The organism is Legionella brunensis (assembly GCF_001467025.1).
In the GTDB taxonomy this organism is placed as follows: Bacteria; Pseudomonadota; Gammaproteobacteria; order Legionellales; family Legionellaceae; genus Tatlockia; species Tatlockia brunensis.
In genome coordinates, this window is sequence record NZ_LNXV01000003.1 from 171,870 (window position 1) to 229,540 (window position 57,671).

Consider the following 57,671-nt stretch of genomic DNA (forward strand, 5'->3'; position numbering starts at 1 on the left):
CTCCGCCAGAAACTGGTGCATCGATTGCTAATAATTGTTTTAAGGTAGCTTGTTGTTGAACTTCTCTGCTGCTTGCAACATCAATGGATGAACAATCTATATGTAATGTGTTGGGTTTGGCAATGGCAAAAAGACCCTCATTACCTAAACAGACTTGGTGTACCTGCTGCCCTGTTTGTAGCATGGTGATAATGACATCTTGGTTTAATGCTGCTTCCTGTAAATTCTGAGCGATTTTTCCTCCAGCATTTGCAAGATTAGTTAAAGCTTGCTGCTGAACATCAAAACCAGTTACCGCATGGCCTGCTTTTAATAAATTAATGGCCATAGGCAAACCCATATGTCCTAAACCTACAAAACCAATCTGTGCCATTTGCTATCTCCTGAAAAACGATGCACGGGTGTAGAGGACTGCAGCCCATGATACTAACTGCAACCTCTTAGACTTTATTTATTGGTGGGCATAATGAATGTACTTTCATTAAGCTCAGTAACAGGCCATTTGCTGGTAACAGTTTTACGACGAGTATAAAAATTAATACTTTCTTCGCCATGCATATTGGTGTCGCCAAAAGAAGAGCGTTTCCAGCCGCCAAATGGATGGCTTGCTATCGGTACTGGGATAGGAATGTTGATACCCACCATCCCAACTTGCACTCTTTGGCTGAATTCGCGAGCCGTATAGCCGTCACGAGTAAATATAGCCGTACCATTGCCATACTGATGACGGTTGATTAAGTCGAGTGCTTCATCAAAATTGTCAACACGTAACATAACAAGAACGGGACCAAAAATTTCATTTTCATAAACGGACATTGATTCATTAACTTCATCAAAAAGTGACGGACCAACAAAATAACCTTGAGGATGGTTTTTATGTTTAAAACTACGACCATCAATAATTAATTTAGCGCCTTCTGACACCCCTTGATCAATTGCGGCGATTACTCGCTTTTTGTGAGCACTACTGATTAAAGGCCCCATATCGCTTTTCTCAGCATCACCAGCATCGATACGCATTGCGTTAACAAGCGGTTTTATTTTCTCAAGTAACTTATCAGCAGTATGCTCACCAACAGCAACGACTGCCGAAATAGCCATACAGCGCTCTCCTGCAGAGCCATAAGCGGCACCGACGATGGCATTGGCAGCTTGGGAGAGATCAGCATCAGGCATGACAACACAGTGATTTTTAGCACCACCGAAAGTATGAGCCCGTTTTCCATGGGATGTGGCCTTGGTGTAGATAGCTTCTGCTACTGGGGTTGAAGCAACTGCTGTGAAGGCACGAATATCTGGGTGAGTTAATAGATAATCCACGACGGTTTTGTCGCCATGAATGCAATTAGCAACGCCATCTGGTAAGCCGGCCTCTGTTAAAAGCTCCAACAAATGAATAGCAGCAGAAGGATCTTGTTCAGACGGTTTTAAAATAAAAGTATTGCCGCAAGCAATGGCAGGAATCATCATCCAAACTGGCACCATGACAGGAAAGTTAAAAGGAGAAACACCTGCGCAAACCCCTAAAGGTTGCCGTAAAGTATGGCAGTCAATGTGGTTAGAAACATCGGCTGAAAAATCACCTTGCAATTGGTTAACCAAGCCACAGTGAAACTCGACAACTTCAATAGCTCGCGCTACAGAGCCTTTCGCATCGTCAATTGTTTTTCCGTGTTCACGAGTAACCAGGCGAGCTAAATCAAGTTGGTATTTTTCTAGTAATTCTCTAAATTTGAATAGAATACGTGCTCTTTTTAAAGGCGTAGTTTCCGCCCACTCTGGCCAGGCAGTTTTAGCGGATGCGATTGCTTTATTACAAAGCGATTTATCGGCAAAATAAACTTGGCCTATGGCTTCACCAAGTGCTGGATTGTAAATAGTATGAGAATTAGCGGATGTTTCAGTCCAGGTTTTACCCCCAATGTAATGAGGTACGATATAACTCATCTTAAAAACTCCTTTCAGGATGTATAATTAATCGGCAAACGTATTAAGCAATACTTGATAATAACGCTTATCTTCTCCAATTTGAGAGCTGCGTGTTTCTATTATTTCGATTCTGGCATGCTCACTGGCTTTTGCTAAGGCATTTTGAATAGCTTCGCTTATGCCCGTATTGGATGAACCTGTGTATTCTCCTGTCTTTATTTTCATTCCTTGTTCCTAAGCTTGAGAGCAAATTCTGGATAAGAATCCTTTAAAATCTCTAACAAATCAACGATTACTTCATTAAGATAGCAAAAAATGCGCGAATTGGTGCAGCGAGTTTCTTGTTCTCTATCTTGAATTTAAAGAATCTTGTCTAGGACTTGTACTAAAGAAGTACAGAATAAAATGCAACAGTATTGAATATCTTGTCAAAATGGTTTACAAGAAATTGTTAAGTATGCGGATTTATTTAATAATAAACAACCGATGCAGGCAAGGGATAGTGGACCATGGGAAAAATAACAATATTGCGTCTCGCCGAAGATCTTAAATCTTCTGAAGGGTTTAAGACTAAAGACACAGGGACTAGTCTTAAGAATGAAACGAAATTTTCCAGTCAATTGGAAATTAATCTGAAAAAGATACTCGGTGAATTTCAGCTGGAATATTATTCCAAAATCCCTAATTTAAAACATAGCTACGAAAGACGTATTGAAAGTCTGCAGAAATCTTTCTTATTTGTTCTGGATACTATACCTGAGCTAAAAGGGAAAAAAGCGGCATTAAAAAAATACCTGAGTTGGTGTCAGTTACTTTGTGCTTTACCCCGTGATGAGCCTATTGAAAAATATCAAGAAATTCTTGCTAGGTACACTGGTTTGCTTGTAAATGCTTTGGTCGATAATTATCCTTCAGAGGCGACTCCAGTTGAAAGAGTGAGGTTTGCTACAGAGCTTTTGAATAAAGCTGAACAATATGTAATTATGAAAGAGGGCAGAAGTGATCTTGCTACTCTAATACCAATTAGACTCAATGAGTCAGTAGAATACGTTTTACGCTGGGAAAAGCAGTTAGCTCCTTATTCTGAGGAAACATTTCAAGAATTTAGTGCGATAAAAAAAGGGGTTGTCGTAACTACACCTAAATGGTTTCGTGCGCTTTCTCCTCTAATGCAAACTTATTTGCATTCTTGCATTCCAGAGTATGTCATGGGGGAGTCGAGAGAAGCTATTCTAAGTAAACTTAAATTCTCGTTAAATCAATTTACAATTAAGTGGCATGAGATTAAATTGCAGCAAGGCATGCAATTATCTACCGAGTTAAGCGGCATTGCTAATGATAAATTTCCAACCTGGTATACAGCCTTACCACCCCACGAACAGCGATTAGTTAAACTTTTTTGTGACTCCCAATTAACTGCTGAAAAGATTACGAGTCAATTAAGTACATTCAGTAAACAAATAAAAGAATGGACTAAAGAAAGCTCTTCTTCTCAAAGCAGTGTGGGTGGTTTTAATGCCCGGGAATTAAATGACTTACGTGCTGTCACTTATTGGTTCTTGGTTTTGGATGACCATGAACAATACTTTCTTAAAGAAGTTTTGGAGAGCAGTAAGCGTGTAGAAGATGTGATTTCTTTTGCCCCAAGTCGTTTGCGTAGATTGCCTCTTGTGGCCAATTTCTGCGAAAGCAATCTGTTGTTATTATCAAAAGAAGGGAAGCTTATCAAAAAATATCCTTCTCGATTACGTTTAAGTCACATGGCTTCTCGGGATGTGATCAAGTTACCACCACAAATCAAGAAGTTGCATGCAGCACGTAATTTGGCGAGGGTTGAAAGTTTTACTGATGGTAACCAGCCTTGGCTAATGCAGACTTTAATTAGTCCCGTCAAATTACTAGACGGACATATTCCTGATTACTATTTAGATCAAGCGCGCCAGGAAACAGTGGCTAATTTTCAGAAAAAACGCAAGAGTCCAATTTTTTCTACCAACCATCCCCTGAATATGGCGAAATATTTATATTACACGCCTGCAAACGATCCCGCGTGTATGGCTTTGTTAAACATGGCTAACATAATCTTATTGGTTAATAAAGTTCCAGAGCTAAATGCTTGGGATCTGACGAAGATTGAAAAGGTAATCTCTGAGGTTTTTTCTGAAGTTGAAGCAGACAAAGAGAATCAGGCTTTCAATTCATCTCTCAAATCGGGAGATGAGGATAATGAAATTAAAAAAAATCTGGCTAACTTATTTAGCGAGAATTATCAATTATTAAAATCGCTAGATGGTTGGCAGCAATTGCTGGCGCAACATCTTTATCGGAGAGAGGATTGTTGCAAAAAAGGGGATATTGGTTCGTATTGGAAGGACTTAAGTGACCTACAAGTGATTGCTAAGGAATATAACGCTGTCTTAAATTCGTCCTATGGTTCGGCGACTGTTTTTGATTATTATGGACGTGAGCTATATCTAAGCTCCTTGGAAAATCTATTAATGATGTATGCACAAGGGAAAAGCTCAGGCTCCTGTGTGAGCGGTAAAGACCGCAAGGAAATAGAAATAGTGCACACAATCGCCATGCTACTTTATCGTGAAAAAAAGGGACGTTGGCCAAGTATGCGTGATAGCGGTGCTGATAGAGATGAATTTGTTGACTTAGTAGCAACTGTTTTTGTGTCACGGCATGGTCATGAACATGCTGGTCAAAATGCTGATGGTGCTGATGGTATTAAAACGCCAGAAAATTATTGGCCGAAGGATATTGCTGAAGCTATCCGTAAAAAAGAAAGCCAAATGGCTCTTGAAAATAGTGATATCCTGGCAACGAATAATGAAGTGGGACGTATAGGAAATTTAAATCAGTTAGTAGTTCCAGGATTTTCCGATTGTGTGTTCTCCGCACAACAATTATCAGCGGAAAATCGGCAAAAGGTACTAGATATTTTGGCTATTCTTTGTGGAGAGCAAAGTTTTTTACAAAGTAAAACCTGGTCATTAAAAATATTCTCAACCTCAATGCCACAGGGGATGGATGAGATTAAAAAAATATTGCAAAGCCCTGGAATTGATGAGGCTGCCTCTATCAATAAACTTGCAAAAATCTATGTGGAAATTAAACAAAGACCTAAGGACAGCTGGGTACGGGCAACAGAAATTCAAAATCTCTATGTCGCATTATTGAATTTATGCAAAGAACCTGAAACTAAAGCAGAGGAGTCCATAGACCTTTTGGTGAAAACAAAAGAAATGGCCTTTCGCACCAATAGCCAAATGGTTTATTAAATCTAAAATCGGAGCTAGGTTTAGCATGTGAGCGACAAGATTTTTGTTACTCAAAGTAGAAATAGAGATGCGCTTTTAGATTGAAATAGGATGGCATGGTGAATGAATATTTGCTTTTTGCATTAATTGGTTTTGGAGCACAGCTAGTTGATGGCGGCTTGGGAATGGGGTATGGACTCATTAGCATGACAGCACTTCTTGCCTTCGGTGTTGCCCCACCTCTTGCGAGTGCTGGGGTGCATACCGCAGAAATTGTAACGACAGCTATTTCGGGCGTCTCCCACATGATGTTTAAAAATGTGGATCATACTCTCTTTAAGCGTTTAGTAATCCCAGGAATGATTGGTGGGATTGCCGGTTCGCAACTTCTTAGTTATGCGCCGGTTGGGATTATCAAGCCTTTTGTAATGCTCTATCTATTTATAATGGGTATGTATGTTTTGTATAAATCTTTTTCTAAAATGGAATTGTCAGAAAAACTTTATAATTATATGGCTTATACCTTGCTGAAACGTGAGAAACCGACACAAAAGATGCCCCGGTTAATTTCTCTTGGCTTCATTGGAGGGTTTCTGGATGCTGCAGGAGGTGGGGGCTGGGGATCAATTGTTAATTCAACTCTACTTGCTCAAGGAGAGCATCCTCGCTACACAATTGGTTCAGTCAATTTAGCAGAATTTTTAGTGACCGTTAGTATATCAGCTGCTTTCTTTTTAACTATCGAAATTAAGCAATGGGCAATGTTGATTGGTCTTGTAATTGGAGGTGCCATTGGAGCACCAATTTCTGCGTATATGGTGCGTATCCTACCCACAAACTTATTAATGCTTATGGTGGGGGCGTTGATTATTGTCCTTAGCCTAAGATCATTTTGGGTTTTTATCCATTAATGAGATACACAACTGGGTGTTGCTTTAGAAAAATTGTAATTAGCTTAATAAAAAATTTTTTGGAATTTCTGTGTAAAATTATTTCTTATAGTCCCGCTATTATTCTTAATTATTTCTAATTGATCAGTCCAATATATTTATATATAGTGGACGTTCTTAGTTTGGTTATTACAGGACTTATGCAAAAACTAAGTTCATTAATTTAGTCTAACTTTAATATCATTCGTTTTTCCTATGTCCTGTAGTGTTAAAATTGTAGATAAGCAAGGGAAGAGTGCTGTATGCCGTTTAACCAAAAAGTAGATGCAGATACTATTGAAGAGTTGCCACCTGTATATGAGTCTGTACTGGATGAGCCAAATAAGATTTATGCCGAAGAGAATGAAATTCTTAGGGAAGAAAACCAATTATTAGGTCAAAAGGTTTCACGATTAGAAGCGGACAGTAGTTCGCTTAAACAAGCGAAATCTCTATTAGAAGAGCAAATTAAGCTGCTCAATCAACAAATTGAGCTAATTAGGAAAAGCAAACAACAACTCAGTGCCAACCTTCAAAGTCTCAGTGAAAATTATGCTCTGCAACAACGCAAAAATTCAGAATTAGTGGAATGGTTAGCTTTATCTGCTGCTGATGAAGAGCGAACACTTATTTATATTGATGCATTAGCCTCATGTGCCACTTCACTTCGTAATAATCCTGAAATCTCTGAACTACGGTTTAAATTACAAGAGTTGGATAGCAATTTGCAGGTGCATAAAGGAGAAGTGTCGGCTGAAATAGAAAAGCAGGTCAATGAGAAAGCACAAATCATCCAAGAAAATGTGTTGGAGTTATTTCATAAGCTCATTACTAGTGAGGCATTTACCCAATTAGTGAGTAACCTGGAAGAAAAATTAACTGACATTGTACGCCGCGATGAAAAAACTTTTTTGGAGGAACTTGCTGAAAAAATCCCTGTCCCAAATGAGTTGACGAAGCAATATTTAGACGAGAAAACTAAAAAACTAATGGATCTAAAACAGATTCATAGTGATGAAAAGGTTAGTTTATTTTATAACACCAGCTACATTGTTTTATGGGCCAAAATAGTTGGTGTTATTTCAGTATTTAGTGAGCTAGTTGAAAAAAAGGCAGGAATTGGGGAAAAAGCAGTAGACCTTACTTCTTCTGTAGTCGGTGGTTTGCTTGGTAGTGTTCCCGTAGTGGGGGCATTACTGGATACCATTGCTTCCTTTACTTTAAAAGAAATAGGTGGTGCGGTTATCGGACATTTTGATGATAAAAAAATGCAAAATATTTTAGAAATATTACGCAATCCTGACCATGCAAAGAAAATGGCCGAGTTGTTCGCTCGTTCGTTGACCCTATGTCACCAATTAGAAATACAATCCTGGGATGCTAAAACGATAAAACATGCTGCAACAATGTATAGCAATCGAGTCTATGAATTGTCTATTGGTGGCAAAATTAAAGAGTGTATGGCCGATTCTACCGAAGAAAAAGTTGCAGTATTTCTTGATGCTGTTAATGGTGTAAAAGAGGCCTCCCGCGATGTGAAATCTGTAGGGACCTCTAGTCCAAAACCTAAATTTTCTTTGCAGGAGAAATCGCTTAAAACAAGCGTTCATGAGGGCACCCAAACGCTTCGCAAAAAACTTAGCGAAACAGAGTTTTTTTCCAAGCATACTTCGGTTGTTGTAAAAGGGATCAAGCGACAAAACTCTGATTTTCAGCAGGAAGCTATCAAACAGCAGGAACAAATTTCTGAGTTGAAATTGCAAGTAGCGACATTACAGCAAGAAGCAAAGCAGCGCGATGAAGAGATAAGGGACTTAAAGACACTAGTAAGTGGGTTGCAAGAAATAATGGCCAATTGGTTGGTGGAAAGTCCAGAACCTGTAGCGGTGACAAAAGTTACAAAGAAATCATCGCTAATCAAAAATAAGCTTAAATTGTTTTCTAGTAGAGACTCAGAGGAGCGAGCAACAAAATTTGTAGATAATACGGTCTTCGGAACAAAATAGTATTTTAGAAAAATAATACTTCATCATGGCTTAGGTATTTTACAATAAATGCTCTAAGCCATAGTAAAGTGATTTTAAATTTTTTACCTTTTGGCAAGCAAGAATGATACCTGGCATAAAGGAAATTCTATCAATGCTGTCATGTGTAATCGTTAATGTTTCGCCACTATTACCAAAAATAACGTGTTGGCGGGCGACAACTCCTGGGAGACGTAGGGAGTGAATGTTCACGCCGTGGTGAGAGCCTCCTCGTGCACCTTCTATTAATTCATGCCCTTTGATGCTATGCGCATTTGTAGTCCGAGCAGCAGCTATCATTTCTGCTGTTTTCATGGCGGTTCCTGAGGGGGCATCAAATTTTTGTTGGTGATGGGTTTCGATTATTTCTACGTCTGGTAACAGGCGCGCTGCTTCGGCGGCAAAACGCATCATTAATACCGCACTAATTGAAAAATTAGGGACGATAATTCCCCCCAATTTTTCTTTCTCGCAATAATTTTTTAAAGTTTGAATTTGCTCATCAACCAAGCCACTGGTTCCAATTATTGGATGAGCTCCGCTCTCAATAATGGCAAGACTGTTCTCATAGACGCAATCTGCACGTGTCAGATCGATTACAATCTCTGCCTGCCTATCCACGATGGTTTGGCGGAGGTTGTCATGACGTGTTAAGCCTGCAACAAGTTCAAAATCGGGATTTTTTTTTACAGTTTCACAGGCAAGTATACCCATTTTACCTTGTGCACCATTTACAATTACACGAGTGGTCATGCGAACTCCGATTACCTGGCTATTCAGATTTTTTCTTCTTTTTAGTGGGGGTACTATTTTCCTGCACGACACGCAAAGCCCAAATACTGGCCGGTATCCAACCAATAAGTGTGGCTTGCATAATCAAAGCGACTAAAGCCCCTCCCGGATTGTCATCAAGTAAAAGCACAGCCCAGGGAAAACTGAGTGCAAGACATGTCCAAAAAATTCGCCCAATCATTGCTAGTGACTCGCATATTGAATTATTTACAGAGTATATAATATTGTTTTATTTTAACAGTATACCTCTATTTTCTCTGCATTTGTGAATTTAAGCTCAGTTTTTTACTCTCTTGTGCTTATCAAAGGTTTGTACTTGCAAATATGAATCAAACGCTGTACATTGTATGCGCATTTCTAGAAGAACTAGTTTTTCCATATATGGCAAAAAACATCTCGTATAATTACCCAACACATACTCATGACAGTAGTAATGGATGGTTATTTTTTATCAAAAAAAGGTAGCAGCATGAGAAGGCAAGAGCTTCATCCCCGCACAGCAGTACTTAACAAAGCGCAAAAAAATAAATCAAAAAAAGCTCGTAACGAAGCTTTACTGTGGCTTGCCGCTACATTTCCTCAAGTTTTTGACAACACTTTAAGGATTCGCCCACTGAAAATAGGCATTATGGACGATATATTAGCTTGGGCAGACAAAGCAGCGGAATTTGGAATCTCTAAAAGTAAATTGCGTGAAGCAGTGGTATTGTTTACTCGTCGCATTGATTACCTCACATGTCTTAAAGCCAAGGAAATGAGGGTTGATTTAGAGGGTAATCCTGTTAGTGTGGTGACAGAAGAGGATGCAGAAAGAGCTGCAATAAAAATTAAAAAGCGAGTTGAAAAAAGTGCTCGTAACGCGCGTAAGCTTCTTCCTGCGAAGTCCACAGCAGCAGGTTATACTAATCATGTAAAACCTTCATTGCAGCCGTATTTCCAACAGTCGCAGGAAGTAACCCCTTCTTTCCCTGAACGTGCCCCTGCTTTTAGCGCACAAAATCCAATAACACCGATTTCACGGCCGGCTGTTGTAGTTAAACATAAAACTTCTAGACAGTTTGATCCTGATGCAGTCGCTCGATTAAAGGAAAAACTAGGTTTATCGCGTAAAATGCAGGAAGAAACGACAGAGTAATTAGATGCGTGTCTTTTAGCTGGAAGACGAGCTTGGCAATTTTAATGTTAGGTTAATATACTTATCGTATAATTTTTTCTCATGATAGTCGCGAATCGTTTCGTGCAGAGGTTCTGTAATGAGATTAAATTTGTTCTCAGCCTGGATCGCCAGCTTCTTTTCAATTACCGGGTTTGCAGGAATCCCCTCAATACCTTTTGACTCCACACCTTCCACGTTGCCAGTTACGCAAATATCAGCAAAAATAGCGCCGTTAACGAGTTACCCAATGTGGACAAAAGTAAATGAAGGAAACCTGTTGCAGCAAGCTATCTCTATAGTCAATGTCGAAGGAGTTCCCTTATATTTATGCCGCTCACAATTGTTTAATAATCTATTACCCGGTGAGGTTCATGGCGATGGTTGTCTAATTACCTATGCTGGCAAAGCATTTATGCAGAAAAATTACGAGGTTGCATTGACTAATGAAACTGGAACTGCAAAATGGGTCTACCCTGGTAATCCTCCCGAAAAGAAAATATGTGCTATATCCACAACAAACACTGGCGATAGCGTGTCTTCACCATCCTATGTTATCTCTGGCAAGCATGGTATTTCCCTTGCGCTACCACTAGAAATGCCCAAAATAGGTAAGCTCCATTTCACCAAGATTTGTCATAACGAAACACTGCAACCACTGCATGTCGGCAATGAAAACGGCCAGTCGTTGTCTGTTTGCCTAGCTATCTACAAGCAATCTTTTCATGTTGGTAAATTGATAGGCCAAGAATGCGCCATAGGTTATGGTGGTGATGAAATTCATTTAACACCTTATCAAATTCTTTATTATCAAGAAAATAGTGGATAATTGTTCCCAAAAACTATTGCTTCCCAAACGAGTGTGCCTGCAAAATTTGCATACTATTGGTTCCACCCGGCTCGCCAATTTTATGCCCCCTAGTCAGTAGGACATAAGAATTTTCTTCAAGTAAACCAAGCTGCACAAGATATTCGATGACTTGTTCATTCACTTTTTGGGACTTTAAGTGATGGTAATCGAGAAAGAGAGGGAATACATTGTTTACTAAACTTAATTTTCCAACTGTTCGCGCATTGGCAGTAATAGCAAATATGGGCACAAGACTAGGTTGACGAGACATCCAAATCGCCGTTGCTCCGGATTCAGTGAGCGCTACAATGGCTTTAATGGGAAAGTGGTTAGCAGCATGCATAGTCGCCATAGCGATAGCTTGATCCGCACGCTGATAATGACAAGTTTCATTATCGACGTTATAAAAAAAGCCAGCATGTTTTTCTGCACTTTGACAAATCTTATCGACCATGGTAATCACTTTAACGGGGAAATCACCGCTTGCAGTTTCCGCAGAGAGCATTACTGCATCGGTACCATCTAAAATAGCATTGGCAACGTCAGATACCTCGGCGCGGGTAGGCTGGGGCTGGTGAATCATGGATTCCATCATTTGTGTTGCTGTAATAACGACTTTGTTGAAACGTCTGCTTTGCTCAATGATCCGTTTTTGCATTGCTGGAACTTCTGCCGGACCAATTTCGACAGCAAGATCGCCACGAGCCACCATGACTGCATCGGCGGCATTAATAATTTCTACCAAATGATGTAGAGCTTCTGTTCGCTCGATTTTGGCAATGATTGGGGTGTCTTTGGCATTGAATTGGGTTAACAAGTGGCGAGCTTCTTGGATGTCTTGGGCATCCTTTACAAAAGAGAGAGTAAGATAATCAACCTCAAGAGCAACGGCAGTTTGTAAATCCTTAATATCTTTTTCTGTTAAAGCTCTGGCTGCGAGTCCTCCTCCTTTACGATTGAGTCCCTTATTATTCTGCAAAATGCCACCTTCAATGACTTTGCAGTATATGAGGGGAGGTTTCACTTCATTCACTTCAAGCTCGATTAAACCATCGTCTAACAAAAGACGATCTCCTGCCTGCAATTCATAACATAAATTTGTATAAGCTACAGAAACAATATGTTCATCACCTAATTCATTTCCCTGACAATTCAGTGTGAAGGTCTGACCATTAGCAAGCTTAATTTTATTGTCTTTAAATCGTCCAATGCGAAGCTTAGGACCTTGCAAATCGGCCATAATAGCTAGCGGACGTTTAAGCTCTTTAGCGATTGCTCGTGCGTTAGCAACGGTTTGCACGATGCTGTCGCTGCTATGAGAAAAATTAACTCTTAGCACATCGACACCAGCAGCCAGCATAGTTTGCAGCGTTTGTGGTTCGCTACAAGCAGGACCCAACGTGGCGACAATCTTAGTGCGGCGCAGCATTCGCACGCTCTTCAAGAATGGCAACTGCAGGTAGCTTTTTGCCTTCAAGAAACTCTAAAAATGCACCACCGCCGGTCGAGATGTAGGAAATTTGCTGCGTTAAGTCATATTGATCAATGGCAGCTAAAGTATCGCCACCACCAGCAATCGAAAATGCATCACTATCCGCAATAGCGATAGCTAATGCTCGGGTACCATAAGCAAATTGTGGAAATTCAAAAACACCTACAGGACCATTCCAAATAATTGTTTTTGCTTCATTGATAATGTCCACATAGCGACCAACGGTGTCAGGACCGATGTCCATAATCATGTCGTCGCTTGCGACGCTGGCGAGTGACTTATTAAACGCAGGACAACTATCAGTAAACGATTTACCAACAACAACGTCAGTAGGTAAAAGAATTTGGCAGTTTTTTTCTACTGCCAGTTCTAAGATAGCGCGGGCATCATCAAGTAAATCATTTTCATACAACGAAACACCAATTTCATACCCTTGTGCTTTAAGAAAAGTATTGGCTATGCCGCCGCCGGGAATTAAGTAATCCACCTTTCCTACCAATTGTTTAAGAAGGGTGAGTTTACTGGAGACTTTGGCCCCGCCAACAATGGCGACAATGGGTTTTTCCGGTGCTTTCAACACATGATATAACGCCTCTAATTCGTTGACTAATAGAGGGCCTGCCACAGCAACAGGTGCATATTTAGCTACCCCATAAGTGGATGCTTGAGCGCGATGGGCTGTTCCAAATGCATCCATGACGAAAATATCACATAAATTAGCGAGTTTTTTTGCCAAGTCATCGTCATTTGATTTTTCACCAGTATTAAATCGGACGTTTTCGCAAATAACGAGCTCACCAGGGTTCACTTCAATACCGTCTAAGTAGTCAGTCACGAAACGCACAGGATAATCTAAATTGGCTGCCAGATAATCAGCGACAGGTTGTAGAGAAAAACGTTTTTCATATTTGCCTTCCTCTGGTCTACCTAAATGAGATAAAACCATCACCGCTGCATTTTCATCTAATGCAGCTTGTAATGTAGGTAGGGCGGCTCGCAAACGCTGATCACTAGTAATGATGCCATCTTTAATAGGAACATTTAAATCTTCGCGAATGAGTAATCGTTTACCACTGAGGCTGATCTCGCTCATTTTTATTAGATTCATTATCTCATCCTTAACGAGTCATCATATAATGCGCAGTATCTAGCATGCGGTTAGAGAATCCCCACTCGTTATCATACCAGGCAACTACCTTTACTAAATTCCCTAAAACTTTAGTTTGAGTTGTGTCAAACACTGCTGAAGCAGGGTAATGGTTGAAATCACAGGAAACTAAAGGTTCCTCACTAATATGAAGAATATTATTTTTTGCTCGGCGCATAATGTCATTGACTTCAGCGACAGTGGTTTCACGCTGCGAGGTAAATGTTAAATCGACCACAGAAACATTCAGGGTAGGAACGCGCATAGCAAAGCCATCAAGTTTTCCTGCTAATTCAGGAAGTACTAAACCAACGGCAATGGCGGCACCCGTTTTGGTTGGAATAATGGATTGCGTCGCAGAACGAGCACGACGCAGATCACTATGGCTACCATCTAATAGCATCTGATCTTTTGTATAAGCATGTACGGTGTTCACTAAACCATGCTGAATACCTAAAGCGTCATGCAAAGGCTTAACAACAGGAGCTAAGCAGTTGGTGGTGCAGGAGGCATTGGAAACAATAATGTCAGTTGCTTGTAAAACTTCGTGGTTAACGCCATAGACAACAGTGGCATCGGTATTTTTTCCAGGAGCAGAAATGAGAACTTTTTTGGCGCCAGCAGTAATATGTTTCATAGCCCCATCACGTTGGGTAAAATGACCGGTGCATTCAAATACCAGGTCAACCTCTAATTCCTTCCAGGGCAAATTATTGGGGTCGCGCTCAGCGGTTACGCGAATTGGGTGCCCATCGATGACTAAGTTATTGCCTTCAACTTGTACTTGACTACCAAAACGTCCGTGAGTGGAGTCATAGCGTGTTAGATGGGCAGTTGTTTCTATTCCTGCCAAATCATTAATGGCTACAATATTAAATTCATTTTGACGCTTATATTCATAAATGGAACGTAAGATGCAACGGCCAATGCGACCATAACCATTTATTGCGACTCGTATCGTCATACTACATCTCCAAATACCAATGATTTACTTTTGCAAATCAGTTTAAAATAGTGTTTTTAAGGTAGAAACCACATGTTCAACGGTAATAGCTAAATAACTAAAAGCATCGGTGGCCGGTGCTGATACACCAAAGCGATTAAGGCCAATAACTCTACCATCCAAGCCAACAAATCGATACCAATAATCCGTTGCTGCAGCTTCAATAGCCAGACGTCTGCGAACAGCTTTAGGTAAAACATGTTCTTGATAAGTTGAATCTTGAGCAATAAAGCGCTCACAACAGGGCATGGAGACCACACGAATTGCGTTGCCGAGTGCTTTCATTTGTTGAGCTGCAGCTAGAGCTAATTGAACCTCTGAACCTGTCGCTAACAAAATAGCATCAGGAATGCCTTGGCAATCCTGCAGGATGTACCCTCCTTTTTGGATAAGCTCAGCATGATTTTCAGCATGAGGCAGAGCAGGCAAATTTTGCCTTGATAACAACAGGGCGGAAGGGCCATGATGATGCTCTAGGGCTTGCTGCCAAGCAACGGCAGTTTCCATTAAATCGGCGGGGCGCCATACTGTCATATTAGGTGTCATACGCAACATAGAGGCATGTTCAACAGGTTGATGGGTAGGCCCATCTTCACCTAAACCAATAGAGTCATGGGTGAGTACGTAAATCACCCGTTGATGCATTAATGCACTTAAGCGAATGGCATTGCGAGCATAGTCAGCAAATACTAAGAAAGTGCCGCCGTAGGGAATGAGTCCACCATGTAAAGCCAAGCCATTCATGATGGCTGCCATTGCGAATTCTCGCACGCCGTAATAAAGATAATTTCCTGAAAAATCATTGGCAGTAATTGCTTTGCTACCTGACCAGTCAGTGTTATTGGAACCTGTTAAGTCTGCAGAGCCACCTAGCATCTCAGGGAGGAGTTTTGCAAATTGTTCGATGCATTGCTGTGAACTTTTGCGTGTGGCTTGTGCTTTGTCATTAAGACGACATTGCTCAATAAAAGCCTGTGTATTGTCATCCCAATTATCAGGTAAATCCCCGTTAATGCGGCGTAAAAACTCGTGATAGTCGGTTTGATATTTTTGCTGATAAGCATGGCAGCAGGCCAACCACCGCGTCTCTTCATGTTGTCCTTGCTCGACATGATTCCATTTAGCATACAAGGAATCAGGTATGACAAAAGGAGGGTAAGACCAGTTAAATGTCTCTCGTACCTTTGCAACACCTGCTGCGCCCAAAGGAGCGCCATGGCTTTTTTCACTACCAGCGACGGGTGAGCCATGGCCTATAATTGTTTTACAAATAATTAAACTTGGCTTTTTGGTCTCTTGCCTTGCTTGCTCTATCGCACTCTCAATAGCTTGAGGATCATGACCATCAATAGGGCCTAAGACTTGCCAATTATAGCTTTTGAAGCGAGCTGCTGTGTCATCTGTGAACCAAGAATCCACTTTGCCATCGATGGAGATACCATTGTCGTCATAAAAGACGATCAATTTCCCCAGCTCCAGCGTTCCAGCAAAAGAGCAAGCTTCATGAGAAATACCTTCCATCAAACAACCATCGCCGACAAAAGTGTAGGTGTAATGATTGACCAATTCAAAACCCGGGCGATTAAATTGTGTGCTTAAAACTTTTTCTGCGATGGCCATACCAACTGAATTAGCAAGCCCTTGCCCCAAAGGTCCTGTTGTGGTTTCTACTCCCGGAGTATCGTGCTCGGGGTGCCCTGGTGTTTTTGAGTTCAATTGACGAAAACGCTTCAATTCGTCGATGCTTAGGTTATATCCGGTTAAGTGCAATAAGGAATAAAGAAGCATAGAACCATGGCCATTTGATAAAACAAAACGGTCCCGATCAAACCATTGTGGGTTTTTAGGATTGTGTTTTAAGAACTTCGTCCAAAGCACTGTGGCAATCTCTGCCATTCCTAAAGGCATACCAGGGTGACCTGATTGTGCTTGTTCAACAGCGTCGATACTTAAAAAACGAATGGCATTGGCTAAATCATTGGAAAGACTCATGCGTACTCTTATGCTATCATCAGGGTGTCTATTGTCGCTCAGAAGCCATTAATCAGCAAGTTGGCTATATATTTATTGTAATATTAGTGAGCAAAAAATGTTTCTATTTGACAAAACGGGTAAGAAAAACATTTAAATTTTACTTTTTGTCCATTTTTTGGGATCATTGGTTCTTTATTAAATTAACTCTGAAAGATGTATGACAGCAGTTTTGCGAAGATTACAGTCTCAAGTTGGCTATATTCCTGAGAAGCCCACGGGGAATAATTTATCCCCATGGCGGTTCAGTGATTTCTTAGGGCAGCAAAAAACCGAGTATTTTCAGTCACTTGTTCGTGGTCATGTTGTACTCAATTTGGAGTACACGGTATTTTGCAGCAAATTAGCCAATGAGATTATTAGCAATAACGCGCGGGTGCATTCTAAGGAATATGATGAGGAGCTCAGTGAGCAAATTGCCACTGCTTTAGTCCTGTCAGAATTATTGACGCATATTTATCGCCATTATTTGGGAGTTCCAAGAGAAGTAGCGCGTTTAGAGGAAGAGCAAAAAATTTATCGAGCTTGGCTGCAACGCTATTATCAATTCTCTGAAAAAGAGGCGACTATTCCTGGTGAAAAAGAGAATAACGCTACTCAACCTCCCGGATTTTTTACACAGAAAGTAAGAGACACAACAGCCTGGCTAAACTGGCCTCGCTTATTTTCTGTGCGAACGCGACGAGTCTTCACAACATTGATACAGATTCCTCAAGTAAAAGATTTTCAATATTTGTATCGTTTTGTCGTCTTCGCAGACCAATTTGCTAATCCCGTCTTGACCTATGTATCTTGGATATTTTATGTCCCTCGCTTTTTAGTCAATCTTATCCTCTTGCTTAAGCACCTTATTCCTGGTCCCTGGTTTGAAGCTGAAGAAAAAGAATTGTCTTGGTTTACACGTCTACAAGCACAATTGCAGAGACGTTGGTTTGAGTTAGGGAACGATACGGTATGGTTAACTGGTGGTCTACTAAACTGTTTTGTATTGACAGGGGCCTTGGCGCCCATCGGGATGTACTTAACCATTTCTCTTTTTCTGTTTGATGCGCTTTGGGCGGGGCTTCGAGCGTTTATTGAACTTGGCCGGTTGAAAGAGTTAGATAGTCAATATGCTCGTATCCATGAGCAATTAACGTCAAATGGAAGTGCTGCTCCTGCAGAAATTAAAGAACTGGAGGAGTATCAACAAGCGTTACAACAACGCATGTCTTTTGAACGTCGACGATTAATGCTGAGTGTAATTAGCACGTGTGCTTCATTTGTGGGAATGTGTTTGGCAATACCAGCGTTAACCAATCCAGTGATAACTTTTATTGGCGCGGTAATTGTTATTACGATTACTTTACTCACTTATCTTAAGGTACAAGAGCTCGAAAAACAAAGACCTGCTAATAATATTAGAGCATTGGCGGAGCCTAAATATGCCGCTATCCTGAAAAGGGAAGGATTATTTAATTGCCAGGATACTAAAGACGCAACAGCTGTACCAGAGAATGAATTTACCACAAACTCAGGTATGATTATCCCGAGAATGTGTTAATGTGATCCGACTGTCATGGAGCATCTCTTGATTCAATGCTATTCTTGGAAATTTGCAGCATTGGGAGCTTAGGACAATGAATTTACCATCATTTACTTCGATTGATGTAGCAGGCTTTGTGAAGCGGTTGGAAAGCTTATTACAAACGAACCTCGACCGAATAACATCGATTCTAGAAACCTCAAAAAAATTTACCTGGGACAATCTCATGCGTCCATTAGAAGAAATGGATGATGCCTTGGAGCGATTTTGGTCGCCATTGTCACACTTGCATGCTGTGGTAAATTCAAAATCTTTGCGCGAATGTTATCAGGCTTGTTTGCCTAAATTGTCTGCCTATGACGCAGCGATTGGTCATAATCACCAACTCTATAGTGCGATTAAGTCGTTGGATGAAAAAGAATTAAATCACGTTCAACAAAAAATTGTTGATGACACACTTCGCGATTTTGAGTTGTCAGGGGTTGCTTTATCCAAAGATAAAAAGGAACGTTTTGAGGCAATCCAGACACAATTATCCGCGTTGTCGAACCAATTTGAAAATAATGTATTGGATGCGACACAAGCATTTAGTATTCATATTACTGAGGAAAAACGGTTAAAAGGGTTACCTGAACATGCCTTACACACAGCACGTGAATTGGCTGCTGAGAAAAAGGTAGAGGGTTGGGTATTTAATCTTGAATTCCCATGTTACCTTGCCATTATCAGTTATGCTGAAGATCGCTCATTACGAGAAGAAATGTACCAGGCCTATGTAACGCGTGCGTCCGATCAAGGTCCTTCTGCCGGAAAATTTGATAATACGGGAATAATTAATGAAATGCTTGCGCTGCGTCATGAAAAAGCGGAGCTGCTAGGTTTTCACAACTACGCAGAATTATCATTGGCAACGAAAATGGCAGAATCCACGGCTCAGGTAAATGATTTCCTCGGTGATCTCTCTTCTCGGGCTCATGAGCAAGCAGAAAATGAATTTAAAAAGCTACAAGAATTTGCCCAAAAAAGCTATAAAATTGATGAGTTGGCACCTTGGGATATTGCTTATTTATCTGAGAAAAAAAGGCAAGCGCGCTATGCCATTTCCCAAGAAGAGTTACGTCCCTATTTTCCTTTAAGTAAAGTGATGCCTGGTTTATTTGCGATTGTAAATAAACTTTATGGGATGACTTTTGAAGAGGTACAGAATGCTGATGTTTGGCATCCTGACGTAAAATGTTACCAAATTGCTGATGAAGCAAAGCAGATTCGCGGTTACGTTTATGTGGACTTATTTGCACGACCCCATAAACGTGGTGGAGCTTGGATGGACTCTTGTCAAAGCCGACGTCAGTTCGAGAATGGTAATTTTCAGCTGCCCATCGCGACATTGACCTGCAATTTTGCCAAGCCTTCTGCCAATAAAGCAGCAATGTTATCGCATGATGAAGTATTAACTTTATTCCATGAGTTTGGTCATTGTCTGCATCATGTTTTAACACGTGTCGATTATTTAAGTGCTTCCGGTATCAATGGTGTGGAATGGGACGCTGTGGAATTACCCAGTCAGTTTTTTGAAAACTGGTGTTGGGAACAAGAAGCTTTACAATTACTAGCAGAGCATATTGATACTAAGGAGCCACTGCCCCAAGCGTTATTCAAAAAATTAATGGCTGCTAAAAATTTCCAATCGGCAATGGCAATGATGCGCCAGCTTGAATTTTCGCTTTTTGATTTTCGCATTCATCAAGAATTTACACCACATCAAAAAGATTTTGTCGCAAATACCTTGGCTGATGTTCGTAAGCAAACCACGGTTGTCCCACTTGTTGCTTACAATCGTTTTCAACATAGTTTTTCTCATATTTTTGGCGGCGGTTATGCGGCAGGTTATTACAGTTATAAATGGGCCGAAGTTCTTTCTAGCGATGCCTTTTCCCGTTTTGAGGAAGAGGGGATTTTTAACGAGAAAACCGGACGTGATTTCTTGCATACTATCCTTGAGGTGGGCGGCTCTAAAAAAGCAGCCGAAGCCTATCAATCCTTCCGGGGGCGTCCGGCAAAAGTGGATGCTTTGTTACGCCATAATGGGATTGGTTGCTAAAACCAAGGGGCATATCATGCGATATGCCCCTTAAAAATTTTCTAAGACTTGAATATGCTATTTATCAAAAAAATTTTTCTTCCTTTTACGCTCTTTTTCGGCAGCTTAAGTTTCACGATTGCCTCTCCTTCCGAATCCTTAACTATTGGTGAGGACAAGCTGGAGTTCATAAAAATAGATGAAACAAAGTTGCCTAAGCCCTTTGATTTCTTACTAACGCAACCTCTTATGACACTTGGGCTAGAAAAATATTATCAACGTAGTGGCAAAATTAAGATTATTCATGCGCATGAAAATAAACTGGATAATACCTATTCTCGCAGCATTCTTATGCTTATGGATGGGAAAAAAGAACGTAATCATGTCCAGTTTGCCGAGGCTAATCATGAAGAAGTGGCCGTTGAGTTCGCACGCATTACCATGAATTTCAAGGTTCTGCCTAAAAAAGTCATCGATGGGATTCTTAATAGTGATGTACCATTCGGGAAACTATTGGCCACTCATCAAATAAAAACATACACGACTGGGCGTGAGTATTTTTGGGTTAGCTGTGATGCTGAGTTGGCGAGTCTTATACATTGTAAATTGCATAGTAAACTCTATGGACGAAAGAATATTTTGAGCCAAGAAGATAATAAGCAATGGCTTGCTAAGGTGATTGAAATTCTACCTGTCGTAAAATGTAATGTTCAGGAGTGCCACACGGTATAGTCTGGACGATAGCCTTTTCCTGTTTTTATCACCTGACATTCGAAAAAAATTAACCCATACCATATGGGGTCATATCTCATTTGTGTTATAATTAAATTGTACAGTAAAGGGGGGCGACCTGGCTTCGACGTGGGTTGCGAAACCTGAGGTGCATGCCGAGAATGAGAACTCTCGTAAATCAGACTCACTAAATATAAATGCAAACGATGAAAACTTTGCAGGTGAAGCTATCGCTGCGTAAGCTTTGATAGTGTAACCGCACCGTGCGCTGCCATAAAACCAGCGCCCCGTTGACCGAGCCTGCTTATCGGTATCGAATCAACGGTCATAAGAGATAAGCTCGCATCTTAGCCCGTCCCGAGTTAAGGTGTTAAATTAAGGGAATCGCCGTGTTCGATCCTGCCTGTCGGAGAGGCCACGGTTAACCTAATAGACAAGGCTACGCATGTAGAGCTGACGGCAGAGGATTTGCGGACGCGGGTTCGATTCCCGCCGCCTCCACCAATTACACTTCCAAGAACATCCAATACCATCTTATAACCCTTGATATAAAAGGGTTTATACCTTAATCTCCATCCCATAACGTCTAATAAGTACCCCCAACAGCCAATGCTATATTGGGGTATATCTGGGGGTATTTCGACAAGTTGTGAAGGAGATACCCCCAATGGCATTAACTGATGTCAAAGTACGTACAGCTAAACCTCAAGAAAAAGCCTACAAGCTTTCCGATGAGAAAGGCTTGTTTCTTTATCTTACGCCGAATGGTAGCAAGTACTGGCGGCTTAAATATCGATATCTTGGTAAAGAGAAATTATTAGCATTAGGTGTTTACCCCGATGTGTCTTTAGCTTTAGCTCGTGAACGTCGAGATGATGCTCGTAAACTCTTAGCAAATAAGATTGATCCTGGTGAGTACCGTAAGGTAATGAAAACGGCATCCACTGAACGTGCGCTGAATAGCTTTGAACTTGTTGCACGTGAATGGTTTGCCAAACACTCACAAAATTGGGTTGCCAGTCATGCTGACAAAATTATTCGCCGTTTAGAGCGAGATATCTTTCCCTGGCTTGGCTCAAAACCAGTAGCTGAAATAACCGCGCCTGATCTACTTGCGGTTCTTCGACGCATTGAAAATCGAGGGGCTTTAGAAACAGCACATCGTGCAATGGGTAATTGTGGTCAAGTATTTCGTTACGCTATTGCAACTGGACGAGCGGAACGAGATCCATCTCAAGATTTAAAAGGTGCACTTCCGCCAGTTAAAGGAGCACATTTTGCAGCACAAACTACGCCAGAGAGCTTTTCTAAGTTATTAAAAGTCATTGATGGGTATGAAGGCACATTAATTGTACGTTGTGCTTTAAGGTTGGCGCCGCTTGTGTTTGTTCGTCCTGGTGAATTGCGTAATGCAGAATGGGCTGGTATCGATATTGATAACGCAGAATGGCGCTATATCGTCACAAAAACAGATACCCCCCACATTGTTCCTCTTTCAAAACAGGCAATTGCTATTTTACAAGAATTACACCCCCTTACCGGCTCTGGTCGTTATTTATTTCCGAGTGCGCGCAGTATTAATCGACCTATGAGTGACAACGCTATTCTGGCAGCACTAAGACGTTTGGGAGTTAGTAAAGAAGAGGCTACTGGGCATGGATTTCGTGCAACAGCTCGCACTTTGCTTGATGAAGTGTTAGGGGTACGACCCGATTTTATCGAACATCAGTTGGCTCATGCTGTACGTGATCCCAATGGTCGGGCATATAACCGTACTGCATATTTACCAGAACGTAAAAAGATGATGCAAGACTGGGCTGATTATTTAGATTCAATAAAATAAATGTGGAGAAAAAGGATGTTGAATAGAGCCAATTTTGATGATTTTAATATAAGTGAAGCAGAGGCTAAAAAATTTATTCAATTGGGAATTAAAGGAGAATTGCAGTTTGAAGTAATGAATAATCAACAATCACATTATCAAGTACTCAACGAAAGACAGTTGAATGAAATTCTTAGCAATCATCCCGAGAAGAAAGAAGTACGTTTGACAGACGGGCATTACAATCCTCAACGGCATAATTTTGATAGTTTCAGTTATGAGCAACGCATAAACTACGAGAATATGTGGTTTGATGCTGTAAAATTTAAAGCTATTTTGGGGAAATACCCCCACTACTTGAAGAATGGAGTAGCGCCAACTCAAGAAGATAAGCTACAAACTAGCCCCTATTTTCGTGAATTTACAAAGCGTGCAAGTAAAGCTATACAGGAATACCCTGAATGGAAAAAGAATCAGAGAAAAATCCAAGTTACTGGAAATTTTATGGAATGGTTAAATGAACGAAGTGCAAATACCCGTGAAGCAGATGTTATAAAAAAAATCTTGTCAGACTTTTATAAAGAACTCAATTAAATCAATACGTTATTTCTGTCAGAAATTTTCTTTTTGACAGAAGATGTGACAATTTTTTACTCAATATATCTTCAAGTCATGTTTAACACTACTGCCTAAGGAGGCACAAACATGACTAATAATATTCTTAGACTTCCAGCTGTAAAAATATCTAGCGGTCTTCCCAGAAGCACTCTCTATCTTCGAATTTCCCAAGGTTTATGGACAAAGCCAATTAGTTTGGGTGCTCGTGCTGTAGGATGGCCTGCCAATGAAATTAGTGCATTAAATGCTGCTCGAATTGCCGGTAAATCAAATGATGAAGTTCGTGATCTAGTAAAACAACTGGAAGCTGCTCGTAAAGAGATAGGAGGAACGAATCATGCGCAATAAAATGAATCGTTTCAAGAAAAAATTTAATCGTGATTCATTACCTAATCCTGGTCAATATTTTCGTGAACAAGGTCTAAAGTTAACTGGTGGTGGAGAATGGAAATCAGCGCTTTGTCCGTTCCACGCTGATACAAATCCCAGCTTGCGACTTCGATTAGATTCAGGTGGGTTTAGGTGCATGTCATGTGGTGTGCATGGGGGTGATGTTTTAGCCTTCCATATGCAACTGTATAAGATTGATTTTATTACGGCAGCAAAACAGCTTGGGGCATGGGAGGATAGACCATGAAAATTTTATCCGAAACACTTCAAGAAGCCGTTTGTAGATTAACACAGAAAATGATTAACAAGGGTTTTCAGCAAGAAGCCTTACATGAATATAAAGACTCGGAAGGCAATATACTGTATTGGCGAATACGGTTAAAAAATCCTACAACTGGTGAAAAATGGATTCGTCCTTTGAAATTGGATGAAAACAAAGGTTATTGCTTAGTAGAACCTGAGTTTTCTAATAAAAAGCCTTTGTATAATTTACATAACCTAGCTTATCAATTGAATTCCCCAGTATGGATTGTTGAGGGTGAGTGGTGTGCAGATGCATTAACAGAACTAGGTCTTATCGCCATCACAAGTGGCTCCGCCGACTCACCTTCTAAAGTTGATTGGCAGTGCTTATCAGGTAGAAAAGTAATTATTTGGCCTGATAATGATAAAGCTGGAAAAAGATTTGCTGATGCCGTTTGCAATGAATTGCGTCCATTAGGTTGTGAACTTTGGCAGATAAATATTGACCTATTAAATTTACCTGCCAAAGGTGATGCGGTAGATTGGCGTCAAATGCATCCTGAGGCAACTGTTACAGAAATTACTGCTTTGCCCTTACTCGATTTGTCGGCATTAATTATAACGTCCGAAGAGCCCAATGTTAATGAAAAAGAAGCTGAAAAGCGAGAAAGTCAGGCTTCATCAATTGTGAATTTTGTTGTTGAACAAGTTGAACTATTTCATGACCAAAATTCAATGGTGTATGCGCAAGATAAATTAACGAAGGAAACCAGGAGACTTGATAGCAGGCAATTTAAGGATTGGTTGATCTCAACTTATTATGAAAAAACAGAGAGTGCTCCCCGCGACCAATCTGTAAGAGAGGCATTAAGTACTTTAGCCGGAATAGCGCGTTTTAAAGGTGTATGTCAGGATGTGCATATTCGTGTAGCAAAGCATGATAATGCTTACTATATAGATCTAGGAATTCCAGAGAGTAGTAATGTTGTTTGTGTAAGACCTGGGCAATGGCAAATTGTTTCTGAATCACCTGTAAAATTTCTGCGACCAGATTCAATGCGTCCTTTATCTGTACCTGTGTCCGGTGGTGATTTAGCTCCATTATGGGGATTGATCAATATTCCTGAAAATGAGCAAATTCTAATTATCGCTTGGTTAATTGAATCATTAAGACCAGATACCCCATTCCCAGTTTTAGAGCTAATTGGTGAACAAGGAAGTGCAAAAAGTACGACACAAGCTTTACTTAGACGATTAATTGATCCCAATGCATGTGATCTTCGTGCCGCACCGAAAGCGGTAGAAGATATTTTTGTCACAGGTGGTATTAATTGGTTAGTAAGCTATGAAAATATCAGTCATTTATCTCCTCAAATGCAAGATGCATTATGTGTTTTGGCCACTGGGGGAGGTTTTGCAAAACGCAAGCTATATACTGATGCAGACGAGTCAGTGATTATTGTCAAAAGACCAATTGCACTAAACGGTATTAGTGCCGCAGTAACAGCACAAGATCTAATTGATCGTACCATTTCCATTGAAACGCCCGTCATTACAAGAAGAATGGAGATGAATGAAATTTGGCGAATATATGATGAGAAACACCCTATATTGTTTGGTGCCTTATTGGATATTTTTGCTAAATCATTAGAGCGTTCGACAATGGTTGAATTGCCTGTTGAAAATTGCCCACGTTTGATTGAGTTTACAAGATTAGGGATGGCGATTGCTGATGTGATAGGGCATGGGCAAACTACTTTTTTAGATATATTCAATGCATCTCGGTATGAATCAATTGCGCGAACTATTGACGCAAGCCCTGTTGCGTCAGCACTAATTGAATGGTTTGACAGGCGTGGGCGCCAAACTACCCAGCTTCCAATAAAAACTTTATTTGCCCAAGTGGAAACGGCTAAACCAAATAATTCTGATAGTTGGCCGAGATCTGCAAAGGGATTCGCAGATGCATTAAGAAGAGCCGCCCCCGCATTAAGGCAAATGGGTATCAAATGCCATAGTTTAGGAAAAATTGGAAGTTATGTTTCCTGGGAGATAAAAGCAATGTGATTAATTACCGAATTCATGTCTTGCATGTCTTCATGTCTTTTAAAGACTTCAAGACTTGTAAGACATTGATATGACAATTATTTACTATGTTTAATCCATTTGTTTTTTATGAATAAACACTGCAAAAGATACTGTAAAATGATTAGAGACCTTGTTAAAAACAATAAATAACAAGTGATGGAGAATAAAAAATGACATTTAAAATTGGTGAAAGTGGCAATCCTACTGGCCGGCCTAAAGGAACAGGATATAGACAACAATTGTTTAACAGTTTAGTTGAACCTCATAAAGATGCCCTCTTTGATACAGCTATACAACTTGCGCTTAGTGGTAATGAGTCAATGTTACGCTTATTTCTCGAACGTATGCTTCCTGCTAAACCAACAGATGATGCTATCGCGGTGAAGATGCCGCTAATAGGTGACAACAAAGCTTATGCTTTATCTATCTGGGGAGAGGCTATTATACAGGCTATTTCGCAAGGTGAGCTGACACCAGAACAGGGTAGAACAATTATGGGTGTAATAGATGCCCAACGCAAAAACATCGAGACCGCTGATCTCTCAATTCGACTTATAGAAATAGAGCGTACTTTAAAATTCAGGAAAAAGGAGAAATAAATTATGCGTCAGATTCATGATAATCAATATGCTCAATTTACGCCTAAAGAACGATTGAATTTAACATTTGCAGCACTTTCACGCGGTGATGAAACGGAAGCCAATCGCTTATGGCAAACGTGTCCACGGCATAGGTATGTGGCACATGATTTTGAATACACTTTAGGTGTCAGTGCGCTTACTATGCTGGGATCATTGTTTTTTGAAAAATGTGTCATGCATTATAACCTGACTAAGAGAGCAGAATTACTGATCATGGGTTCTGAGCAAGATTTAGAATACGAGGAAAAAGAAGGTTTCAACGATTTTGCAAATCAATCACGAAAATTCATTGAGATCGTCAATACAGCACAAAAAGCTCATATATCAAAACTTAAAGGATTATTTGAGGGTTTTAGACGATTTTGTGCTGATGAGAACCTTGATAGTGAAAATATTTTGAAAACTATACCATTAGAAAGCTGCTGTTATGATTTAGCTATATTACTTGCCAGTGATATTCAAATAGATTCACAGTATGTAAATCAAGTTAAAGATTTCTTTTTGGAACATTGGAATCTTTAATTTAGCTCTTAGCTTTTTTGATATTTATTTATTAACAAACGAAAAACTTGTCTTCAGAGTTCTGCTGTAAATTACGAGCTTTGAATGTTGGGATTTTTTAGTTCAGATAATAAGGGTATAAGCTCACCCACTTCTATGTTTAAAGCGAATGCAATTTGAATTAAATTCTGGATTGAAATATTTTGCTCCCCTCGCTCAACTCGCCCCATATAAGTACGCCCCATGCCAGCAGCATCGGCAATACTTTCTTGAGAGTAGCCTTTTGCTATACGTAGCATTCTAATTTTATTGCCTATTTTTATCAGATTGTGATGCTTTTCTTTCATAAGGAAAGTTAAAGCGATCACACCCTATAAGTTCCACACCTAATAGGTGGCATTAATTTAAAAGTTGCTGTACAATCACGTGGCTGATCAAAAAGAAGGCATAATATAACGATCAAACGTGAAGTTCAAAAATAAAAAGCTTGCCTCAATCCATATAATTTTATGGTCAAAATTTAAAAATGATTGCTAAATGCTTCTTTTAGTAAAAGATGCATGAACCTTCATTAATTTGAATTAATCGAGGCAAATAAATGAAATTATCAAAAATCATCGTAACGTTTATTAGCTGTTTTGTTCTCATGAACACAGCTTTTTCTCAAGATAAAATTATCGAAACTAAAAACATATCGGGAAGCTCTAATTATCAACTTGAGAATATTTTAAATGATTTTTCTTTATTAAGTTGGGATGCTAGAGAAAAAGAATTGCAGAATGTTATTGATAAAATTGAACGCCTTGCCACTACTTCCGATAAAAATTTATTTCTTGCTCGTGCTTATACAATTTTCCCTGGAAAAAAATACGTAAATTTAAATAAAGCTTCTAATTTAATAGAGAATTATTTGAAACATAATCCAGAATCGTATGAAGGATATTTGGTACGTGCGAAATTTATTATTGAAAAAAATGATCTGGATTTTTTTCGTTATATGGTTAAGCCGAGTAAAGAAAAAATTAAAGAGCATAATGAGGCTCATGATCAAGCACTAGGGGAAATAGAAAAATCTTTAAAAATTAAAGATTCAGCCGAAGGGTATCAGCTTAAAGCACGGTTAAGTGAAGGGGAGGAGAAAATTAAATTGCTGGAGAAATCCATTTCTATTAACCACAACTACAATGAGGCTTGGCGAGAATTAGTTAGCGAATTAAGATATAAACACCGATATGATGAAGCATTTTCTAAGTTGGGTGAGTGGATAAAAAACACCCAAAATCCTAACCTGACAATTGAAATTTTGAGAGAGCTTGCCTCTGTCCTAAGAGATCAAAGAGAACCACAAAATTCTGTTCAAGTATTAAATACCGCATTAGCAATTAGAAACAAAACTGGCTCTGATGGCCTTGATACTATTTATTCTGCCCTTGATGACATTTACCTGGACTTAGCTCGTAGTTATAAAGATGCTAAAGATACCAAACATGCTGAAGAATATTATAAAAAATATTTGATACTTAATCCTAAATCTTGGTACACGCGTTTTGAGTTAGCATATTTATATGATAGTAGCGGACAAGTAAATAAGGCCATTACTCAATATGAGCAGGTTCTTGCATATAATAAAAATAGTTCTTCATCTATATACAATCTTGGGTTGCTTTACGAAAAAATCGATGAGGAAAAATCCAAAGAATTATTTATTAAATATATTAAATTAAACATTGATAAAGAAGATGAACATTCGATCAAATGGATTGAAAATGCTAAGTCACAACTTCGTTCAATGGGTGTTTTTGATTATCCACAAAGTAAAAAAGAGCTAGAGAATCTAAAACCAAAATCAAGCAGCCTTAGTAAATGGCTATTGCTTTTGTTCTTGCTTCCATTTTCCTGGAAATATAAAAAAGCAACCAGATTTATCATCATATCCTCAATGACAGCAGCAGTAGTTTTTATAAGCATTATTGAAGCTGATAGTTCTGATCCAAGTTTAGTAAAAGCATTTCTCTATTTTATCCCAGTGGTCTGTACAGGCACATTTTTATTATATGTTTTTAGGAAGCAGCAATGATGTATCTCAATAATTGTAACAAGTTATTTATTATAGGGTTTTTTTTCTGTTTGTGGGCAGAGAATGGCATGGCTGAGGAAGTAACGAAGCAATACCCAAATGGCACTTTAAAATCTGTTCGAAATTATGAAAATGGGAAAATTTCATATGAGGTTTTATTTTTAAATGGAAAAACTGAGCTTGTGAAAGAGTTTTATGAAAATGGTAAGTTGGAAAAAGAGTTTCATTATAAAAATGGTAAGAGAGAGGGTATTCAACAGACATATTACGCTACTGGTGACTTAAAATCAGAGTGGCTGTTGGTAGCTGGTGAAAAAATCCATGGGACGTACACTGTTTATTACAAGAACAAACAAATTCATTATTCAGGAAACTATAGGAATGGCGAGTTGGAAGGTGTTGTGAAAGCATTTTATGAGAATGGTAAGCCAGAAGCAGTAATATCCTACCATAATGGAAAGTGGCATGGTGATTCTAAAGAGTATTTTGAAAATGGATCCGTAAAGAGCCAGGCAATTTTTGAAAATGGTAGCGGATTAGAAAAACGCTTTTATAAGAGCGGTGAGTTACGTGAAGAAATGCCTTTCATAGATAATGAGGAAAATGGCATTGCCATAGGATTTTATAAATCTGGCGAACTCAAATATGAAGACCTCTATAAAAACGATCAGATAATTTCTAGAAAATTTTACTCAAAGGAAGGCGAGCTTAAATTCAAGCAATCTTATACAGACTCATGGCTGTGGGGAGAAATAATAAATAAATTTCTCAAAGATAGCCCAAGTAAAAAGCCTGTGATTAAAATTGAATATAAAAAGGATGGAGAATTAAAATCAAAGACTATTTTTATTAATAAAGCATCGAATATTTACTATCAAGAGCTTTATAAAAACAACGTTTTGAGAGCAAAGAATATTCTTTGGGGTAACAAAAAATTAAACCAAAAAACTTATAATGAACATGGAAAACTAAAATTCAACAAGAATCATATTCTTCCAGACAACGCTCTATGGGAATTTTTAGTATTTATGTTAGCTTTTATGTGGATTAGATGGATATTAAAAGATCTGATCAAAGATGGTGTCAAAGAAGCCTTAGAAGATAGTCACTACACTCTTCAATCAATTATTGAAGACTCTAGGGGATAATCTGAAAGTAATAAGCTATCTGACTTTATTCTAAATTCTAGAATATGGAATAATGAGATCTAAATACTGTGGCATATCTCTAAGTGATTCACTTTGATGGTAGCTTAATTCTTTTTACGGTCTGAATTAACTGAAAACCCATTGATTCATTTAGAGTTATCGTTGAAAATCATAGCCACTCTTTATTCCAATGAAATCTTTATGAAAATAGAAATTATCAATACCTTAACAAATAATTTTGAGATGCATGCCCAACAAACAGAGGAGGGCATAGAATTTTGGTTGGCACGTGATTTACAACAGCTTCTTGGCTATGACGAGTGGAGAAATTTTACCAAGGTTCTTGATAAGGCTAAAACGGCTTGTGAAATATCGGGGCATAAGGTTGCAGACCATTTTGTTGACGTCAACAAAATGGTTTCACTTGGCTCAGGAAGCCAGCGGGAAGTTGATGATCTCATGTTAACCCGTTATGCATGCTATCTGATTGCTCAAAATGGCGATTCTAAAAAGCAAGAAATAGCTTTTGCTCAAACCTATTTTGCAATCCAAACACGACGAGCTGAGTTAATTGAACAACGCCTCCTTGAAGCGGAGCGTGTTTTAGCCCGAAAAAAACTTTCGGAAACAGAGAAAGAGCTTTCTCAAGTTATCTATGAACAAACTGGAGGCAATCAAAACTTTGCATTGATCCGTAGCAAAGGAGATCAAGCGCTATTTGATAAATCAACTCAGGCTATGAAAGCTCACTGGAAAGTACCTAATACTCGTCCGTTAGCTGATTTTGCTCCCACCATTATTTTAAAAGCCAAAGATTTCGCTACAGAAATTACTATTTTTAATGCAAGAGAACATGGGATGAATACTGAAAATGAGATTTCCCATGAGCATATCACTAATAACAAAGCTGTGCGTAAAACACTTCTAGAGCGAGGTATTCGTCCAGAAACTCTTGCCCCCTCAGAAGATGTTAAAAAAGTTGAACGCCGTTTAGTCTCGGAAGATAAAAAATCTTTAAAAAAGCCAGACGGACTCTAAGTCTGGGGGTACATTTGGGGGTATATTTTAATGCCACATAAAAATACCCTTTTAAATACAACACATTGATTAATCAATTAAATAGCCGCCGCCTCCACCATAACTTATTGATTTATAACAAATTTTAATGATTAATTTTATTCAAAAGTTTCCCTCTGGTTTATTCTTTTATCTTCACCCCATTACTAATTAAATTTCCAGGGTAAAGAACTACCTTTTCTCCTTCTTTAAGCCCGTTAAGCACAATTGCAATATCAGAGTTATGTCGTTTTATTTCTATAATACGCTTAATGGCTCTTCCATTTTCATCGACAAATACTGCCCAATGTTCAAAGTCGCGAAATAATGCACTCATTGGAATGAGTAATTCTTTTTTTGATTCATAAATAAAGATGTCTACGTCAACTCGAAACTGGTCTCCAAGATTTTTCCATTGTTCATAAGGAGAAGTAATATCAATAATGACATTTACCCTTTGCTCTTCAACTCCCAAGGCTGAAATTTTAGTGTATCCACTTGGCTCTATTGTGCGAACTATACCTTTTAAATCTATAGTTCCACCCCATCGTTTAATTAAAACCTTTGCTTTCTCTGGAATTTGAGCCGCATCAGTGCTTAAAACATCAGCTACTATCTCCAGTTTAGATACATCAGCAAGCTCCATAATATTCGCACCTATGTTGAGAGTGGTTTCACTTTTTTGATTAATGCGTAATATTTTTCCAGAGATCGGAGCAACAATGTTAATGTGTTCTTGAGAATAATTTTGATTAGATGAGGTAGCAGCTAAGGATGCTTTAATTTTTTCAATATCGTGTTGGGCACTATGGACTTTACGTTCAGCAGCATTAACGATTTTCTGCTTCAACTTGTACTCCAATTCAGTATGCTCTATTTCACTTGGACTGACATACCCTTTCGCTACCAGACCTTTTTTTCTATTCAAATCCGATAGGGCTGTATCTAATGCTGATTTGGCTTGTTCTAATATTGCTGCGGCTTCTTCATATCTTGCTTCTGCAGCACCCAATTCTTGTTCCAATTCATCTTTGGCGCGCACATCGAGTAGCGAGGGGGAAGCAGGAAGAAAGGTTGCTAGTATATCATTTTTGCGTACGTTATCTCCTTCAAGGTAATTAATCCTGAGTAATTTTCCCAGCACTGGAGCGGTTATAGTATATATTTTAATTGCACGAGTTTTTGCATCATCTTCTATGTATTCTGAATAGGGTCCATATTTAACCTCAGCTAGTTGGACTCTAACTGGTTTAGGTAGGATTAACCAAAAAATAATGCTAAAACACAAGGCTAAAAAAATAAAAAGCCAAATGTATTTTTTTATATTTTGATAAATTATTGGCACTAATCACCCACTTTTAATACGGTAGTTAAATTGAGTTGTTGTATTCGTTTTTTAATAATAAACAAACTCATTACACTTGAAATCGTTATCACAATTATTGATATTGCATAGGTTTTAGGTTCAATTAAAAACGGAATTTTAAACCAATCAGTCTGCATTAACTTTAATATAGACCATGAAATCCAATATCCAAAGAGAATACCCATTGGTATCGCTAATAGTACTTCAAAAATAATATTATAAAAAAGGATGTTAGATACTTCTTGTTCAGTGAACCCTAATACTCTTAAAGTAGATAATTCCCAGGAGCGCTCAGCAAGAATAATGATGGCATTGTTATAAACTACAGCAATTGCGATAACTATTGCGAACCCTGCTAATATCGAGGTAAAAACCAGTATATGTTTTGCAAAGGTTTCTTTGAATGTCTGAACAATTGATGTATTAAATATTATCGAACTTATCTTAGGTATCTCTTTGAGCTCCTTGTACAATTGCTTATGATACTGATGAGCAATAGTAATACCTGCAAGATTTATCAGATGGTCTTCATTCAGTATTCTATTAATTAAAAAAATATTAGTATAGGCAAACATTCCGACATAATCATTTACTATTCCTTGAACTTCAAGCTTGGTTTTTGCTCTATTGCCTTCTAGCATACTGATGTGAATCCAATCCCCTGGGGTTACATGTAATCGTTCAGCCAAACCTTGGCTTAAGACAAGTCCATTCTCAGGTATAGGGATTGGATTCTCGCTTTTATCAAGAACTACCTTTAATTTTGCATTCGGCGGTATACCAAATAATGCAGTCTGTTCGGCGTAATTTTGATGACTTAACAAGGCGGGAGAAATGCGATAGCCTTCAGCGTTGATTACCCCTTTGACATGTTTTAATTCATTGAGCACTTTATCTTGTAATTGATGTGTGAAGGATACCGTTGCGTCTTGTTTTTGTGACATTAAAAATTGGGTTTTTATTAAATATTGAACTGCATCTTGCCAAAAGAGGCCTAGTATAACGATTGCCATTGCCAAGGCAATTCCTACAGAAGTAATTACAGTACGAAATAGATGCCTAAATGTATGACGATAAAACATTTTCGCGCTTGCCGAAAGATGAGATATTAAGCCAAAGCGTTCTAAACGAAGTGTTCGATAAATGGGTGGGGCTGGGGGACGCATCGCTACCGCCGGAGCTAAATTAATGACTTGGTATATTGACCTCAATGCTCCAGAACCAGCTGCAAAAAAACTGACTAAAACACCTATAAATGCAGCTTGAATTGAAAATGAATAATTGAAGACAGGAAACTTGAAATATTCAGCATAGAGTAGGGTCATTAATTTACCAAACCAGGCGCCAAGCCCTATCCCTAAGATGGCACCTAGAAGTACAATTATCACCACGAGTTTTGAATAATATAAGACGATTGAGGAATTGTTATAACCTAAAGCTTTTAGTAGGGCGATTTGTTCTCGTTGATTTTGAACCAGTCGCCCAGTTACTAAATTTAATAAAAAAGAGGCGACAATCAGGAAAATAGGTGGAATAAAGGAGGCAATAATTTTTTGTTGATTAATTTCATTTGTGACGAATCTATCCGATACTTGTTCTTTCCTGGAGTAGGTAATTGATAAGCCATAATCCGAAAATAATTTTTCTAGATTGCTGCGGATTAATTTTTCTGAGGCATTTGGCGTCAAAGTTAGACTAATATTATTAAATCCTTCTTGCATTCCGAAAGCAGCGCTCAGAGCTTTATGATTCATCCAGAATACGCCAAAATGCTTATTATCCGGAAGAAGATCCTCGCCCCGAATTGCATATACATATTCTGGAGATAAGACAATACCTACTATACGAAGGAGTTGTCGATGACCATTTAATAGCGCATAAATTTGATCCCCAGGTTTTACAGAATGTGCTTCGGCGAACCCTTCATTAACTAATACTTCATTAGTCCTGCCAGAATCAAGCAAACGTCCTTTACGTAAAAATAATTGGTTTAAGTTGGATGACTTTGAATCGGGTATGGATATAAAACGCCCCATGGCGGGTTCTTGTAGCCATGGCAAATCTAAAATGACATCCTCAACAATACGCGTTTCTACTTGAGATACGCCAGGTATTTCTCCAATCCTTTTCTGTATATAGATTGGAGCTCGTTTTAAGGTAGCAAACACATCTGCAAAATGATAATCGGAGTAAAACTTATGTTGGGCTTGCGACAAAGACTGGTAGGTACTAATTGATGAAATCAAAACACTAATACCACTACATACAACTAAAGCAATAGTGATAACCTGTCCTTTAAGTTTAAATAAATCACGAAGTAATTTCCTGTTTAAGATCATCACCATGATAAATCAGCGGTTTTTCGTTTATTTTTGTTTTCAATAATCTGGGCAATTCGACCATCTGTGATATGAATTATCCGATCAGCCATTTCACCTATTACCAAATTATGGGTAATGATGACGACTGTAGTGTTCAATTTTTTATTTGCCAATTCAAGGGTTTCTAATACCATTTTACCCGTTTCACAATCAAGGGCCCCCGTGGGTTCATCGCACAAGAGAACATCAGGTTGTTTCACTATGGCGCGAGCAATAGCAACTCGTTGCTGTTCGCCTCCTGATAGTTGAGAAGGGAAATGTGATATTCGATTTTCCAGTCCCAACAATTTGATTGCCTCAACAGGATTCATGGGGTTTTCTGCAATTTCGGTAACTATTGATATATTTTCTAAGGCTGTCAAATTGGATATTAAATTATAGAATTGGAAGACAAAGCCAATATGCTCGCGCCTGTAGCGGGTAAGCTCATGTTCGCTTGAGGAAGTGATAATATGATCTTTATAAATTACCTCTCCAGATGTGGGAACGTCCAGACCTCCAATAATATTGAGCAAGGTGGATTTGCCGCTTCCTGACGGACCTAATAACACAACCAATTCACCTTGATATAAATCCAGATTAATCTGTTGCAAGGCATGGATTAGAACCTCACCTATTTGGTATGTTTTAGAGAGATTTCGTATTTTAAAAGCAGGTTTCTGCCTCATCAAATATCCGTTTTGCATGTTATTTACACCATAGTGAGTAACTCAAGTGTAACAACAAAATGCTGATAGGATAAGCGCTCTGACCAAGCAAAAAAATTAGCAGAGTAGATATCAAGCTCCAATTACTTTTATTCTGTTGTATTAGAGAAGATTAAAGGTGAGTCGCTCATTTTAAATCATCGAGAGGGCTCCTCCCTGCAAACAGCAATGTTTTTCTGCCTAAAGCTCTAGCCACAGCAAACGTGATATTGATCTTGCAAAAGCACGTTTTACTGAATTGATGAGGAGCAAATAGAGATGAGTAAAGCAGAAAGCTTCGATAATGTTTGGGATGCAATTGTTGATATAGCTGGTGAGTCAGCTAATATGCAAGCAAAAGCCGAATTGATGCGACAAATTGTAGCGATTGTTAAAAAAAATGGTTGGAAACAAGTTGAAGCGGCTCAACATTGCGGAATTACGCAACCGCGTTTGAATGATATGTTACGAGGGCGTATTTCTCGATTTTCATTAGATGCCTTGGTAAATATTGCAGCAGCTATTGGGCAACGTGTTCATATTGAATTAGAAGCGGCATAGCGGCACCAAAACGGCACCATTTGCAGACAACTAAAGACTATAAAAGACAACTTCGCAAATTTTAGAATAGGGGCGATAACCCAGAGCCGACATGGTATTTCATGGTCTTTGATAGTATTTCATAAACAACACAAAAACCTATATTAGCGGGTTCGATTCCCGCCGCCCCACCATTTAAATCTAATTTACTCACAAATTATATAGGATCACTAGGACATTCATTTCGACGGGCAAAACAGAATCATTTTTTTATTATCAAGACGATTGTAAGCAACTGTATTGTCCGCATCAATTTTTATGGAGTAACTGAGTGGGCAAAGCGATAAAAGTGGTTATAACGCAAGAACAAAAACAAACACTGCAAAAACTAAGAAGCTCGCGAGCGGGAAAAAATATAGGGGAGCGAGCGTATTATATTTTACTATCCTCATCTGAATGCGCCCAGTGAAGAAGACAAAGCAGCTTATATTGAAAAAATGGTTGCATCGCTAAATAAACAATTCCTACATCAATTACATAAAGCTAAACCCAACAAAAAGATAGTGATGATTATTGATAATGGTTCTATTCAATTCATTATCTTCTATTTGATAGCGTCTATGATACCAACGTTCAATGGTTGCTTTCCCTTGTTTAAATTGAAAAGATAACGCTTTCTGAGGAATTATTCCCGAAGGTTAAACATGGCGGAGACTAAAGTATCGGCTCAACGGCTGCCCCGATTGATCCCGCTTTTAATTAAGGGATCACAATTTAAGCTTAAGCTTTTTCAGGTCGTCTGCTACCCGCCGTGTTGCTTCCTGACCTTCGCGAATGGCTTCTTGCGCACGATCGAATTCCATAAGACCGATATGGCCAAGCTTTGGTGTGATGAGAACGTCAGGCGGATCCTCTGCCATACGTGAGTTGGTTATGCGTTCCTGCATAATGTTAATTGAGCCAGCGATCACGTCGAAGAGACCGGGTTTAGAGATTCTCCTCTTACGTAGGGAGGAAATAAATGAAACTAGCCTAATGTCGAAGTCAGTTTTCAGCTTGGCCCCCCATGTGGCAATGTTTGGATTATTCTTTTCAGCATATTCCAATTTCTTTTGGTTTTCTTGATTGTCAGCTGCTACATCGCTGTGATGTGGGGAGAAATGTCTGCCGACGAGATCACTATTTAGATTCACGGCGATGATGTAATCGGCACCCATAGCACGTGCTAGTGAAATAGGAACCGGATTGACTAAGCCACCATCCAGCATAATATCGTGCTGTAAAGCAATCGGTGCAAAAATTCCAGGTAGGGCGATGGAGGCTCGCACGGCATCAAGTAAGGGGCCATCACGTAACCAGTGCTCTTTTCCATTCAGGAGCGATGTTGCAACACATGCAAAGGGAACTTTCAGATCCTCGATATTAAGATTGCCAATACGTTTTTCGATGGCAATCATCAGAGATTTCCCTTGGATAAAACCGCCACTAGCTATGTGAACATCTAACAATTTTAGAATGTCCACGCGCTTAAGTGTGAAAATCCATTCTTCAAACTCGTCGAGGTGACCTGATGCATAAGCCCCCCCGACTACAGCACCTATAGATGAGCCTGTAACTAGATCCGGTGTAATGCCCTTGTTTGCTAATTCACGGATGACACCAATGTGTGCCCAGCCACGTGCTGATCCGCTGCCAAAGACTAGTCCTATTTTGAGTCTTGCCATATTACCCCCATGCTTTGGCATGTCTACCTATGAAAAGATAGCTGCTAAGCTAATGGTAAGTTTTTGATAGGATATCTATACCAGCAAGTAGCACTGAGAATCAACCAGACTACACCATTCATAACCTCAGGAGGTAGGGAAATAATAAGAATGCAATATCCTTTCGTTAGCAAGGTTGACATCTAATTCAATAAGGCCATCTTTATGTAGTATAAAGTGCAATTTCAGTCACAGGCTTACCGAATAGAGTGTCGTTATTCTTACTAATATTCACATGATATGCTTAGACAACTAAACTGTTTAGCGGTTGATATATAATCTCTTTTATAATTTAGAGGCCATCGATAAAGGGATTTATTCACTGACAATAAATGACTATCTGAGACAATGCATGGGTAATTTTGTTTCTCTATTAAGCTTAAGATTCATATGTGTGTTGATATCGCCTTAATTTAAAAAAGCGCAGAGGCTGATAGTTTGCAGTGACTTTGCTAATCAAACTCGAATATTAATAAACTGCCAAGGGTCACCTTGATCAGTATATTTATCATTTGAATTGCCTCTGTCCCGTAGGGGAGTCCAATCTGTATAATAACCATCGACTTTACCAAGATAAGGGAAGGCTAAGCTCAAAATATACTCATGGTCTATATCTTCAGGCTCTATAATTCCACGTTCTGGATTTTCAATAGCCCAAATCATACCCGATAAAACTCCCGCTGCAACTTGTAAGCTTGTAGCATTATTATGTTTAACTAACTTTCTAGCTTCATGTATGGATAGATGAGAGCCATACCAATAAGCTCCTTTTTTATTTCCCATTAATAAAACTCCGAGTTCATCGTAGCCATCAACTATATCTTTTAAAAGAATACGCTTTTCCTTTTGAGTGATGTAATTTCTTTGCACGAGCTCTTTTAAAGACAAAATAGCATCAGGGCAAAGATGATAAGCGTAATGAACTGTTGGTCTGTAATACACCTTATTTTCTTTATGCAACGTTAAATATTCTGCAAGAGATAAAGACTCGGTGTGGGTAATTAAAAAACCGTTGATGGGGCCAGAGTTAGGGGTCCAGGTACGGACTTGGGTCTCTGCCCCTGGTCGACTAAGATATATTCCACAATTTGATCCAAAGTTGTGATGGTTCGCATCAGGTGGCCAATGGCGCTCATGGCTTCCCCAGCCTAGTTCAGCAGGCCGAACCGCTTCAGAAATTAACGCATCTACTGACCATGTATTTATAAACTCATTCTTTTTTTTAGCCTGAGAGGAAATTTGCGTATCATGTTCAGAAATATGTATGGTTTTTATACCAAGATCATGGGCCAATTGCGCCCATTCCACGGCTTTTTGTGGAAGAGTACAATTCAAATTATTATCGTTTGCCATGTTCCATAGGGCTTGTTTAAGGAAGTGGGATACTAACCCAGGATTGGCCCCATGTCTTAATACCGCGGTAGGTCCTTTTTTTTCAAGTTGTAATGTCGCATCACGCAACGCGTAATTAGAAAGTAGTTGACTATTATCGCTATACCTTTCTTCCCAACATTCAGCGGCTGCATCCAAATATAATAGTTTATTCAATTGGCAATATTTTATTAAATCAATACTGGATACACCTACGGATAAGTTTAATAAAAAATCACCAGGTTTAAGAAGAGAGGATAAAAGTTCTTGGTAGTTATTTTCTGTAAAAGCAATTTCTTTGAATGAAACGCCATACTCGTTTGCCACATCTGCACCAAAATTATGTTTGGATAGGATAACAATTTGCTTGGGATCTAATTTAAAATATTGTAACAAAAGAGGTAAAACTGCTTGGCCAATACTGCCGAATCCAAGGATTAAAATTTTATTTTTATAAATTGTTTGAGTCACCGATGTGGCCATAATTACCCTTCAAGTAGAAGCTCTTTTGATAATTATTTAAAGTACAAGATTTCACTAACTCTTCAGAGTTTTATCGGTTTAAATTTAACTTTCCTTACCTTAGTATAGTTCACAAAAATGATAAGATCGTGAGTTGCAATAATCAACGTGTGGTCAATGCGTTTATTACTTTAGTTTTCTATACTATATTTGATGAAAACAAGCATACTAAAAAATCAATTTATATGCTCTAACAGTCTAACGATTTACAGTTTAAAGTTACCCAGAATGACTTCATTGCACTCAGTAAAAAGGGATTTAATAAATGAACAGTTATGAAATGTATATTGATGGAAAATTTACTTCAGCCAAAAGCGGGGCCACTCGCGATATTATTGATCCCGGCAATGGTAAATTGATTGCGAAAGTTCCAGAAAGTGCCAAAGAAGATGTTGTGATTGCGATCAAGGCTGCGCGAAAGGCTTTCGATGAAGGTGATTGGAGAAAAACATCAGCACTTGAGCGAAGTAAGCTATTATTCAAAATTGCTGATTTGATTCGTGCCAATGCAAAAATGTTAGCCGAGTTGGAAACGCGAAACTGTGGAAAACCTTTGGCAGAAGCAGAATATGATGTGGTCGATGCAGCAAATTGCTTTGAATTTTACGCAGGACTCGCTACTAAAATTCATGGCGAAACGATGTCGGTTCCAGCGAACTCTTTTAGTTATGTTGTACGTGAGCCTATAGGGGTATGCGGACAAATTATTCCCTGGAATTTCCCACTACTTATGGCCGCTTGGAAACTTGCTCCAGCACTTGCGGCAGGAAATACCCTAATATTAAAACCTTCAGAACTGACGCCGATAACTGCGCTTGAGTTATTCAAACTGATTGATCAATGTGGATTTCCAGCTGGTGTAGTGAATCTCATTACTGGTCCAGGTATAGAAGTAGGTGAAGAATTGTCAACTAATTCGATGGTCGATAAAGTTGCATTTACTGGTGGAACAGTTACTGGAAAAAAAATAATGCAAGCAGCTACAGGAAATTTGAAACGAATATCATTAGAACTTGGTGGAAAAAATCCAAATATTGTATTTGCAGACTGTGATCTGGAGATGGCAATTGATGGCGCTCTTTTTGGTGCTTTTGCCAATCAAGGGGAGGTGTGTTCTTCTGGTTCTCGCTTGATCGTTGAGCGCTCTATTCACAAAAAAATAGTGGCAGGAATGTTGAAAAAAATTCCAAATATCAAGCTAGGTCATGGCTTAGACGATGGCGTAAAAATGGGGCCACTGGTTTCACGCACTCACCGCGAAAAAGTTGAACATTACGTCAAGATAGGGATTGATGAGGGTGCAAAATTGATCTGTGGCGGGAAACGCCCTCCAGGTGAAGCTTTTGAAAAAGGAAATTTTTTTGAGCCAACTATTTTTGATGAGGTAAAGCCGACCATGCGTATCGCTCGAGAAGAAATTTTTGGTCCGGTACTTACAGTCATCCCTTTTGATACTGAAGAAGAAGCAATTCAAATTGCAAACGATACCGAGTATGGTTTAGCAGCAGCTGTGTGGACTAAGGACCTTACTCGTGCTCATCGGGTGACGTCTCAAATTCGTGCCGGAATTCTTTGGGTAAATCACTATCATCCAACTCATAATGAAATGCCTTGGGGTGGATATAAGCAAAGTGGATCTGGTCGTGAGTTAGGTTTATATGGAATCGAAAGCTATCTTGAAATTAAGCAAGTGAATATTAATCTAGATGATGCGCCAATTGGATGGTACTAATGAATCGAATTAATATTAAAACACAAATACCGGGACCAAAATCAAAATTATTGATGGAACAGCGTTATAAACACGTTGCGCGAGGTCCATTTCATGCTACCCCTATCTTTGTGGAACGAGCAAAAGGTTCGTTTGTAGAAGATGTGGATGGAAATATATTTTTGGATTTCTCATCGGGGATTGGTGTGGTGAATACAGGGCACTGTCCCAATGCGGTAGTAAATGCAATCAATGCTCAGGCCGAAAAATTCCTGCATACGAGTTTTAATATTCTTCCTTATGAAGGCTATATTCATGTGTGTGAAAAATTAAATTATCACACTCCTGGACGTTTTGAAAAAAAATCAATCTTGTTGAATTCAGGAGCTGAAGCTGTAGAAAATGCGATTAAAATTGCGCGTGCCTATACTGGAAAGCAAGCAGTGATTTGTTTTGATCATGCTTACCATGGCCGCACTTATATGGCTATGGCACTTACAGCAAAGAATAAACCCTACAAGCATGGATTTGGTCCATTTCTTTCAGAAGTTCATCGTGCTTCCATTCCGTATGAGTATCGTTGGCAAGGAAAAAATTGTGTAGAAGAGTGTTTCAATGATTTTTCTGAACTTGTTAATTTTCGTGTGGGCGTTGAAAATACTGCGGCAGTGATTTTAGAACCAGTGTTAGGGGAAGGAGGATTCATACAATTTCCAGTCCCATTTTTACAAAAACTTCGTGAGTTTTGTACGGCAAACAAAATTGTTTTCATTGCCGATGAAATTCAATCAGGTTTTGGACGTACTGGAAATCTATTTGCGATGAAGACAATGGGAGTGGACCCTGACCTTACTGTAACAGCAAAGGGGCTTGGTGGTGGAACAGTCATCGCTGCTGTAACAGGGAAATCTGAAATGATGGATGCGGCGATGGTGGGTGGGTTGGGCGGAACCTTTGGAGGAAATCCACTGAGTTGTGCAGCCGCTCTTGAAGTATTCAAAATTTTTGAAGAGGGAGAACTTTTGAAAAATGTCACTAATCTTTCAAAAATACTTCACTCCAAGCTTTCTGGATTTAAAGAAAAATATAAAATAGTAGGTGATTTTCGTGGGTTGGGTGTTATGCAGGCGCTCGAACTTGTGAAAGATAAAAGCACGAAGGTACCAAATAAAGAAGCAGCGGACGGATTAACAAGATATTGTTTAGAGCATGGATTGGTAATTCTTAGCTGCGGAGGATATGGAAATGTAATCCGCTTCCTCATGCCGCTTTCTACTGATGTAAAAGATTTGGAAATTGGACTTTCTATTGTTGAGGAAGGACTTAAAACATTATAAAGGAATGCGTAATATAAGTAGTGCGAACAAGTTGTTTCTTTCCATAAAAATCTTGTATCAGGTTCAATCGAGTCTGCCCCCCTGTTGATTCATTGCGGTGGCGAAATGGTTTCGTTCAATTCTGTTTCCTGATTAGCTGTTTGACACATTAGACGATTCTTGGCTTTTTTAACTGCATTAAAAAAAGCCTCCATATTTCTGGCATGACTCGAAGAATTGCTTATTTCAGGATTCGCTTCACCGTTTTCAAGACTGGAAGCATTAGGTGTTTCAACTCTTCTCAATCGTTCAGTTAATGATGAAATATTATTTTTTAAGGAGTGACAACCGTCAACTATTTTATCTGGTATCTGAGCTTTATAGCATGCAAAGCCTGTACATGCTAATACTGAACCTACGAATATAACGCCTAAAATAATACCAACTATCTCTAAAGTTTCCTCATCACAGGACTCAGATACCTTGTCTAAAAGCGCACAAAGACAATCATCAAAAATAGTATCATCAGAATCATAGTTGGTAATATAAGTAGAAGAAAAATAGCTACCGCAAGTCCTTGAGCCGACTATGTTACTTATATCCGGGTCGCGTTCTAATGCCCCACAACCTCCATTATCAGTACTTTTAACGACATCATTCATAAAGTTATTTTTTTTACAGCGACTATCAGAGGTTATTAAATAATCGGATTTACCTGGATTTTTAAAATATCCTTTATATTCAGTTTTCTGCGAGGAGGATTTACTGGCTTCAACTTTAAGCATGAGAATACTTAAAAAAGTGAGGACTTGGAACATTAAAAAAAAGTTTCTATCAAATGTAGCATTGGTATTTCTAGGCATAATTATTCCTTTAATTTAAAGCGATGCCATTATATATAGTTAACTTTATTTAAATACAAGATTTTTCTTTTTATTAATGTTCGAGCATGCTAACTACCTTACCAAGCTGGTATAGCAAAGAATCAATGGGTAGTGACGGCCTTAAGTATTATTTCTCTTTCCCTCGATTTTAGGTGTTTAATAAATCAATAGAGTCTGTGCCTATTGGTGCGGTGGCTATTGGACAACGCGCATGATTCATTAGCAGTAAATCATATAGAATTAATTAATTAATTCTATTATTCTACCTTCAATTAAAGGGAGATTTATCTATGCTAAAGAACAAAAAAAAAGCGTCAGAAGGAATGGAGTCATTAATTAATCAAGGATCGCTTGAATTTCCTGACAGTCCTGATGATTTGACCAATACATATATTCAAGGAATGGGAACGGAATATATGGAGAAAGCCAAGCAAATCGATAAAAAGAATTTTATTGTGAAGTTATTCTCGGCTTATATAAATCAGCCCGCGGCACAAAAGCTTATTAATTACAAAAAACAGTCACAGCCTAATGAAAAATGGGAGTTTTTAGCTGATCTATATAAAGAATTAAAGTGTCATGATGAAAAGTTGGCTATCGATATAAGAACGTTGTTTCAATCTGTGTTCCAATGCAATATTTTAATAAAGATAAAATGTCACGAGAATCATTCAGCTTATTTATCAATGAAAGATGTTTCAGATTCCTTAAAAGGTATTTCTAGCCGATATTTTCTAAAACATTATATAGAACTTTATAATGCATTAGATAATTCTTATCAGAGAAAGGATTCAAGTCCTTCCAGCCAGGACTTGTCGTTAATTACATACCCCTAGTGTAAACTATTGGTATTTGACCCACTGGATTAAGGGGTATTTATTAGTCGTGATCTTCGGCCATTTTTTAATTTAGTGCTATGGACACGGCAACTGGTGATTGTGTAGTAAGTTTTACAAATTCAATGAGCGGACCGAGTGTGTTTCAACAGGTAGCAGAGCATTTATAAAAGGCGATTTGGGGATGTTAATTATTTTTGGTGGGTTACCTGGGACAGGAAAAACGACGATCTCTAAAATTATAGCCAAGCATTTAAAGGCAATCTACCTCCGAGTAGATACCATTGAGCAGGCTTTAATCAATTTAGAAGGCTATCCTGCTTCATTAGCAGTAGGCTCAGAGGGTTACGTAATTAGTTATGCAGTCGCTCGAGAGAATTTAGCTTTAGGTCTGAATGTTGTTGCCGATTCGGTTAATCCGATTGCTATAACACGTCAAGATTGGCGGCAGGTAGCAAAACAAACTGAATCAGATTTTATTGAGATTGAACTAATTTGTTCAGATGAAAAAGTACATCAAAGTCGAGTGGAAGGGCGAATTGCAGATATAGAGGGCCATAAACTACCTACATGGAAAGCTGTTGTAGATCGTGATTATGAGCCTTGGGAAAGCAAGCAACTTGTGATTGATACATCAAAATATTTAATTGATGAATCAGTAGAGATAATTATGAATTTTATAGCATCGAAGAAAGTTTAATTATCAATTGGAGAAAGCATGTCAAAGTTTTTCTAATAAAATAATATCCGTACCTCGAATATGCGATATTTTTTTTACCGTTACTGATGTTTCTTGTAGTATTTTTTGTATATCAGAAAATAAATCAAAACCATGGTGTTTTAATGGGCGTAATAAAAAATAAGCTTTACCTTTGTTTGCAAGCGAATTTTCTAGTGCGCGAATATAATTCTGAAAAGAGCTATCTAAATAAAATCTACATCGATTTTTAAATTTGGAAGGTGAAAGCACTCCATGCCCTAGTTGGAAATAGGGTGGATTACTGATAGTTAAATCAAATTTGCCTTCCCATTTTTTTTCATGCAAATCATCATAATTTAAAAGATGCCATCGAAATTGCAATTCAGGTCGATTGACGTTAGCCAAATTTTGATAAAAATATTCAGTGTAAACATCCTGGACCTCAATAAAATCAATCTGCCGGATTGCTTGAAGATGCCACGATAGTTCAAACCCAATAACGCCGCAGCCTGCGCAGAGATCTAATACTCGTAATGAACCAAGGTCGGTGTAGGATTTCAATTGTGTTGCGACAAATTTCGCAAGGTGAATTGAATCAAGGCTAAAATGATATTCGTCAGGTTGTTTGTAATTATAAGTAAATGCATTGTTTAATTCGTTTCGCATAAATCATATCGAAATGCACAGATAAAATATTATGAACATATAATTGGGATGCGACAAGTAATGAAATAAAACGTTTTCTGAAATTGAAAAAATAAGTAAATTGACCTAGCCTGTCGAAAGTAGGAGATACCGTTGAGGTGAATACTGCCAACATTACTTTCAGAAGAGCTGCAATCCGAAGACTGTTGGCAGTTTTCCTCCTGTAGTCTTTTGTGCTGTTGATGTGCTGTAAGGTCTTAAACTGATAACAAAGTGATCAATATTTATGATAAATACGTTTAGTTCAGAAATGCAGCAACAGCTCAAAGAAAGCATTAATCTATTGAAGGTAATTTTTGGGGCAGAACTGTTAGGCGTTTACCTGTATGGTTCATCTCTTATAGGCGGGCTACAAAAATACAGTGACATTGATTTATTTGTTGTAACCAGTCGTGCAACAACCCTCGAAGAAAGAAGGCGGTTAATTATTAATCTTCTTCAAATTTCAGGCCTTTATATGAAAAGCACGAAATTGCCAATTGAAATGACTTTTGTTGAAAAGGCTGAGATTAACCCGTGGCATTATCCCCCTCAGTTTGATTTTCAATATGGCGAGTGGTTGCGAACTTCATTTGAAATGGGTCACATTGAGCCATGGGCGACTCATGAAATGCCAGACCTTGCTTTGATTATCACTCAAATCTTATTAAAGAGTCATACTTTATATGGATTAGAGCCAAAACAATTATTGTCTCATGTACCCTATAGCGATTTTATAAAGGCCATGCTCCACGACTTAGGCAGACTTACTGAGGATCTGGAATATGATACTCGAAATGTTCTGCTTACTTATGCTCGAATTTGGAGTACCTTAAAAACTAATGCCATTAGATCTAAACCTAGCGCAGCAGATTGGGTAATGCATCACGTACCTAAATCATATCAACCAGTAATACAGCGTGCTAAATTAATCTGTATTGGTGTAGAAAATGAATATTGGGATGATATTAAATCACTTGTAAAGCCTTGTGCAGACTTCATGATAGATAAAATACATAAAGCAACTTCATTGGTTGATCTGAATGATCCGAATAATTTTATAAAACTTGCTGAGTAAATGATAGGAGTACATTTTGGTGGTTTATTTTATACCCATCTAAATATACAGCACAGTGATCAATCAACTTAATAGACGCTGCTACAAACAACTCAACGGCATCCATAATCTTTTGAAAATAAAAACCAAATTGCCGTGTAAATATCATCGGCAATAAGCCAAAAGAAATGATCTTTTTATCCACATATTTTAAATAAATAGCTCATTTTGCATAGCTCGATAGCGAGGTTATGGTTTATAATGTATAAATTATAGACATTTATTTTTGAGATTATTATGCCTAAAAATATATCTAAGCCAATATCAGGTGGACAATATGTTTATTATTATGATTTTCCAACTGAAGTTGATGTAGATTTCAGCCCACTTCTACCTGAAGAGACCTATCCTACGTTAACCTCAGAGGATGATAGTTATACCATTGAGGCTAATCGTTTCTCAGAGTATGTAAAGAAAATAAAAGTTGAATGTGATGATAAAATGGCATGGATGATGAGTACCGTTCCCACTACATTAGGCTCATTAGAGGATGTAATTTCCTTGAAACAATTATGTGATTATTTCAATACGAGTGATTATTGGAAACAGGATGGTGAATGGCCTCAAGACGTAAGTGATGAGCAACTAAGAGCCTTTAATATTCAGGTTCTAAGAAATTGGGTCTTTCAGAAAACCGTGCGACATTTTTATGCTCAGAATCCAGATGCTCTTCCCAGCCTAAAAGACTATAAACTACAACTGGCTACTAATCTGGAGCAATTTAAGCAAGAAATATTGGCATTAGATGCTCTCCATTTAATGGAATCAAACCTGGATACCTACTTGCTTAGCCTTTGGGACAGCTTTAACTCGAATAAGAGCGCCGATAAATTTAAAGTTTTTAATATTTCTGCTATCAACGAGATGATAAAGGAAAATGGGTTATTTCCAGATGATATCCAACTTGGTGTTCATCCTGATAATTTTGAATATTGGCAACAAATGCATCGAAGAGCAATTGATGAAATTATAGTAATAATAAATAGTTCTATCCTGGATGAGTTAAAGAAAAAATGTGCAGAGCATTACTCCGAAATACCCTTTGAACAATTGTATGCAACTCACTGGCCTACTTCCAGACGCATTGATGACAACACCCTACCTTTACGCTCAATGTCTGAGGTAAACGAATTTATGGAAAAAATATCTCTTGTTGGGCAACAGCGAAGCGGAATGATTGAGGAAAAACGAAAAGAGTGGAAAGGTTCACCTACAGGCTTTGAGGTTGCACTGGAGCGAACTCAATCGCTATTAGGTTCTAAACAAGTAAATAATGACACGTTTATTCAAGTACTCTCGGAGCAGTTGAATAAAATTGCAGCTGAAGACAAGGTGACTGAGTCTCTCTCATTGGTGAATATAAATCCTTTACAGGTTGTAACAAAGGTGTTGCAAGAAGAACGAGTTGATGATGTAGCCACATTAGCCCCAGTAATAGTTCGTGACCTTCAGCATGTTATCGAGCATATGCCAGATAAGTCGACATTAGCTGATCACTCGAAGAATGTTCAAGCACTGGATCAGTTTGTGGTGAATGTTCGCTCAGCCTGTAATCGTGAAGCTCTTATAGACCTTTATGATCGTTTGGAGCGTAGCACCAATAAAGCCATGGCTGAAAAAATGATTAGCGATTGGGAAGTGATAGGAACAGATATTCGGGATAGTGTTCGAATGATGACGGAAACAGATAAAATTCGGATTATCGACTATGCCCAAGGGAAAATGACAAGAGAACAATACGATCAGGAAATGTCCAAATTAAATGTCAAGCTTGAGAGAGGTGAGGTTACAGCGCAAGAAGAAGTGGTCATTAAAATGTTTCCGAAGCTTAAACAGGCATTAACTCGATTACCTAAAGAATATTTTGAGGACTTTTCTCTCGTACTAAAGCGAGCATTTGTACATCAGCAAATTACACACCCCGAAAAATTCCTCCAAAATCCTCATGAAGCGGCAGTTTTCTCAGCACTTGGTTTAGACCCTGGCAAAATTAAGATGAATAAAGAGCTTGTCCAGCAAAAAATCAAGCATGTGATACAAAACGCCGTTCTTAATGGTCAGGCAGAAAATGAGATCCCGACTTTGAAAGAGCTGCAACATCAGATTGAGCTTATGGCTTTGAAAGAAAAGACTATTGCTGCTGGTGGTGATCCCTCTTTAACTCCTATGATTCATACACTAACTAAAGCAAGAGAAGAACTCATTGCAGCAGCGACTAGTTTGTTAGAACAGGAATATGAGAAATGTAAAAAGAAATTGACTGAGACTCATGAAAGTATTCCTCAGCATATTGATAGCTCTTTAAAAAACTCAAAAAGGAAAGTGTTGAGCTCGCTTTATCGCTTCATCGATAAAAAAATTAAAGAAAACAAAGATAACCTAATCCTATTAGCTAACCAGTATGACAAAGTAAAAGAGATTATTTCCCCACTGAGTGAACAAGCTTCCAGTAAAATGGAAAAAATGCTGTTAAATGATGTTCAAAAAGACATTGAATTTTTTAATCAATGGGGAAATCCAATCCAGTATGAAAATATTCAAGGATTTGTTGGTGGAGAGGGCGAAATATTAGGGGATGGAGCGTGCCAAGCCAATACTTATCGATTAATTACTCGAGAAATGACGAGCTTAGGTAGAAATCAAGCGCTCTCCAATTCACAATGGGAAACGGAAGTTAAAATCTCACCCCAGGACCGTTTCAATCAAGCTTTATATCAAGTTGATGCAAGAGAAGAGAAGAACAATGGTTTATCACAAGCAGTATTAAAACGGCTTCATCTTAAGAAAATTCAACCGCTACATAAAGATATGCATTTTGTAGATGAACCTGCATTTAGTTCTGATGCAATCTATGAGGTACTTGCTAAAGCGGTTAGTTTGCAACAGAAATCCAAATTAAAAAATTACGGCATTGTAAAATTATCCATTGGGCATCATGCAACTAAAAAAGATGGAACTCAAGACCAAACTCAAGAAACATGGGGACATGCAATCTATTTACGTTATGACCCAAAGAAAAAAACTGCCTACTTTTATGATCCTAATCATGGGCGTAGCATTAATTTTTATACCTGGAAAAAATTAGAGAATGATCTTGATTTTAAAAACATGGATCCGAAAGAGCAGGATGAGGCTGTCCTCAACTACATGCTTTCGTGTTTTTCTCAAATGATGGTAAAAGACTTTGATGATATCAACGCTATAAGTTGTTATGAAATGGAAATGGATTTTAGCGTTCTAGATAAGCTCGTTTCTGCTGGTAATACAATCATTGGTGGATTAAATAATTTCTTTAAAAAGCAAAAAGGGAAGGAGTCTGAGCAAAAACCAGGGGCTCTGAGTGCTGAACCTAAATTTCCCTAGTAAAAGCAACCTCTCTAAATGAGGGGGAATTTAGTAAGATAAATGCAAGCCTGGGGGATTACCCAGGCTTGGTTTCTGCTCAAATACCAAGACTTAGGCCACTTCATTCGACAAATTTTTTATAAGTGATTTTGAAAAATTTATTTCAGATCAAATGGAAATATTATTTTCCAATCATTCTTCATGCTGACTATTTTCCAATGATTTTGTAATGCTTGCTTTTTTAAGGCATCAGAAAAAGTACCTACGTTGGATTCAGGGCCATAAGCATACTCGCGTGTTTCATCATCATGATGTATAAGCAACATTAAATGCGGCCCATCTTCTGATTGTGTCCACTCAAGCATTTGTTTATCGCCAACGGAATTTCCAAAGGCAATAATAGGTTTTCTGCCAATAAAATAGTTTATTGCCTCAGGTTTAACGACGCCATTGTTAAGGAATAATAGTCGTGATAATTTTATCAGCGCAGGTTTGTCATTGATGTATTCATATTTAGCTTCACTCACTGTACCTATTACATGGTCCAAATCGATGTTATAACTTCCTGTCGCGTAAGTGCGAAGAAACTCTTGCCCACCGCCGGTAACAATATAGACTTGGAAGTCATTATCATGAAGATAGTTAATAACTTCTAACATCGGTTGATAAATGGTTTCTTTATAGGAATGATGATAACGAGAGTCTTGCGCTGTTTCAAACCATTCATTTGCTAGCTTATGGTAGTCTACGATGCTCATGTTGGTATGGGCAGCCAGTAAAATTTTTTTAATGTCCTCTAAAGAAAGATGTTCTAATGTTTGTTTATCATCATTAAGGATAGCTCGGAATAGTCTTTGATTTTTCCATTCAGGATGTTTTGGAGCCAGTGCTTTTATTCTATCAATAGCAAAAATAATTTGAGTGTACACGGGCTTTTCAACCCGTAAAGTACCATCATTGTCTAAGGCGGCAATACGTCTTTCAGGCGCTACATAAGAAGGGGTTGATTTATCCGTGACTGCTTGCACAAATTGAATAATGCTCCTTTTAGCATCGCCATTATTCCAAGAGGGTAATGGATCAACCGTTGCTGCATGTGACAAGATGGAGATGAATAACAGGGATAAACTTGCCAAGATCTTTTTATTCAAATTCATTGATAACTCATCCTTTTTAAGCGGCTGGAGTTGATAGGGTATCCTATAGGTGAAATGCTCACTGACCTAAAACGAGCATAAGGAAAATTTCATATTGTTCTCGAAGATAGCTATTGTCAATGCCTGCTGAAGGAGTATTAAGAGGTGTGAAGTCATTTTATGACTGGGTCGGTACTAGTTTGGTTCTTAATATTAACTTCCTGATCTTTAAACATTTCTTCAAGTGCTTCTATGGAGGATGTCTTAATACCTGTAATTTGAGTGAACAAATTCTGCCCCGTTTTTAAGACAGTGTATCCGGGTGAACTCATTAACTCCGTTTTTAATTGTTCTAATTCCGTTACTGAAGTAGTGCATTCTATGCGATTTTTAAAATCATTTAAAATTTTAGTCTTTAAAGTATCACCAGTCAGATGTTGGTATTGATCTTTAAAATTATTGAATCCATTCACTTTAGTTTGCGCAATAGCATCTTTATTTTTGGAAAATACATTAGCAATTTCAACAGGAGAAGAGTGATCTTGTCTTGGATTATTTTGATAAGCATATTTATTTTCTATGCTATGCTTCAGTTTTTGTAAGGCTTGTGCTAAATGTTGTTGTGTTTGTGAGCCGTTACTAAGTGATTGATTGATTCGGTCTTCATCTAGGAATACAGAAAAACCTCCTTTTGGATTAACATGTGATTTAACCTGCCATTGAGCAGCAAATTCTTGAGCCCCCTTTTGTGTTTTAAATGTGAGGCATGCCTCCTTTTCTGCTCCTTTAGTCCTATGTGGTATCCAAGTAATTGTTGTTGGTTTTTCATTAACCGGTAGCGGTGTTTGGGGAATTATCGGTTGTACTATAATCGGTACCGGTTTTTTAGGAGAGACTGGTGGTTGTACCACTGCTTGTAATTGTTTAATCCCAGTGTCCTGTAATATCAAATCGAGTATTTTTTCTTGTTGCGCCTCGTCTATTTTTTTATAGCCTTGGGACTTATCTAAAAAAATAAGTGGCTTACTGGGATCATTTGAAACCATCAGTTGATAATTACCAAACACCATCGAGGGGAGCTTACTATTCTTACCAATCCCAAACTGAATATGATCTGCACCAGGCGTCACCCAACTACTACCCGTTGCATAACGATGAATGAGGCTAGTGACTTGTGCTACTTTAACTTTATCCAATACAGGAGGAAGAACAGAAGGTGCTGAGGGTATAGAAGGGATTGCTTCTTGTAGTCGTTTAGTTTCGGAATCGTTTAATATCTCATCTAATATCTGTCTTTGCACCACGTCATCTATTGTCTTATAACCTTGAGCTTTATCTAACATGATAAATGGCTTATTGGGATCATTGGTTAGCATCAGCTGATACCTTTTTTGGAAAACCAAAGAAGGCAGCTGACTATTCTTGCCAATACCAAACTCGAAATTTACTCCATGTTTCTGCCAATTACCTGTTGCATAATGCTCAATTAGACGACTGACTTGTTCTACTTTTACCTTATCCAATGCAGAGGGTACTGCTGCTTGTAATCGTTTAATCTCAGAATCCATTAAGATGGTATCTAATATCTGCCTCCGTATCGAATCGTTGACGGGTTGGTAATTTTGAGCCTTATCTAAAAAGATAAGCGGTTTATTGGGATCATTGGTGACCATCAGTTGATAATTGTGAAAAGCCATGCTGGGTAGTTTACTATTATAACCAATACCAAATTCGATGTTATCTGCTAATTCCTTCCAGTTACCCGTTGCGTAATGTTTAATTAGGCGAGAGACTTGCTCTATTTTATCCTGCTCCAATTCAGTGGGTGCGCTAGGGTTCGGTATTACAGTTTGAGGCTTGGGTGTTTGTTTGAGTAAAGGTGTGATCGCTGTTTGAGGTATCCGCTTTAGTACACTATCGATGACTTCCTGAGGATTATGGGTGTTCTCAACGTAAGAAATACCCCCCTCCTTGTGATACTTGTTTAAAACCCTAAAAGACCCATCACTTCTTAACTCAATTTTGTGGTGTCTTGTGATAATACCTGGATTATGAGGGGGAGCATAATCGACGCCAATTCGGCCAAGTTTATCAGAGGCCAGTTCCTTCCAGGAAAAACCGTCTTTTTCCTTAATCTCCCTTAGTAATTGGGCTATTTGTCTAGGATTAGTCGCTAAAAAAGGCGGGGATGCAGGGGGGGCTATTGTAGGCGCAACTGATTTAAGTCTAGGAGTAATCACATCCTGCGGAATACGCTCTAAGACTGAGTTAATTATCTTCTCACATTCCAATTTATTGGTATTGACCTGGAAAGAAGGCTTATTTAGTACGGTAAAGTCTCCATTGGGATTCAACTCAATTTTATGGGTACGAGTGACAATACCTGGCTTATGGGGAGGACTATTGTAAATACCAATTCTTCCATTTTCATCTTGAATTAATTGCGTCCATTTGGGTTCTGTTTTACTATCAAACTCGCTAAGTAATTGAGCCATCTGTTCTTTAGTGGCAGGTTTTTTTGCTGAGATGGAATATTTTTGCAAAGAAGGGTCTTGTTGTATCAAGAGATCTTGTTCTTGTTTCGGCAATTTTGAAAAAGAATCACTTAAGATTTTATCTCGCATTCCCTCCATTTTTTTGCGTATTCCTTCTCGATGATTAAAGCCTTTGAACCCATCAAGAAAGTTATCCAGGTGATGCCTAAAGTCGGGGTGCGTTAACATTCTTGTTAATTTGTCCCTAACCTCCTTATCTTGGAGCAGCAATTGAATATAATTTTCACCTTGAGTATCACTTTTTCTATTTAATTTACCAAGCGCTTGCAAGACATCATTCATGTGGGCATCTTGGGAATAATTTGCATTCGGTTTAAGCGCTAAAAGATCTTTAAATGCCTCGATTCTGTCTTGTTTACGTAACTCTTTATAGGCTTGCTTGGTGTTTTGTAGTGCTTGTTCATAGGTTGCGTGTGGATGTTTTTTTAGGTAATCAGAAGCAAGCTGAAAATGCCATGCAATATTAGAGTTAGCAATAGAACAATTACCAACTTTCTGATTCGATTTTTGTAATGTGCTAGGGGTCGTTGAAAGCCCTTTATTGGCTTCGATAAATTGAGAGACAGTCTGTCGATTTTCAGAAGCAAAGGCGTTATAAATGTCTCGAGAAAATTGTTCTACTTGGGAGTCTGGTACCGTAAAAACTCTGACAGTAGCATCATCTCCTGGGCCTAGATGGCGTTCTCCACGATTAATATACACAAAATGCGTGCCATGCTTGTCTTTAATGGCATGCAGGGTAAAGGCATGTCCTTCCCACCTGGTGGCAAAGCCATGATAATCGCCGATAGAAAGATTTTTAACTTTCTGGGAAAACTGAGACGGACCACTGAGACTTTTTATCCGCTCGAATGGGAGTTGAGCGGTTTTAGTTAAATTTTTAAATCGATTTACGATACTTTCGCTGGCATGTTCAACATACCAGCCTTCATTCTTAAATGATGTATCAAGACGATTATCTTTCAAACCTAAGATATGAGAAATTTCTTTGCGCTTTAACTTCGGCATGTTACCAATTCAAACTGAACTATATAAAAGCATTATAGTTCATAATAATTATGTCATGATTAATTAATGATCAATAAATTAAAGAAAATGTAGAAAGGATAAGTTGGTATAAGAAATTAGCATAGTGGCGCATTTACGCAAAAGAAAGGAAATAGCTGAGGTAATAACAAAGTCTCCAAAATTTTACAGCGATTTTTGCGTAACTTATACTTTTTGAATCATTAATAGGGAGGTTTCAATTATGGTTCATGATGTTACCATCATTGGTAGTGGCATATTAGGTGCAATTTGTGCGCACAACTTGGCAAAAAAAGGTGTTAGGGTTCTAATGCTTGAAATAGGAGCTCCCATATCAACACCGCCAGGAGACCATTTACGTAACCAGCAAAAGTATCAAGAACATCCCGACCAGTTTTTTGATGAAATTGAGAAACACTGCCAACTATTTGATGCTGGAGCGTCGCCTGAAGGTTTACCAGGCGCCAATGTTACCCATGCCTATGGTGGACAAGCTACCTTGTGGACGAACAACTGCCCTCGTCCGGTTCAACATGAACAATGGCCTGAATTTGATGACATGAATATGGACGAATACTTAAGTCGAGCTGAGAACATATTGCATGTGCAGAAAGATTTATTTGATAGTTCAATAAGGCAAACGAATTTATTGGCCACTCTCGACCCTATTTTACGTATGCAAAATCGCAGCTTGGCTAAAGTTCCTCTGGCTGGTAGAAAACGTAAAAACAGTGTCATTGACTTTACTTCTACGTTACAAATTCTAAATTTGTCTAAGGAAGAGAGGGAACTGATTACCATACAGATGAATACGGAAGTGATTGAGTTATTGCATAAAAAATCAAATACTTATGGATTAAGAGTTAAGCAAAATAAGCAGTTGAAAGATATTAGGGCAGATGTGGTTATTGTTGCAGCCGGGGCATTTGATACGACACAGTTGTTATATAATTCAAGTATTCACCCAGTTGCATTAGGACATTATTTGCATTTTCATCCTTTGCATCTTGCACAAGTGGTTCTGAATAGCTCATTTGTGTCTACGGCTGAGATTGTTGATACGCCACCCAGGACATGCATATATCCAACGCCCAATTACCCATGGCATGCAATGATTCTTCGCGATATTTTCCCTAATATTTCACGGGAAATTATCAATGAGAATGAATTAATAGATTTTCAATATTTTATTCCTATCGATGTACAGGAGAGGAATCGCATGATTTTATCGAGGGATAAGCCAAAATTTGAAGTGCGGCTGACTGACAATGATAAGCAAATCATGGATGGTGCGATGAAAGATTTGAAGGAATTGGCTAGCCGCTTAGGACGTTACAGGAAGGGGTGTGAACCCATGACGCTAGATTTTGGTTTCACCCATCCTATGGGGATGTGTCGTATGGGTACTGATGTCAGGAGTAGTGTCACCAATTTAAAAGGGAGAGTCCATGGTTTCAATAATCTATATCTTGCAACGGTAGGTTTAATACCTTCAAAAATGGCAGTAAACCCAACATTAACTGCCGCAGCGATTGCCTTAATAACAACCGATTCCATCGCTGAATAAGGCCTGTAGCTTACCGGCGCTTAATAAAGGCTTGTCGTGCCTGCAAAATTAATTTTTGATAATTTTTAAAATGTTCATTCGTAATGTTCTGTGACTTTAATATCAGTGCTGAAAAGCTCATGGCAAATAATACACGACGCAATTCCCAGATAGCATTTTGAAAGTCAGTAATTTTTTGTTTTAAGTCCGGGCTGGTTTGCAGTTCGGACTGAAGACTTCTGGAGCTCTCAGCAATTAAGGTAAAGCCGTGATTAAATTGAGTTCGTAATTGCTCCATATAAATATAGGGCGTAGAAACTTCCGTTGACGCGGTTAATAATTTCTCTGCGGCTTTTTTTATAATGTTGTAGACAATAATTTGATGTAACAAATAAAGCTTTTGTGAATAATGAAAAGAATCAAATAGCACATAATCGCCAATTAATATGATAGCAATTCCTATCAGAGTACATATTCCTCGATTGACTACCATTTCCATAGGGCCTTCAAGAATTGACTCCGTAAATGAAATTGCTGTAAGTAAAAAGGCAAATAAGGTGATAAAAAAGACGCAAATATCATACCGACGTAAATTAAGTGAGGTAACTATCATGCCCACTGCCGAGCCAACAAAAAGAACTGAAATTAA

The 57,671-nt window shown here is 38.5% G+C and carries 46 protein-coding genes, 1 tRNA gene and 1 other RNA gene (1 of these 48 only partly in view); 28 read left to right on the plus strand and 20 right to left on the minus strand.

Translation table 11 applies throughout. From position 1 onward, the window contains the following. The 3 genes from Lbru_RS17675 to Lbru_RS01155 all read right to left on the minus strand — a co-directional run. A partial coding sequence (locus Lbru_RS17675) for an NAD(P)-dependent oxidoreductase (RefSeq protein ID WP_238583800.1) occupies nt 1–373 on the minus strand: 373 nt, incomplete at its 3' end. A gap of 74 nt (nt 374–447) precedes the next feature. Continuing rightward, nucleotides 448–1,947: a CoA-acylating methylmalonate-semialdehyde dehydrogenase gene (locus Lbru_RS01150; protein ID WP_058440343.1), complete on the minus strand. Its 1,500-nt coding sequence runs from the start codon at nt 1,945–1,947 to the stop codon at nt 448–450. Between the two features lie 27 nt (nt 1,948–1,974). Continuing rightward, nucleotides 1,975–2,154 (minus strand): dodecin domain-containing protein, encoded by a 180-nt coding sequence (locus tag Lbru_RS01155; protein ID WP_058440344.1) that lies wholly within the window; start codon nt 2,152–2,154, stop codon nt 1,975–1,977. 284 nt (nt 2,155–2,438) lie between these two features. On the opposite strand from Lbru_RS01155, the gene sidP reads away from it, so the two are divergent. The 3 genes from sidP (at nt 2,439) to Lbru_RS01170 (ending at nt 8,130) form a co-directional block, all read left to right on the plus strand. Further along, on the plus strand, nt 2,439–5,216 hold the full coding sequence (gene sidP, locus Lbru_RS01160; RefSeq protein ID WP_058440345.1) for a Dot/Icm T4SS effector PI-3-phosphatase SidP: 2,778 nt from the start codon (nt 2,439–2,441) through the stop codon (nt 5,214–5,216). Between the two features lie 95 nt (nt 5,217–5,311). Then, nucleotides 5,312–6,106, plus strand: coding sequence for a sulfite exporter TauE/SafE family protein (locus Lbru_RS01165; RefSeq protein ID WP_065235402.1), 795 nt, complete (start codon nt 5,312–5,314; stop codon nt 6,104–6,106). Nucleotides 6,107–6,387: 281 nt separating this feature from the next. Continuing rightward, nucleotides 6,388–8,130: a coiled-coil domain-containing protein gene (locus Lbru_RS01170; RefSeq protein WP_058440347.1), complete on the plus strand. Its 1,743-nt coding sequence runs from the start codon at nt 6,388–6,390 to the stop codon at nt 8,128–8,130. A 39-nt stretch (nt 8,131–8,169) separates the two neighbouring features. On the opposite strand, the gene dapB is transcribed toward Lbru_RS01170, so the two are convergent. Both dapB and Lbru_RS01180 read right to left on the minus strand, forming a co-directional pair. Beyond that, a complete protein-coding gene (dapB, locus tag Lbru_RS01175; protein WP_058440348.1) occupies nt 8,170–8,901 on the minus strand; it encodes a 4-hydroxy-tetrahydrodipicolinate reductase in 732 nt (243 codons plus the stop codon). 19 nt (nt 8,902–8,920) lie between these two features. Then, entirely contained in the window at nt 8,921–9,121 is a 201-nt protein-coding gene (locus tag Lbru_RS01180; RefSeq protein ID WP_058440349.1) for a hypothetical protein, read from the minus strand. 288 nt (nt 9,122–9,409) lie between these two features. On the opposite strand from Lbru_RS01180, the gene Lbru_RS01185 reads away from it, so the two are divergent. Both Lbru_RS01185 and Lbru_RS01190 read left to right on the plus strand, forming a co-directional pair. Further along, nucleotides 9,410–10,075 carry a ProQ/FinO family protein gene (locus Lbru_RS01185; RefSeq protein ID WP_058440438.1) on the plus strand — a complete coding sequence of 222 codons (666 nt, stop codon included), beginning with the start codon at nt 9,410–9,412 and terminating at the stop codon, nt 10,073–10,075. A 118-nt stretch (nt 10,076–10,193) separates the two neighbouring features. Next, nucleotides 10,194–10,922, plus strand: a complete 729-nt coding sequence (locus Lbru_RS01190; protein WP_058440350.1) for a DM9 repeat-containing protein — start codon at nt 10,194–10,196, stop codon at nt 10,920–10,922. Nucleotides 10,923–10,935: 13 nt separating this feature from the next. Here the strand turns inward: Lbru_RS01190 and pyk are convergent, their stop codons facing one another. Genes pyk through tkt form a run of 4 tightly spaced genes read right to left on the minus strand, consistent with a single transcriptional unit; the run spans nt 10,936 to nt 16,589 of the window. Next, on the minus strand, nt 10,936–12,372 hold the full coding sequence (pyk, locus tag Lbru_RS01195) for a pyruvate kinase (RefSeq protein ID WP_058440351.1): 1,437 nt from the start codon (nt 12,370–12,372) through the stop codon (nt 10,936–10,938). Further along, a complete protein-coding gene (locus tag Lbru_RS01200) occupies nt 12,356–13,543 on the minus strand; it encodes a phosphoglycerate kinase (RefSeq protein WP_058440352.1) in 1,188 nt (395 codons plus the stop codon). Before Lbru_RS01200 ends, pyk begins: the two co-directional genes overlap by 17 nt. 10 nt (nt 13,544–13,553) lie before the next feature. Continuing rightward, nucleotides 13,554–14,546, minus strand: coding sequence for a type I glyceraldehyde-3-phosphate dehydrogenase (gene gap / locus Lbru_RS01205; RefSeq protein ID WP_058440353.1), 993 nt, complete (start codon nt 14,544–14,546; stop codon nt 13,554–13,556). 42 nt (nt 14,547–14,588) lie between these two features. Then, nucleotides 14,589–16,589, minus strand: a complete 2,001-nt coding sequence (gene tkt, locus Lbru_RS01210; protein WP_274519594.1) for a transketolase — start codon at nt 16,587–16,589, stop codon at nt 14,589–14,591. 187 nt (nt 16,590–16,776) lie between these two features. On the opposite strand from tkt, the gene Lbru_RS01215 reads away from it, so the two are divergent. The 11 genes from Lbru_RS01215 (at nt 16,777) to Lbru_RS01260 (ending at nt 27,277) form a co-directional block, all read left to right on the plus strand. Continuing rightward, nucleotides 16,777–18,159: a hypothetical protein gene (locus Lbru_RS01215; protein WP_058440355.1), complete on the plus strand. Its 1,383-nt coding sequence runs from the start codon at nt 16,777–16,779 to the stop codon at nt 18,157–18,159. 76 nt (nt 18,160–18,235) lie between these two features. After that, a complete protein-coding gene (locus tag Lbru_RS01220) occupies nt 18,236–20,242 on the plus strand; it encodes a M3 family metallopeptidase (protein WP_058440356.1) in 2,007 nt (668 codons plus the stop codon). Nucleotides 20,243–20,296: 54 nt separating this feature from the next. After that, on the plus strand, nt 20,297–20,953 hold the full coding sequence (locus tag Lbru_RS01225; RefSeq protein ID WP_065235403.1) for a hypothetical protein: 657 nt from the start codon (nt 20,297–20,299) through the stop codon (nt 20,951–20,953). A 109-nt stretch (nt 20,954–21,062) separates the two neighbouring features. Further along, nucleotides 21,063–21,457: a transfer-messenger RNA gene (gene ssrA / locus Lbru_RS16550) on the plus strand. A 163-nt stretch (nt 21,458–21,620) separates the two neighbouring features. After that, nucleotides 21,621–22,796: a tyrosine-type recombinase/integrase gene (locus Lbru_RS01230; protein ID WP_058440357.1), complete on the plus strand. Its 1,176-nt coding sequence runs from the start codon at nt 21,621–21,623 to the stop codon at nt 22,794–22,796. 15 nt (nt 22,797–22,811) lie between these two features. Further along, nucleotides 22,812–23,369: a hypothetical protein gene (locus tag Lbru_RS01235; protein WP_058440358.1), complete on the plus strand. Its 558-nt coding sequence runs from the start codon at nt 22,812–22,814 to the stop codon at nt 23,367–23,369. Nucleotides 23,370–23,480: 111 nt separating this feature from the next. Beyond that, nucleotides 23,481–23,741, plus strand: a complete 261-nt coding sequence (locus Lbru_RS01240; RefSeq protein ID WP_058440359.1) for a helix-turn-helix transcriptional regulator — start codon at nt 23,481–23,483, stop codon at nt 23,739–23,741. Continuing rightward, nucleotides 23,731–24,030 (plus strand): CHC2 zinc finger domain-containing protein, encoded by a 300-nt coding sequence (locus Lbru_RS01245; RefSeq protein ID WP_058440360.1) that lies wholly within the window; start codon nt 23,731–23,733, stop codon nt 24,028–24,030. The genes Lbru_RS01240 and Lbru_RS01245 overlap by 11 nt, the downstream gene beginning before the upstream one ends. Then, complete coding sequence (locus Lbru_RS01250; protein WP_058440361.1) at nt 24,027–26,093, plus strand: hypothetical protein; 2,067 nt, start codon at nt 24,027–24,029, stop codon at nt 26,091–26,093. Before Lbru_RS01245 ends, Lbru_RS01250 begins: the two co-directional genes overlap by 4 nt. 191 nt (nt 26,094–26,284) lie before the next feature. Further along, a complete protein-coding gene (locus tag Lbru_RS01255) occupies nt 26,285–26,713 on the plus strand; it encodes a DUF5681 domain-containing protein (RefSeq protein ID WP_058440362.1) in 429 nt (142 codons plus the stop codon). Between the two features lie 3 nt (nt 26,714–26,716). Beyond that, on the plus strand, nt 26,717–27,277 hold the full coding sequence (locus Lbru_RS01260) for a hypothetical protein (protein ID WP_058440363.1): 561 nt from the start codon (nt 26,717–26,719) through the stop codon (nt 27,275–27,277). 71 nt (nt 27,278–27,348) lie between these two features. On the opposite strand, the gene Lbru_RS01265 is transcribed toward Lbru_RS01260, so the two are convergent. Next, the gene (locus Lbru_RS01265) at nt 27,349–27,624 is read right to left on the minus strand and encodes a helix-turn-helix domain-containing protein (protein WP_338011168.1); all 276 of its coding nucleotides are present in this window, start codon (nt 27,622–27,624) and stop codon (nt 27,349–27,351) included. 230 nt (nt 27,625–27,854) lie between these two features. Here Lbru_RS01265 and Lbru_RS01270 point away from each other — a divergent pair, with 230 nt between their 5' ends. The 3 genes from Lbru_RS01270 to dinD all read left to right on the plus strand — a co-directional run bounded on the left by Lbru_RS01270 (nt 27,855) and on the right by dinD (nt 31,519). Continuing rightward, nucleotides 27,855–29,333: a tetratricopeptide repeat protein gene (locus Lbru_RS01270; RefSeq protein WP_058440365.1), complete on the plus strand. Its 1,479-nt coding sequence runs from the start codon at nt 27,855–27,857 to the stop codon at nt 29,331–29,333. Between the two features lie 68 nt (nt 29,334–29,401). Then, nucleotides 29,402–30,481, plus strand: a complete 1,080-nt coding sequence (locus Lbru_RS01275) for a toxin-antitoxin system YwqK family antitoxin (protein ID WP_162262376.1) — start codon at nt 29,402–29,404, stop codon at nt 30,479–30,481. Between the two features lie 201 nt (nt 30,482–30,682). Next, the gene (dinD, locus tag Lbru_RS01280; RefSeq protein ID WP_058440367.1) at nt 30,683–31,519 is read left to right on the plus strand and encodes a DNA damage-inducible protein D; all 837 of its coding nucleotides are present in this window, start codon (nt 30,683–30,685) and stop codon (nt 31,517–31,519) included. A 160-nt stretch (nt 31,520–31,679) separates the two neighbouring features. Here the strand turns inward: dinD and Lbru_RS01285 are convergent, their stop codons facing one another. Genes Lbru_RS01285 through Lbru_RS01295 form a run of 3 tightly spaced genes read right to left on the minus strand, consistent with a single transcriptional unit; the run spans nt 31,680 to nt 35,952 of the window. Further along, the gene (locus Lbru_RS01285; RefSeq protein ID WP_058440368.1) at nt 31,680–32,882 is read right to left on the minus strand and encodes an efflux RND transporter periplasmic adaptor subunit; all 1,203 of its coding nucleotides are present in this window, start codon (nt 32,880–32,882) and stop codon (nt 31,680–31,682) included. Beyond that, nucleotides 32,882–35,248, minus strand: coding sequence for an ABC transporter permease (locus Lbru_RS01290; protein ID WP_058440369.1), 2,367 nt, complete (start codon nt 35,246–35,248; stop codon nt 32,882–32,884). The genes Lbru_RS01285 and Lbru_RS01290 overlap by 1 nt, the downstream gene beginning before the upstream one ends. Next, nucleotides 35,242–35,952, minus strand: a complete 711-nt coding sequence (locus Lbru_RS01295) for an ABC transporter ATP-binding protein (protein ID WP_058440440.1) — start codon at nt 35,950–35,952, stop codon at nt 35,242–35,244. The genes Lbru_RS01290 and Lbru_RS01295 overlap by 7 nt, the downstream gene beginning before the upstream one ends. A gap of 297 nt (nt 35,953–36,249) precedes the next feature. Between Lbru_RS01295 and Lbru_RS01300 the strand changes: the two genes are divergently transcribed. Beyond that, nucleotides 36,250–36,531, plus strand: coding sequence for a helix-turn-helix domain-containing protein (locus tag Lbru_RS01300; RefSeq protein WP_058440370.1), 282 nt, complete (start codon nt 36,250–36,252; stop codon nt 36,529–36,531). A gap of 69 nt (nt 36,532–36,600) precedes the next feature. Further along, nucleotides 36,601–36,704, plus strand: a tRNA-OTHER gene (locus Lbru_RS17025). Nucleotides 36,705–37,277: 573 nt separating this feature from the next. On the opposite strand, the gene Lbru_RS01305 is transcribed toward Lbru_RS17025, so the two are convergent. After that, on the minus strand, nt 37,278–38,234 hold the full coding sequence (locus Lbru_RS01305; RefSeq protein ID WP_058440371.1) for a patatin-like phospholipase family protein: 957 nt from the start codon (nt 38,232–38,234) through the stop codon (nt 37,278–37,280). A gap of 495 nt (nt 38,235–38,729) precedes the next feature. Beyond that, nucleotides 38,730–40,127: a saccharopine dehydrogenase C-terminal domain-containing protein gene (locus tag Lbru_RS01310; protein WP_058440372.1), complete on the minus strand. Its 1,398-nt coding sequence runs from the start codon at nt 40,125–40,127 to the stop codon at nt 38,730–38,732. Between the two features lie 304 nt (nt 40,128–40,431). Between Lbru_RS01310 and Lbru_RS01315 the strand changes: the two genes are divergently transcribed. Continuing rightward, a complete protein-coding gene (locus Lbru_RS01315; RefSeq protein ID WP_058440373.1) occupies nt 40,432–41,898 on the plus strand; it encodes an aldehyde dehydrogenase family protein in 1,467 nt (488 codons plus the stop codon). Next, complete coding sequence (locus Lbru_RS01320; protein WP_058440374.1) at nt 41,898–43,214, plus strand: aspartate aminotransferase family protein; 1,317 nt, start codon at nt 41,898–41,900, stop codon at nt 43,212–43,214. The genes Lbru_RS01315 and Lbru_RS01320 overlap by 1 nt, the downstream gene beginning before the upstream one ends. Nucleotides 43,215–43,303: 89 nt before the next feature. Here Lbru_RS01320 and Lbru_RS01325 read toward each other — a convergent pair whose 3' ends face one another. Beyond that, complete coding sequence (locus tag Lbru_RS01325) at nt 43,304–44,056, minus strand: hypothetical protein (protein WP_058440375.1); 753 nt, start codon at nt 44,054–44,056, stop codon at nt 43,304–43,306. A 311-nt stretch (nt 44,057–44,367) separates the two neighbouring features. On the opposite strand from Lbru_RS01325, the gene Lbru_RS01330 reads away from it, so the two are divergent. Beyond that, nucleotides 44,368–44,913, plus strand: coding sequence for a hypothetical protein (locus Lbru_RS01330; protein WP_058440376.1), 546 nt, complete (start codon nt 44,368–44,370; stop codon nt 44,911–44,913). Between the two features lie 184 nt (nt 44,914–45,097). After that, complete coding sequence (locus Lbru_RS01335) at nt 45,098–45,613, plus strand: P-loop nucleotide/nucleoside kinase family protein (protein WP_058440377.1); 516 nt, start codon at nt 45,098–45,100, stop codon at nt 45,611–45,613. A gap of 21 nt (nt 45,614–45,634) precedes the next feature. Here Lbru_RS01335 and Lbru_RS01340 read toward each other — a convergent pair whose 3' ends face one another. Next, nucleotides 45,635–46,279 carry a methyltransferase gene (locus tag Lbru_RS01340; protein ID WP_058440378.1) on the minus strand — a complete coding sequence of 215 codons (645 nt, stop codon included), beginning with the start codon at nt 46,277–46,279 and terminating at the stop codon, nt 45,635–45,637. A gap of 265 nt (nt 46,280–46,544) precedes the next feature. Between Lbru_RS01340 and Lbru_RS01345 the strand changes: the two genes are divergently transcribed. Then, nucleotides 46,545–47,375 (plus strand): aminoglycoside adenylyltransferase domain-containing protein, encoded by an 831-nt coding sequence (locus Lbru_RS01345; protein WP_058440379.1) that lies wholly within the window; start codon nt 46,545–46,547, stop codon nt 47,373–47,375. 276 nt (nt 47,376–47,651) lie between these two features. Continuing rightward, the gene (locus Lbru_RS01350) at nt 47,652–50,777 is read left to right on the plus strand and encodes a hypothetical protein (RefSeq protein WP_058440380.1); all 3,126 of its coding nucleotides are present in this window, start codon (nt 47,652–47,654) and stop codon (nt 50,775–50,777) included. A 140-nt stretch (nt 50,778–50,917) separates the two neighbouring features. Here the strand turns inward: Lbru_RS01350 and Lbru_RS01355 are convergent, their stop codons facing one another. Next, a complete protein-coding gene (locus Lbru_RS01355; RefSeq protein WP_058440381.1) occupies nt 50,918–51,916 on the minus strand; it encodes an HAD family hydrolase in 999 nt (332 codons plus the stop codon). A 152-nt stretch (nt 51,917–52,068) separates the two neighbouring features. Next, nucleotides 52,069–55,458 (minus strand): hypothetical protein, encoded by a 3,390-nt coding sequence (locus Lbru_RS01360; RefSeq protein ID WP_058440382.1) that lies wholly within the window; start codon nt 55,456–55,458, stop codon nt 52,069–52,071. 241 nt (nt 55,459–55,699) lie between these two features. Between Lbru_RS01360 and Lbru_RS01365 the strand changes: the two genes are divergently transcribed. Continuing rightward, a complete protein-coding gene (locus tag Lbru_RS01365; protein WP_058440383.1) occupies nt 55,700–57,043 on the plus strand; it encodes a GMC oxidoreductase in 1,344 nt (447 codons plus the stop codon). 10 nt (nt 57,044–57,053) lie between these two features. Here Lbru_RS01365 and Lbru_RS01370 read toward each other — a convergent pair whose 3' ends face one another. Beyond that, nucleotides 57,054–57,671, minus strand: the 3' portion of a protein-coding gene (locus tag Lbru_RS01370; protein ID WP_058440384.1) for an FUSC family protein. It continues 261 nt past the right edge of the window; the window shows 618 of its 879 coding nt (coding positions 262–879); the start codon falls outside the window, past its right edge; it ends in the stop codon at nt 57,054–57,056.

Excerpts from the sequence above, each read along its gene's own strand:
- Lbru_RS01150 (WP_058440343.1), bottom strand. The coding sequence starts at position 1,947 with ATGAGTTATATCGTACCTCATTACATTGGGGGTAAAACCTGGACTGAA.
- Lbru_RS01155 (WP_058440344.1), bottom strand. The coding sequence starts at position 2,154 with ATGAAAATAAAGACAGGAGAATACACAGGTTCATCCAATACGGGCATA.
- sidP (WP_058440345.1), top strand. The coding sequence starts at position 2,439 with ATGGGAAAAATAACAATATTGCGTCTCGCCGAAGATCTTAAATCTTCT.
- Lbru_RS01165 (WP_065235402.1), top strand. The coding sequence starts at position 5,312 with ATGGTGAATGAATATTTGCTTTTTGCATTAATTGGTTTTGGAGCACAG.
- Lbru_RS01170 (WP_058440347.1), top strand. The coding sequence starts at position 6,388 with ATGCCGTTTAACCAAAAAGTAGATGCAGATACTATTGAAGAGTTGCCA.
- dapB (WP_058440348.1), bottom strand. The coding sequence starts at position 8,901 with ATGACCACTCGTGTAATTGTAAATGGTGCACAAGGTAAAATGGGTATA.
- Lbru_RS01180 (WP_058440349.1), bottom strand. The coding sequence starts at position 9,121 with ATGATTGGGCGAATTTTTTGGACATGTCTTGCACTCAGTTTTCCCTGG.
- Lbru_RS01185 (WP_058440438.1), top strand. The coding sequence starts at position 9,410 with ATGAGAAGGCAAGAGCTTCATCCCCGCACAGCAGTACTTAACAAAGCG.
- Lbru_RS01190 (WP_058440350.1), top strand. The coding sequence starts at position 10,194 with ATGAGATTAAATTTGTTCTCAGCCTGGATCGCCAGCTTCTTTTCAATT.
- pyk (WP_058440351.1), bottom strand. The coding sequence starts at position 12,372 with ATGCTGCGCCGCACTAAGATTGTCGCCACGTTGGGTCCTGCTTGTAGC.
- Lbru_RS01200 (WP_058440352.1), bottom strand. The coding sequence starts at position 13,543 with ATGAATCTAATAAAAATGAGCGAGATCAGCCTCAGTGGTAAACGATTA.
- gap (WP_058440353.1), bottom strand. The coding sequence starts at position 14,546 with ATGACGATACGAGTCGCAATAAATGGTTATGGTCGCATTGGCCGTTGC.
- Lbru_RS01215 (WP_058440355.1), top strand. The coding sequence starts at position 16,777 with ATGACAGCAGTTTTGCGAAGATTACAGTCTCAAGTTGGCTATATTCCT.
- Lbru_RS01220 (WP_058440356.1), top strand. The coding sequence starts at position 18,236 with ATGAATTTACCATCATTTACTTCGATTGATGTAGCAGGCTTTGTGAAG.
- Lbru_RS01225 (WP_065235403.1), top strand. The coding sequence starts at position 20,297 with ATGCTATTTATCAAAAAAATTTTTCTTCCTTTTACGCTCTTTTTCGGC.
- Lbru_RS01230 (WP_058440357.1), top strand. The coding sequence starts at position 21,621 with ATGGCATTAACTGATGTCAAAGTACGTACAGCTAAACCTCAAGAAAAA.
- Lbru_RS01235 (WP_058440358.1), top strand. The coding sequence starts at position 22,812 with ATGTTGAATAGAGCCAATTTTGATGATTTTAATATAAGTGAAGCAGAG.
- Lbru_RS01240 (WP_058440359.1), top strand. The coding sequence starts at position 23,481 with ATGACTAATAATATTCTTAGACTTCCAGCTGTAAAAATATCTAGCGGT.
- Lbru_RS01245 (WP_058440360.1), top strand. The coding sequence starts at position 23,731 with ATGCGCAATAAAATGAATCGTTTCAAGAAAAAATTTAATCGTGATTCA.
- Lbru_RS01250 (WP_058440361.1), top strand. The coding sequence starts at position 24,027 with ATGAAAATTTTATCCGAAACACTTCAAGAAGCCGTTTGTAGATTAACA.
- Lbru_RS01255 (WP_058440362.1), top strand. The coding sequence starts at position 26,285 with ATGACATTTAAAATTGGTGAAAGTGGCAATCCTACTGGCCGGCCTAAA.
- Lbru_RS01260 (WP_058440363.1), top strand. The coding sequence starts at position 26,717 with ATGCGTCAGATTCATGATAATCAATATGCTCAATTTACGCCTAAAGAA.
- Lbru_RS01270 (WP_058440365.1), top strand. The coding sequence starts at position 27,855 with ATGAAATTATCAAAAATCATCGTAACGTTTATTAGCTGTTTTGTTCTC.
- Lbru_RS01275 (WP_162262376.1), top strand. The coding sequence starts at position 29,402 with ATGGCTGAGGAAGTAACGAAGCAATACCCAAATGGCACTTTAAAATCT.
- dinD (WP_058440367.1), top strand. The coding sequence starts at position 30,683 with ATGAAAATAGAAATTATCAATACCTTAACAAATAATTTTGAGATGCAT.
- Lbru_RS01290 (WP_058440369.1), bottom strand. The coding sequence starts at position 35,248 with ATGGTGATGATCTTAAACAGGAAATTACTTCGTGATTTATTTAAACTT.
- Lbru_RS01295 (WP_058440440.1), bottom strand. The coding sequence starts at position 35,952 with ATGAGGCAGAAACCTGCTTTTAAAATACGAAATCTCTCTAAAACATAC.
- Lbru_RS01300 (WP_058440370.1), top strand. The coding sequence starts at position 36,250 with ATGAGTAAAGCAGAAAGCTTCGATAATGTTTGGGATGCAATTGTTGAT.
- Lbru_RS01305 (WP_058440371.1), bottom strand. The coding sequence starts at position 38,234 with ATGGCAAGACTCAAAATAGGACTAGTCTTTGGCAGCGGATCAGCACGT.
- Lbru_RS01310 (WP_058440372.1), bottom strand. The coding sequence starts at position 40,127 with ATGGCCACATCGGTGACTCAAACAATTTATAAAAATAAAATTTTAATC.
- Lbru_RS01315 (WP_058440373.1), top strand. The coding sequence starts at position 40,432 with ATGAACAGTTATGAAATGTATATTGATGGAAAATTTACTTCAGCCAAA.
- Lbru_RS01320 (WP_058440374.1), top strand. The coding sequence starts at position 41,898 with ATGAATCGAATTAATATTAAAACACAAATACCGGGACCAAAATCAAAA.
- Lbru_RS01325 (WP_058440375.1), bottom strand. The coding sequence starts at position 44,056 with ATGCCTAGAAATACCAATGCTACATTTGATAGAAACTTTTTTTTAATG.
- Lbru_RS01330 (WP_058440376.1), top strand. The coding sequence starts at position 44,368 with ATGCTAAAGAACAAAAAAAAAGCGTCAGAAGGAATGGAGTCATTAATT.
- Lbru_RS01335 (WP_058440377.1), top strand. The coding sequence starts at position 45,098 with ATGTTAATTATTTTTGGTGGGTTACCTGGGACAGGAAAAACGACGATC.
- Lbru_RS01340 (WP_058440378.1), bottom strand. The coding sequence starts at position 46,279 with ATGCGAAACGAATTAAACAATGCATTTACTTATAATTACAAACAACCT.
- Lbru_RS01345 (WP_058440379.1), top strand. The coding sequence starts at position 46,545 with ATGATAAATACGTTTAGTTCAGAAATGCAGCAACAGCTCAAAGAAAGC.
- Lbru_RS01350 (WP_058440380.1), top strand. The coding sequence starts at position 47,652 with ATGCCTAAAAATATATCTAAGCCAATATCAGGTGGACAATATGTTTAT.
- Lbru_RS01355 (WP_058440381.1), bottom strand. The coding sequence starts at position 51,916 with ATGAATTTGAATAAAAAGATCTTGGCAAGTTTATCCCTGTTATTCATC.
- Lbru_RS01360 (WP_058440382.1), bottom strand. The coding sequence starts at position 55,458 with ATGCCGAAGTTAAAGCGCAAAGAAATTTCTCATATCTTAGGTTTGAAA.
- Lbru_RS01365 (WP_058440383.1), top strand. The coding sequence starts at position 55,700 with ATGGTTCATGATGTTACCATCATTGGTAGTGGCATATTAGGTGCAATT.